The 56350-nt window shown below is 70.8% G+C and carries 53 protein-coding genes (1 of these 53 cut by a window edge); 21 read left to right on the forward strand and 32 right to left on the reverse strand.

Annotated elements, in window-relative coordinates; genetic code table 11:
* Both ACFY1L_RS40395 and ACFY1L_RS40400 read right to left on the reverse strand, forming a co-directional pair.
* Nucleotides 1–231 (reverse strand): transposase (locus tag ACFY1L_RS40395; RefSeq protein ID WP_388837024.1); only part of this gene is annotated, 231 nt, incomplete at its 3' end.
* 178 nt (nt 232–409) lie between these two features.
* The gene (locus ACFY1L_RS40400) at nt 410–2404 is read right to left on the reverse strand and encodes an Ig-like domain repeat protein (protein ID WP_388836341.1); all 1995 of its coding nucleotides are present in this window, start codon (nt 2402–2404) and stop codon (nt 410–412) included.
* A gap of 478 nt (nt 2405–2882) precedes the next feature.
* On the opposite strand from ACFY1L_RS40400, the gene ACFY1L_RS40405 reads away from it, so the two are divergent.
* On the forward strand, nt 2883–6887 hold the full coding sequence (locus ACFY1L_RS40405; protein WP_388836344.1) for an AAA family ATPase: 4005 nt from the start codon (nt 2883–2885) through the stop codon (nt 6885–6887).
* 188 nt (nt 6888–7075) lie between these two features.
* Here ACFY1L_RS40405 and ACFY1L_RS40410 read toward each other — a convergent pair whose 3' ends face one another.
* Entirely contained in the window at nt 7076–7822 is a 747-nt protein-coding gene (locus ACFY1L_RS40410) for a glycosyltransferase family 2 protein (RefSeq protein ID WP_388836347.1), read from the reverse strand.
* 66 nt (nt 7823–7888) lie between these two features.
* A complete protein-coding gene (locus ACFY1L_RS40415; protein WP_388836349.1) occupies nt 7889–8302 on the reverse strand; it encodes a hypothetical protein in 414 nt (137 codons plus the stop codon).
* A gap of 221 nt (nt 8303–8523) precedes the next feature.
* On the opposite strand from ACFY1L_RS40415, the gene ACFY1L_RS40420 reads away from it, so the two are divergent.
* The gene (locus ACFY1L_RS40420) at nt 8524–9024 is read left to right on the forward strand and encodes a hypothetical protein (protein WP_388836351.1); all 501 of its coding nucleotides are present in this window, start codon (nt 8524–8526) and stop codon (nt 9022–9024) included.
* On the opposite strand, the gene ACFY1L_RS40425 is transcribed toward ACFY1L_RS40420, so the two are convergent.
* Together ACFY1L_RS40425 and ACFY1L_RS40430 are read right to left on the reverse strand one after the other, a co-directional pair.
* Nucleotides 8957–9751: a TIGR03943 family putative permease subunit gene (locus ACFY1L_RS40425; protein ID WP_388836354.1), complete on the reverse strand. Its 795-nt coding sequence runs from the start codon at nt 9749–9751 to the stop codon at nt 8957–8959. The two genes, ACFY1L_RS40420 and ACFY1L_RS40425, sit on opposite strands and share 68 nt — an antisense overlap.
* Entirely contained in the window at nt 9748–10827 is a 1080-nt protein-coding gene (locus tag ACFY1L_RS40430; RefSeq protein ID WP_388836357.1) for a permease, read from the reverse strand. Before ACFY1L_RS40430 ends, ACFY1L_RS40425 begins: the two co-directional genes overlap by 4 nt.
* 192 nt (nt 10828–11019) lie before the next feature.
* Here ACFY1L_RS40430 and ACFY1L_RS40435 point away from each other — a divergent pair, with 192 nt between their 5' ends.
* Nucleotides 11020–12897, forward strand: a complete 1878-nt coding sequence (locus ACFY1L_RS40435; RefSeq protein ID WP_388837027.1) for an NAD-binding protein — start codon at nt 11020–11022, stop codon at nt 12895–12897.
* A gap of 102 nt (nt 12898–12999) precedes the next feature.
* Here the strand turns inward: ACFY1L_RS40435 and ACFY1L_RS40440 are convergent, their stop codons facing one another.
* Nucleotides 13000–14835, reverse strand: a complete 1836-nt coding sequence (locus tag ACFY1L_RS40440) for a S9 family peptidase (RefSeq protein WP_388836360.1) — start codon at nt 14833–14835, stop codon at nt 13000–13002.
* A 152-nt stretch (nt 14836–14987) separates the two neighbouring features.
* Between ACFY1L_RS40440 and ACFY1L_RS40445 the strand changes: the two genes are divergently transcribed.
* Nucleotides 14988–15362 carry a nuclear transport factor 2 family protein gene (locus ACFY1L_RS40445; protein WP_388836363.1) on the forward strand — a complete coding sequence of 125 codons (375 nt, stop codon included), beginning with the start codon at nt 14988–14990 and terminating at the stop codon, nt 15360–15362.
* A 45-nt stretch (nt 15363–15407) separates the two neighbouring features.
* A complete protein-coding gene (locus tag ACFY1L_RS40450; protein WP_388836366.1) occupies nt 15408–16187 on the forward strand; it encodes an SURF1 family protein in 780 nt (259 codons plus the stop codon).
* 39 nt (nt 16188–16226) lie between these two features.
* On the opposite strand, the gene ACFY1L_RS40455 is transcribed toward ACFY1L_RS40450, so the two are convergent.
* The 4 genes from ACFY1L_RS40455 to ACFY1L_RS40470 form a co-directional block, all read right to left on the reverse strand.
* Nucleotides 16227–17270, reverse strand: coding sequence for a hypothetical protein (locus ACFY1L_RS40455; protein ID WP_388836369.1), 1044 nt, complete (start codon nt 17268–17270; stop codon nt 16227–16229).
* A 107-nt stretch (nt 17271–17377) separates the two neighbouring features.
* Nucleotides 17378–17983 carry a SigE family RNA polymerase sigma factor gene (locus ACFY1L_RS40460; RefSeq protein ID WP_388836372.1) on the reverse strand — a complete coding sequence of 202 codons (606 nt, stop codon included), beginning with the start codon at nt 17981–17983 and terminating at the stop codon, nt 17378–17380.
* 539 nt (nt 17984–18522) lie between these two features.
* A complete protein-coding gene (locus ACFY1L_RS40465; RefSeq protein WP_361275559.1) occupies nt 18523–19581 on the reverse strand; it encodes an aspartate-semialdehyde dehydrogenase in 1059 nt (352 codons plus the stop codon).
* Between the two features lie 163 nt (nt 19582–19744).
* Complete coding sequence (locus tag ACFY1L_RS40470; RefSeq protein ID WP_388836376.1) at nt 19745–21022, reverse strand: aspartate kinase; 1278 nt, start codon at nt 21020–21022, stop codon at nt 19745–19747.
* Between the two features lie 276 nt (nt 21023–21298).
* On the opposite strand from ACFY1L_RS40470, the gene ACFY1L_RS40475 reads away from it, so the two are divergent.
* The 4 genes from ACFY1L_RS40475 to ACFY1L_RS40490 all read left to right on the forward strand — a co-directional run bounded on the left by ACFY1L_RS40475 (nt 21299) and on the right by ACFY1L_RS40490 (nt 25351).
* Nucleotides 21299–22027 (forward strand): tRNA-dependent cyclodipeptide synthase, encoded by a 729-nt coding sequence (locus tag ACFY1L_RS40475; protein WP_388836379.1) that lies wholly within the window; start codon nt 21299–21301, stop codon nt 22025–22027.
* Complete coding sequence (locus ACFY1L_RS40480; protein WP_388836382.1) at nt 22017–23204, forward strand: cytochrome P450; 1188 nt, start codon at nt 22017–22019, stop codon at nt 23202–23204. The genes ACFY1L_RS40475 and ACFY1L_RS40480 overlap by 11 nt, the downstream gene beginning before the upstream one ends.
* A gap of 93 nt (nt 23205–23297) precedes the next feature.
* Nucleotides 23298–23987 (forward strand): response regulator transcription factor, encoded by a 690-nt coding sequence (locus ACFY1L_RS40485; RefSeq protein WP_388836384.1) that lies wholly within the window; start codon nt 23298–23300, stop codon nt 23985–23987.
* On the forward strand, nt 23984–25351 hold the full coding sequence (locus tag ACFY1L_RS40490) for an ATP-binding protein (protein WP_388836387.1): 1368 nt from the start codon (nt 23984–23986) through the stop codon (nt 25349–25351). The genes ACFY1L_RS40485 and ACFY1L_RS40490 overlap by 4 nt, the downstream gene beginning before the upstream one ends.
* 3 nt (nt 25352–25354) lie before the next feature.
* Here the strand turns inward: ACFY1L_RS40490 and ACFY1L_RS40495 are convergent, their stop codons facing one another.
* Nucleotides 25355–25855 (reverse strand): SgcJ/EcaC family oxidoreductase, encoded by a 501-nt coding sequence (locus tag ACFY1L_RS40495; protein WP_388836389.1) that lies wholly within the window; start codon nt 25853–25855, stop codon nt 25355–25357.
* A gap of 142 nt (nt 25856–25997) precedes the next feature.
* Complete coding sequence (locus tag ACFY1L_RS40500; RefSeq protein WP_388836392.1) at nt 25998–26171, reverse strand: hypothetical protein; 174 nt, start codon at nt 26169–26171, stop codon at nt 25998–26000.
* A 130-nt stretch (nt 26172–26301) separates the two neighbouring features.
* On the opposite strand from ACFY1L_RS40500, the gene ACFY1L_RS40505 reads away from it, so the two are divergent.
* Nucleotides 26302–27036 carry a TSUP family transporter gene (locus tag ACFY1L_RS40505; RefSeq protein WP_388836394.1) on the forward strand — a complete coding sequence of 245 codons (735 nt, stop codon included), beginning with the start codon at nt 26302–26304 and terminating at the stop codon, nt 27034–27036.
* Between the two features lie 549 nt (nt 27037–27585).
* On the opposite strand, the gene ACFY1L_RS40510 is transcribed toward ACFY1L_RS40505, so the two are convergent.
* The 3 genes from ACFY1L_RS40510 to ACFY1L_RS40520 all read right to left on the reverse strand — a co-directional run bounded on the left by ACFY1L_RS40510 (nt 27586) and on the right by ACFY1L_RS40520 (nt 29267).
* Nucleotides 27586–28248 carry a DUF5063 domain-containing protein gene (locus ACFY1L_RS40510; RefSeq protein ID WP_388836397.1) on the reverse strand — a complete coding sequence of 221 codons (663 nt, stop codon included), beginning with the start codon at nt 28246–28248 and terminating at the stop codon, nt 27586–27588.
* A complete protein-coding gene (gene recR / locus ACFY1L_RS40515) occupies nt 28241–28840 on the reverse strand; it encodes a recombination mediator RecR (RefSeq protein WP_361275583.1) in 600 nt (199 codons plus the stop codon). The genes ACFY1L_RS40510 and recR overlap by 8 nt, the downstream gene beginning before the upstream one ends.
* A gap of 82 nt (nt 28841–28922) precedes the next feature.
* On the reverse strand, nt 28923–29267 hold the full coding sequence (locus ACFY1L_RS40520) for a YbaB/EbfC family nucleoid-associated protein (RefSeq protein WP_030942250.1): 345 nt from the start codon (nt 29265–29267) through the stop codon (nt 28923–28925).
* A 280-nt stretch (nt 29268–29547) separates the two neighbouring features.
* On the opposite strand from ACFY1L_RS40520, the gene ACFY1L_RS40525 reads away from it, so the two are divergent.
* Nucleotides 29548–30297 (forward strand): SLATT domain-containing protein, encoded by a 750-nt coding sequence (locus tag ACFY1L_RS40525; protein WP_388836401.1) that lies wholly within the window; start codon nt 29548–29550, stop codon nt 30295–30297.
* A gap of 23 nt (nt 30298–30320) precedes the next feature.
* Here ACFY1L_RS40525 and ACFY1L_RS40530 read toward each other — a convergent pair whose 3' ends face one another.
* Entirely contained in the window at nt 30321–30923 is a 603-nt protein-coding gene (locus ACFY1L_RS40530; RefSeq protein WP_388836404.1) for a hypothetical protein, read from the reverse strand.
* A 143-nt stretch (nt 30924–31066) separates the two neighbouring features.
* Here ACFY1L_RS40530 and ACFY1L_RS40535 point away from each other — a divergent pair, with 143 nt between their 5' ends.
* Together ACFY1L_RS40535 and ACFY1L_RS40540 are read left to right on the forward strand one after the other, a co-directional pair.
* Nucleotides 31067–32254, forward strand: coding sequence for a sensor histidine kinase (locus ACFY1L_RS40535; RefSeq protein WP_388836407.1), 1188 nt, complete (start codon nt 31067–31069; stop codon nt 32252–32254).
* Nucleotides 32251–32856: a DNA-binding response regulator gene (locus ACFY1L_RS40540; RefSeq protein WP_388836410.1), complete on the forward strand. Its 606-nt coding sequence runs from the start codon at nt 32251–32253 to the stop codon at nt 32854–32856. The genes ACFY1L_RS40535 and ACFY1L_RS40540 overlap by 4 nt, the downstream gene beginning before the upstream one ends.
* Nucleotides 32857–32859: 3 nt before the next feature.
* Here the strand turns inward: ACFY1L_RS40540 and ACFY1L_RS40545 are convergent, their stop codons facing one another.
* The 5 genes from ACFY1L_RS40545 to ACFY1L_RS40565 all read right to left on the reverse strand — a co-directional run bounded on the left by ACFY1L_RS40545 (nt 32860) and on the right by ACFY1L_RS40565 (nt 39023).
* Nucleotides 32860–34254 (reverse strand): M20/M25/M40 family metallo-hydrolase, encoded by a 1395-nt coding sequence (locus tag ACFY1L_RS40545; RefSeq protein WP_388836413.1) that lies wholly within the window; start codon nt 34252–34254, stop codon nt 32860–32862.
* Nucleotides 34255–34324: 70 nt separating this feature from the next.
* Entirely contained in the window at nt 34325–35872 is a 1548-nt protein-coding gene (locus tag ACFY1L_RS40550) for a PstS family phosphate ABC transporter substrate-binding protein (RefSeq protein ID WP_388836416.1), read from the reverse strand.
* Nucleotides 35873–35929: 57 nt separating this feature from the next.
* Nucleotides 35930–37870: a protein kinase gene (locus ACFY1L_RS40555; RefSeq protein WP_388836419.1), complete on the reverse strand. Its 1941-nt coding sequence runs from the start codon at nt 37868–37870 to the stop codon at nt 35930–35932.
* Between the two features lie 86 nt (nt 37871–37956).
* The gene (locus ACFY1L_RS40560; protein ID WP_388836423.1) at nt 37957–38415 is read right to left on the reverse strand and encodes a MarR family winged helix-turn-helix transcriptional regulator; all 459 of its coding nucleotides are present in this window, start codon (nt 38413–38415) and stop codon (nt 37957–37959) included.
* Complete coding sequence (locus tag ACFY1L_RS40565; RefSeq protein ID WP_388836426.1) at nt 38412–39023, reverse strand: type 1 glutamine amidotransferase family protein; 612 nt, start codon at nt 39021–39023, stop codon at nt 38412–38414. Before ACFY1L_RS40565 ends, ACFY1L_RS40560 begins: the two co-directional genes overlap by 4 nt.
* Nucleotides 39024–39168: 145 nt before the next feature.
* Between ACFY1L_RS40565 and ACFY1L_RS40570 the strand changes: the two genes are divergently transcribed.
* The 4 genes from ACFY1L_RS40570 to ACFY1L_RS40585 all read left to right on the forward strand — a co-directional run bounded on the left by ACFY1L_RS40570 (nt 39169) and on the right by ACFY1L_RS40585 (nt 44510).
* Nucleotides 39169–40524, forward strand: coding sequence for an aspartate aminotransferase family protein (locus ACFY1L_RS40570; RefSeq protein WP_388836428.1), 1356 nt, complete (start codon nt 39169–39171; stop codon nt 40522–40524).
* A gap of 128 nt (nt 40525–40652) precedes the next feature.
* Complete coding sequence (locus tag ACFY1L_RS40575) at nt 40653–41357, forward strand: GntR family transcriptional regulator (RefSeq protein ID WP_388836431.1); 705 nt, start codon at nt 40653–40655, stop codon at nt 41355–41357.
* Nucleotides 41354–43780, forward strand: a complete 2427-nt coding sequence (locus tag ACFY1L_RS40580) for a glycosyltransferase (protein WP_388836434.1) — start codon at nt 41354–41356, stop codon at nt 43778–43780. The genes ACFY1L_RS40575 and ACFY1L_RS40580 overlap by 4 nt, the downstream gene beginning before the upstream one ends.
* Nucleotides 43781–43859: 79 nt before the next feature.
* A complete protein-coding gene (locus ACFY1L_RS40585) occupies nt 43860–44510 on the forward strand; it encodes a hypothetical protein (RefSeq protein WP_388836436.1) in 651 nt (216 codons plus the stop codon).
* Between the two features lie 3 nt (nt 44511–44513).
* On the opposite strand, the gene ACFY1L_RS40590 is transcribed toward ACFY1L_RS40585, so the two are convergent.
* Nucleotides 44514–44807, reverse strand: a complete 294-nt coding sequence (locus tag ACFY1L_RS40590) for a hypothetical protein (protein WP_388837030.1) — start codon at nt 44805–44807, stop codon at nt 44514–44516.
* 190 nt (nt 44808–44997) lie between these two features.
* Between ACFY1L_RS40590 and ACFY1L_RS40595 the strand changes: the two genes are divergently transcribed.
* Nucleotides 44998–45849, forward strand: coding sequence for an NAD(P)H-binding protein (locus ACFY1L_RS40595; protein WP_388836439.1), 852 nt, complete (start codon nt 44998–45000; stop codon nt 45847–45849).
* 1 nt (nt 45850) lies between these two features.
* On the opposite strand, the gene ACFY1L_RS40600 is transcribed toward ACFY1L_RS40595, so the two are convergent.
* The 3 genes from ACFY1L_RS40600 to ACFY1L_RS40610 all read right to left on the reverse strand — a co-directional run bounded on the left by ACFY1L_RS40600 (nt 45851) and on the right by ACFY1L_RS40610 (nt 48600).
* The gene (locus ACFY1L_RS40600) at nt 45851–47668 is read right to left on the reverse strand and encodes a bifunctional metallophosphatase/5'-nucleotidase (RefSeq protein WP_388836442.1); all 1818 of its coding nucleotides are present in this window, start codon (nt 47666–47668) and stop codon (nt 45851–45853) included.
* A 192-nt stretch (nt 47669–47860) separates the two neighbouring features.
* The gene (locus ACFY1L_RS40605) at nt 47861–48247 is read right to left on the reverse strand and encodes a hypothetical protein (protein WP_388836445.1); all 387 of its coding nucleotides are present in this window, start codon (nt 48245–48247) and stop codon (nt 47861–47863) included.
* A complete protein-coding gene (locus ACFY1L_RS40610) occupies nt 48247–48600 on the reverse strand; it encodes a hypothetical protein (RefSeq protein WP_388836448.1) in 354 nt (117 codons plus the stop codon). The genes ACFY1L_RS40605 and ACFY1L_RS40610 overlap by 1 nt, the downstream gene beginning before the upstream one ends.
* Nucleotides 48601–48780: 180 nt before the next feature.
* Between ACFY1L_RS40610 and ACFY1L_RS40615 the strand changes: the two genes are divergently transcribed.
* Nucleotides 48781–49050, forward strand: coding sequence for a winged helix-turn-helix domain-containing protein (locus ACFY1L_RS40615; RefSeq protein ID WP_388836451.1), 270 nt, complete (start codon nt 48781–48783; stop codon nt 49048–49050).
* 156 nt (nt 49051–49206) lie between these two features.
* Here the strand turns inward: ACFY1L_RS40615 and ACFY1L_RS40620 are convergent, their stop codons facing one another.
* The 4 genes from ACFY1L_RS40620 to ACFY1L_RS40635 form a co-directional block, all read right to left on the reverse strand.
* Entirely contained in the window at nt 49207–49908 is a 702-nt protein-coding gene (locus tag ACFY1L_RS40620; RefSeq protein ID WP_388836454.1) for a helix-turn-helix domain-containing protein, read from the reverse strand.
* Nucleotides 49909–50020: 112 nt separating this feature from the next.
* Complete coding sequence (locus ACFY1L_RS40625) at nt 50021–50461, reverse strand: toxin-antitoxin system YwqK family antitoxin (protein WP_388836457.1); 441 nt, start codon at nt 50459–50461, stop codon at nt 50021–50023.
* A complete protein-coding gene (locus tag ACFY1L_RS40630) occupies nt 50454–50861 on the reverse strand; it encodes a hypothetical protein (RefSeq protein WP_388836460.1) in 408 nt (135 codons plus the stop codon). The genes ACFY1L_RS40625 and ACFY1L_RS40630 overlap by 8 nt, the downstream gene beginning before the upstream one ends.
* Before the next feature lie 127 nt (nt 50862–50988).
* Nucleotides 50989–52272, reverse strand: a complete 1284-nt coding sequence (locus ACFY1L_RS40635) for an adenylosuccinate synthase (protein ID WP_388836463.1) — start codon at nt 52270–52272, stop codon at nt 50989–50991.
* Between the two features lie 195 nt (nt 52273–52467).
* On the opposite strand from ACFY1L_RS40635, the gene ACFY1L_RS40640 reads away from it, so the two are divergent.
* Nucleotides 52468–53301, forward strand: coding sequence for a diacylglycerol kinase family protein (locus ACFY1L_RS40640; protein ID WP_388836466.1), 834 nt, complete (start codon nt 52468–52470; stop codon nt 53299–53301).
* A gap of 87 nt (nt 53302–53388) precedes the next feature.
* On the opposite strand, the gene eutC is transcribed toward ACFY1L_RS40640, so the two are convergent.
* Nucleotides 53389–54159, reverse strand: a complete 771-nt coding sequence (gene eutC, locus ACFY1L_RS40645) for an ethanolamine ammonia-lyase subunit EutC (protein ID WP_388836470.1) — start codon at nt 54157–54159, stop codon at nt 53389–53391.
* Nucleotides 54156–55538 (reverse strand): ethanolamine ammonia-lyase subunit EutB, encoded by a 1383-nt coding sequence (locus ACFY1L_RS40650; protein WP_388836473.1) that lies wholly within the window; start codon nt 55536–55538, stop codon nt 54156–54158. Before ACFY1L_RS40650 ends, eutC begins: the two co-directional genes overlap by 4 nt.
* A gap of 160 nt (nt 55539–55698) precedes the next feature.
* On the opposite strand from ACFY1L_RS40650, the gene ACFY1L_RS40655 reads away from it, so the two are divergent.
* Nucleotides 55699–56350: the 5' portion of an APC family permease gene (locus ACFY1L_RS40655; RefSeq protein ID WP_388836476.1), read on the forward strand. 860 nt of this gene lie beyond the right edge of the window; 652 of the gene's 1512 nt are visible here — the first part of the coding sequence; its start codon is at nt 55699–55701; its stop codon lies beyond the right edge, outside the window.

A 56350-nucleotide genomic window follows, 5' to 3' on the forward strand; every position in this document is an offset into this window, starting at 1 on the left:
TGCCCCTGCGTCGGTGAGGACGGTCTTGGGCGAAGTCCCGTTGCGGGAGTTCCCCGAGCCGTGGCCTGCGGGATCTCCGCGTTCGTAGCCGAGGTATTCGCTCATCTCGGCTTCCAGGGCCCGCTCCAGCACGGCCCGGGTGATCTCCGTCAGCAGCCCGCCCTCACCGAGCAGGGCCGCCCCTGAGGCGTCAGCCTTGTCGAGCAGTCGCTCGACGACCTCGTCAACCATCTCGTCGTCGGCCACGTACGCGGCCGCTTCGTCTTTGTCTGCCATGACTCGTCCGATCCGCCCGGCCCGAGGGCCCGAGGGCGAGCCCCGGGCCAGGTTTTCACATCACGGACTTACACGATCTTTCAGACACGCTCATCGAATCCCTGGCACGCTGTTGGCCGGCCCCAGTCGGCGATCAGCTCGTGAAGATGAAGTACTTCCACGTCCCATACGTCGTCGAGTTCACGTTGTCGCCCGACTTCGTATCGATGTAGGACGAGCGGATGCGGAAGCGGACGCCCGTCGGTGGGGTACCGGTGAGTTCGAGGGTGTCCTCGCCGGCCGAGCCGAGGACCAGGTACTCGGAGTGCGTGGTGGTCCAGGCGCCCTGGTAGTAGCCCTGCACCTCCACCTTGTACTTGCGGCCGGTGTACGGCGTCATCGTGGTGTCGAAGACGGGGTCCTTGGACTTGTGGAAGTAGCGGTAGGTCTGGTTCCAGGCCGTCGCCGTCTTGTAGTAGCCGCTGAGGGCCGTCGCGACCTTGGCCCGTGCGCCCACGGTGCTCGTGACCGTCGCGGGCGCGTAGCGGGTGTCGCCCGTGAACTTGGCGGTGAGCTTGGTGTCCCGGGTGAGGTAGAGGGTGGCGGAGAGGTTTCCGGAGGAGTCGACCGTGCCGGACTTGACCAGCTTGTTGGGCTTGTCGGAGCCGTACGGGTCGGCGTAGATCTCGACGGTGCGGTTCTTGTATGTCGTCCCCAGGTGCGCCGTGACCTTCACCGGGGTGTTGTACGCGTACACCTTGCCGTTGTTGGAGAGGGTCAGCGCCGTCGCCGTGCGGGTGACGTTCACCGTTGCCGTCGCGGTGGCGGCCGCGTGGTACTCGTCGCCCGCGTAGCCGACCGTGTACGTGACCTTGTCGCCGGCCGGCGGGGTGTCGGCGAAGGAGTACGAGCCGTCGGCGCCGACCGTCGCCGTGCCGAGCGCCTTGCCCGACGGGGACTCGGCGTCGGTACGGCGGACGGAGACCGTCGTGCCGGACGGGAAGGCCGCGTTCGAGGTCAGCTTGCCCGTGACCGTGAGCGACTTGGCGCGGGGCGCGGTGGTCGGGGCGGTCGCCGTGAGGGTGGTGTCCGCCTTGGTCGGGTCGTCGAGGACGCGGAGCGAGTAGACGTTCGAGTCGTTGTACGACACCGCGAACAGCTTGCTCGCGTCCGGGGCCCAGGCCAGGCCCGAGGGCGCGAGGGTGTCGGCGCCGCTGCTGTTGCCGGTGTTCGGGAAGTCGTACTGCCGCACCGGCGTGGAGATGCCCGGCTCGAAGATGTGGACGTCCGGGTCGTACCAGGAGAAGGTGCCCCCGGCGACCGCGCCGTTCGGGGCGATGTCGACCGCGTTCGGGTAGGCGTTGGAGGTGTAGCTGCCGTCCTCGGACAGGTCCGAGAGCTTGAACACCTGCTGCTTGTAGGGGGAGCCGCTGGCCGTGACGACGTCCTTGCCGTCCGGGGTGACGGCGAGGTCGCTGAGGTCGCTGCTGCTGCCCGGGTCCCAGGCGTACGCGGTGCGGGTCGCCGAGCCCGTGGACACGTCGAAGACGGCGAGCTCGTTCGGGCTCTGCCCGGAGGTGCCCGCGACGACGGAGTCCGGGGCGCCCGGCGAGGAGGCCAGGATCGGGGCGTCGTTCCAGGTCTTGGTGGTGTCCTGGTGGAGCGTCACGACCGGATCGGTGCCGCTCAGGTCGAGCGAGCCGATGTTGCCGGTGCCGGATCCGCGGTAGCCGAACCAGAGCTTGCCGCCGGCCAGGGCCGGGTATTCGGGCTGGGTGCCGTCGCCCGTCGGGTAGCGATGGGCCTCGGTGGCCGTGGCCGTGTCGATGGCGACGATCGCGTCGGCGTCCTCGACGGCCGCGTACAGGGTGCCGGAGTCGGCGGAGAGCTCGAGGCCGCGGACGCCGGGCAGCGAGTCGATCGTGCCGACGACGGTTCCGCTGTAGTCGGTCGCGACGATCTTTCCGCCGCTCGGGTCGCTGATGAAGACCCGCTGGTGGACGCCGTCGACGACGACGTCACCGGTCGAGGTGACCGGCAGGACGATGCTCGAGTCGGCCAGCGCGGGCGCGGCCGACGTGACCGCGAGCGCGGCCGAGCAGAACAGGACCGCGAGCGCCGTCGCGGCCGGAAGAGTGCGTGTGCGCACGGTGGTTTCGAACCCCCCGGAACGAAAAAGAGCCCCTGCTGAACTGGGGAAGTGAGCGGAGCGTAGGTCACGCGGGTGACAGCAGTTGCAAAGGAGGGTCAATGATGATCAAAAAGTCCGCCGCAATGATCAAGGCGATCAGAAAGCATTCCGCGCCGTTCGGCTCCGGTCCCTCCCCTCGTGGGGACCGGCGCCGAACGGCGCGGATCTCGCGGGCTCAGGCGATGTGTCCTACACCGCCGTCCCGTGGCTTCTGCGGAAGCTGGCCGAGAACGTTCGGCCTCTTGGGGGGTCTCCCCGAGCGCTGAGCCGATGGCCTGCGCGGACAGCGCGTGACGGGCTCGCTACTGCGTCGTGATCCTGCCAGCTGCGCCTCCCGGTGGGGAGGTTCCGGTTCCGGTCCGGACGCTTAAGTCGCAGGTCAGCCGTATAAAGTGAGTTTTCCGGTCCGGATGTCCAAACGCGGGGGGAGTAAGGGGTGGAGGCCTTGAGTTCCGACTCAGGGGCACGTACTGCCTTCGCGGAACGGCTCGCACTGCTCTACAAGGAGGCCGGCAACCCTCCCCTCACGCGCGTGGCCGAGGCGGTCGTACAGCTTCAGCGGGTGGACGAGCGGGGACGGCCCGTACGGGTGTCCGCGCAGCGGATCAGTGACTGGCGGCGGGCCAAGAACGTGCCGGCGCAGTTCGCCGCGCTCGCCGCGGTGCTCCATGTCCTGATACCTCAGGCCCGGCGTGCGCGACCCACGCCCGTTTCGGCCGGTTTGTACGACATGGCGCAGTGGCAGCGGCTCTGGGAGCGCGCCGTGGCCGACCCGGCCGGCGAGCGGCCCGCCGCTTCCGCGGAGGTGGAGGAGGGGACCCCGGGCGAGGCGTCGGCCGTCCCCGGTGTGTGTCCGTACCGGGGGCTGGCGTCCTACCGGCAGGAGGACGCCCGGTGGTTCTTCGGGCGGGAGCGGAGCACCAACGCCCTCGTGGATCAGCTGCGGGCGGCGGAGAAGTCCGGCGGACTGGTCATGCTCGTCGGTGCCTCGGGGGCGGGGAAGTCCTCGCTGCTGAACGCCGGTCTGGTGACCGCCCTGCGGGACGGCGCGCTCGGCGACGAGGAGGGCCGGGCGGCGGCTGCAGGGGTCGTACAACTCGTGCCCGGCAGTGATCCGCTCGCGGAGCTGACGCGGCGGATCCCAGAGCTGGAACCCGTCGTTTCGTCGTCGGCGGAGGCCGGTACTCCGCGGTTCACGGCCGCGGTCCATGGCGCCGTCACGGCGTGGATGGGGCGCGAGGGGAGCGACGGTGACCGTCCGGTGGTCATCGTGGACCAGTTCGAGGAGGCCTTCACCCTCTGCCCCGACGAGGCGAGCAGGCGCACGTTCGTGCAGGTTCTGCATGCCGCGTGCGCGCCCGCCGGGCCGGACGACCCGGCGCCCCTGCTGGTGGTCCTCGGCATCCGGGCCGACTTCTACGACCAGTGCCTCAGGTATCCGGAGCTGGCCGACGCGCTGCAGCACCGGCACATGGTGCTCGGGCCGCTGACGACGGCGGAGCTGCGCGAGGCGGTGACCGGGCCGGCCAAGGCCGTGGGGCTGGAGCTCGAACCGGGCCTCGCGGAGCTGATCGTGCGGGAGGTGAGCGCCGACGGCCCCCGCGGCACGCACGACGCGGGCGTACTGCCGCTGCTGTCCCACGCCCTGCTCGCCACCTGGCAGCGGCGGAAGGCGGGGAGGCTGACGCTGGCCGGTTACCGGGCGGCGGGCGGAATCCAGGGCGCGGTGGCGGCGACCGCCGAGCGGGCCTGGTCCGGGCTCGATCCGGCGGCGCGTACGGCTGCGCGGCTGCTGCTTCTGCGGCTGGTCCGGCTCGGCGAGGACACGCAGGCCACCCGGCGGCGGGGGACGCGGCGGCAGCTGGCGGAGGAGTCGACGGACCCGGGCAAGACGGAGGAGTCGCTCGAGGCGCTGGTCCGCGCCCGGCTGGTGACGCTCGACGCGGAGACCGTGGAGATCACCCACGAGGCGCTGCTGCACGCCTGGCCGCGGCTGCGCGACTGGATCGACGAGGGCAGGAACGACCATCTGGTCCGCCAGCGCCTGGAGGAGGACGGCCGCGCCTGGGAGGGCTCCGACCGCGACTCCTCGCTGCTGTACCGGGGCTCGCGGCTGGCACAGGCCCGCGACTGGGCCAAGTCCGCCGGCGACACCCTGCTGACCCGCAGCGCGGTGGAGTTCCTGGCCGCTTCGGTACGGCTGCGCAGGCGCGCCCTGGTGATGCGGCGCGGTGCGGTGTCCGCGCTGGTCGTGCTGTCGATCCTGGCCGTCGGCGCGGCGGTCCTCGCCTGGCAGCAGCGCAACGACGCGGTGTTCGAGCAGGTGGTCGCCGAGGCGGACCGCGTGCAGTACACCGACCCCTCGCTCTCCGCCCAGCTGGACCTGGTGGCGCACGACCTGCGGCCGGACGACGCCGGCACCAACAACCGGCTGATCTCGATCGTGAACGCGCCGCTGGCCACACCGCTGCTCGGCCACACCGGCGCCGTCTACCTCACCTCGTTCAGCCCGAACGGCAAGGTCCTGGCCACCGCCAGCTACGACCGCACGGTCCGGCTGTGGGACGTCAGCGACCGCTCACACCCGAAGCCCCTGGGCAAGCCGCTCACCGGGCACACCAGTTGGGTGAGCACCGCGGTCTTCAGCCCTGACGGCCGCACCCTCGCCAGCGCCGGTGACGACGGCACGGTACGGCTGTGGGACGTACGGGATCCCGCGCATCCCAAGCCGCTCGGCACTCCCCTGACCGGCCACACCGGCACGATCTACCTGCTCGCCTTCAGCCCGGACGGACGCACGCTGGCCTCCGCCGGCGAGGACCACACCGTACGGCTGTGGGACATGACCGATCCGGGCCGGCCGAAGGCGCTCGAGCCGCTGACCGGCCACAGCGCCGCCGTGCGTTCCGTGGCCTTCAGTCCCGACGGGCGGCTGCTGGCGGCCGGTGGCGACGACAACACGATCATGCTGTGGAACATGGCCGATCCGCACCACCCGAAGGCGATCGACCGGGTGCTGAAGGGCCACACGGACACGGTGCACTCCGTGGCCTTCAGCCCCGACGGGCACACCCTCGCCAGCGGCAGCGCCGACGACACCATCCGGCTGTGGGACGTCACCGACCCGTCCCGCGCCGCCCAGCTCGGCTCGCCGCTGACCGGCCACACCGGTCCCATCTGGTCGGTGGCCTTCAGCCCCAAGGGCAGCATGCTCGCGGCCGGCAGCGCGGACAGCACGGCGAGTCTGTGGAACGTCAGCGACCCGGCCTTCCCCTCGCAGGTCGGCGAGCCGCTCGCGGGCAGCAGCGGCGAGATGTACGCCATCGGCTTCAGCCCGGACGGCCGCACCCTGGCCACCGGCAGCGGCGACAGCAAGGTCCGGCTGTGGTCGGTGCCGACGTCGGACATGGTCGGCGCCTTCGGAGCATTCCGCCCGGACGGGCAGGTGCTCGCCATGGCCGCGCGCGACGGGCGGATCCGGCTGTGGAACGTGAGGGTTCCCGGCCGGCCCGTGGCGATGGGCGAACCGTTCATGCCCGCGGACGGCGGCCAGCGCCAGCTGGCCTTCTCCCCCGACGGCCACACGCTCGCCGTGATGAACGGACGCCGGAAGCTGTACCTGTGGAACGTCACCGACCCGACCCGGCCGGTCTCCTACGGGACGCCCCTCACCATGCGGACCCGCTTCACCGGAACCGACGCGCTGGCCTTCAGCCCGGACGGCCGCACGCTGGCGACCCCCTACGACGACCGCACCATCCAGCTGTGGAACGTCGCCGACCCGTCCCGCGCCGTCAAGTTCGGCGCACCGCTCACCGGCCACAAGGGCTACATCAACAGCCTCGCCTTCAGTCCGGACGGCCACACCCTCGCCAGCGGCAGCGCGGACGCAACCATCCGGTTCTGGAACGTCGCCGACCCCCGCCGTGTCACCCCCCTCGGCGCACCGCTCACGGGACACGGCGGACCCGTCAACGTCCTCGTCTACAGTCCGGACGGCCACACGCTGGCCAGCGGCAGCGACGACGACACGGTCCGGCTGTGGAACGTCACCGATCCCCGCGACGCGACCGAGGAGGGCAAGCCCCTGACCGGTCACACCGAAGCGGTCGTGTCGCTCACCCTCAGCCAGGACGGCCGCACGCTGGCGAGCGGCGGCAACGACAACACGGTCCGCCTGTGGAACGTGGCCGACCCCTCCGAGGCCGCCCCGATCGGGCAGTCGATGAGTCCCAACGCCAAGACCGGCAACTTCCTTTCGTTCAGCCCCAAGAGCCACATGCTCGGGGTGTCGAGCGGCGCCGACACCGTCCGGCTCTGGAACCTCGACACCGACGACGCCATCCGGCACATCTGCTCGACCACGCAGGGCGTTCTGACGGCGGAGAAGTGGCACGAGTACCTGCCGCGGCTCTCCTACGAGCCTCCGTGCGGCCATTAGCGGCGGGTGACGGGCGTAGATCCGGTGATCCAGATCACAACTCGCCGTGATAGCCGAGCAGGCGACTCCCGCTGCACCTTTCGTCTTGTTAGTCTTGGCCATAGCCCGATCGCTAGTGCATCCCCCGTCGCTAGCGGTCGGGCCTTCTCATGTCCGGCGGAGGCCGTCGGTGAGCCCGGGACTTCCCCTCACGCGATGCCGGTCCAGGCGCGAAGGGCGTTGGCATGCTCCTGGATCAACGACATCCGGGCCTCCCATTCCTCTCCGGCCTGGTGATGCGGGTGCGTGGTGATCTGCCCGGGGTGCTTGCGGTACATGAGGCCGGTGTCGCCGATGAACCAGCCGTCCGCCAGGGCATCGAGTCCGAGCAGAAGGCCCGTGTCACCGGAGGCCGGCAGGGCCATCCACCCGCCGAGCAGCGCCAGCAGGGGGCGCCGCACGCACAGCGTGGCGGGGTGAATCCGAGGCCGACGGTGCTCGGCCCAGAATCCGTACGCGCTCCCGCGCGGGAGCCGGCCGGGCTCCGGATCGCCGTCGAAGGAGACGGTGCTGCCGTCATCGAGGAGGTCGAGCACTCGGGACGTGGTCCAGCCCACCGCGGGGTGCTCCTCCAACACGGCGATGTCGCGCGCGAGAGCTCCGGCGGTGAGCTGGTCGTCGGCGTCCAGGTTCTTCACGTAAACACCGGTCGACCGGGCGAACGCCAAGGTCCGCGCCACGTGCGGGCCGCCACGTCGGGACGCCGAGATCCGGATGCGCGGATCGTCCGCCGGAAGATGCGCGGAGCTTCGAACGTCGCTTCCGTCCTCCTGCACACACCACTCCCATGACCAGCCGTCAGGAAGGTCCTGGGAGCGAAGAGACGCGTACGCCTCCGAGAGGAACCGCGCACCCTCTCCGTGCACAGGCGTGACAACCGAGATGATCCCGTTCATACGGGCCAGCTTACGAAGTGATCGCGAACGACTTCCGCGGCCCGCGGACTTCGGGTGGCGCAGGCCCTAGCGGTCGCCGCCGGCGGTCGCGAGCCAGTGGGCGAGCCTGCGTACGGTGGTCTCGTCGAGCCGGTCGACGATTTCCTGTACGGCGGCCAGGTCGTCCGGCGCGAGGTCGTAGACGCCGGCCTTGGCCAGGCCGGACATGAGGACCTGGCGGCGACGGCTGTCCATGCGCTCGGCGAGCCTGGTCGGCTCCTTGGGGGCGGTGGACGGTGACTGCGCGGTCGGCGCCGGCGCTGGGGCCGAGACGTCGTAGCGCTGCCAGGTGCCGTCCTTCGGGCCCCAGAGGCTGACCGTGAGGCTCTCGCCGCGGGCCCGGACGGTGTGGGCCATCTCGCCGAGCGCGTACTGCACGGGGGCCCGGTGCGGGGACTCGGCGCACACCTGCCAGGACGTCGAGGCGGGTGGGCAGAACATCGCGACCCAGCGTGGGGGGCCTGACGGTTGCGGGCTCTGGGGACGGGTCTCCACTGCGTTCACCCCTTCATGCACCTCTTCGGAAGCTGCTCGGCGGCACGGGGACCATAACTGACGGTCCGTCAGTTATCCAGACCCGCACGCTTCTGTCCTCTTCACGGCCGACGTGGCACCCTGCCTCCGCCCCCGAGCCGAGAAGACCTCCAGCCGAGGAGACAGAGATGAGCGCGCTCACAGACGGTCATGGCGCTCGTGCCCGGAGCGCCTACGACCGTGCCGTCGCCGCATGCCGGTACGCCGGAGTCGACCGGGCCGCGGCCGAGCCGGTGCCGAGGAGCCCCACCGAGCGGGCCGCCAACGCCCTGCGGCTGACCGCCCAACTGCTCGACGGGCTCGCGGCGGGCGCCCCCGACCCGGCCGCGGACGCCCGCTGCGCGCGCAATGCCACGGCCGCAGCCGCGCTCGCCGCTCAGGTGGCCCAGTCGCACGACGGCAACGAGGCCGCCGCCCACGCCCTGCGCGCCGCCCTCGCCGCCTCGCAGGCCGCCGCAACCGCGGCCGGCGGCACGGCGGCGGGACGTGACGCGGCCCTGAACTCCGCCGCCGACAACGCCGAGGAACGCGCGGTCGCCGCCGCACGGGACGCCGGCTGGATCACTGGTTCCAGCTCTCGTCGTACGGGTCCTTCGGCGTCGGCACCGGTTTCGCCGACGTCACCTTGAGATATGGGATCGGGCCGTTGTTGACGGGGTCCTTGGTCTGCTTGGCGGTGTAAGTGCCGGTCACCTCCAGCCACTTGTCCGGTTCCAGGACCGGGGGGATCCTGCCCGTCAGGGCGATCTTCACCGGCTGGGCGTCGGCGGCACAGCAGTTGAGGGCCATGCGGACCAGGTAGGGGGCACCGGTGCGGTCCAGGGCGACGAAGCCCGTGATCTTGATCTGGCGGCCGGTTATGGAACGGCCGTGGCCGTAGACCGCGCGACCCGCGTAGTCGACCACGCCGAGGCGGAGCGGCCCGGCGGCGGGCAGGGAGTTGTAGCCGTACGGCTTCTGCAGTGCCGTACCGGTGCGCATGGCGCTGTACGAGCCGAGGGCAGGCGGGGCCACCAGGATGAGGGCGAGGAGGGGGAGGACGAGGAGCCAGGAGACGCGGGGTTCGCGGTGGACATGGCCGTCGCCGTGGTCGTGACCGTCGCCGTGGTCGTGACCGTCGCCGTGATCGTGGCTGTCGCCGAGGTCTTGGGAGTGCCCGTCGCTTCCCTTCCCCTTCCGTCCCCGCCACTCGTACCAGACCGTCGCCAGCGCCGCCGCGATCAGTACCGCGCCCGACAGCAGCAACAGCGGTTGCAGGCCTGCCTTGACGTAGCGCAGGTAGAGGTCGGTGAAGCCCGCGTGCAGCAGCGCCGCGCCCGTGAGGAACAGGACCGCCGCCTGTGCCTGGCGGTTCACAGGAGCACCGCCCCGGTCAGGACCGCACCCGCGATGGCGAGCGCGAAGGTGGCGGGGGCGAAGCGCAGGGCGAAGCCGCGGCCGAAGGTGCCCGCCTGCATGGCGAAGAGCTTGAGGTCGATCATCGGGCCGACGATCAGGAACGCCAGCTTGGCCGTGAGCGAGAACTGGGTCAGCGAAGCCGCCACGAACGCGTCCGCCTCCGAGCAGATGGACAGCAGTACGGCGAGGATCGCGAGCGCGAGGATGGCGACGACCGGGTTGTCCGCCGCCGTGCGCAGCCAGCTCGCCGGGGCCACCGCCTTCAGCGTCGCCGCGGCCATCGCGCCGATGACCAGGAAGCCGCCCGCGTGCATCACGTCGTGCCGGACCGAACCCCAGAAGGCGGCGCCCCTGCTCTGGCCCTCGTAGTGCGGACGCTCCGGCAGGCGCAACCAGTCGGTGCGGCCCAGGCGTTGCCACAGCCAGCCCATCACACAGGCCACGAGCAGACTGCCGACGAAACGGGCCAGAACCATTTCGGGGTTGCGGGGGAAGGCGACCGCGGTCGCCGTCAGCACGATCGGGTTGATGGCGGGAGCGGAGAGGAGGAAGGCGAGCGCCGCGGCCGGGGTCACGCCCCGGCGGACCAGCGCCCCGGCCACCGGTACGGACGCGCACTCGCAGCCCGGCAGCACCGCGCCCGCCATTCCGGCGACCGGCACCGCCAGCGCGGGTCGCTTCGGCAGGGCGCGGGCGAAGAACGACGCCGGTACGAACACCGCGATCGCCGCCGAGAGCAGCACGCCGAGGACGAGGAAGGGCAGCGCCTGGACCAGCACGGCCACGAACACCGTCATCCAGCTCTGCATCACCGGTGCGGAGAGCGCACCGCGGATCGGGCCCTGCAGCAGCACCAGCAGGAGCAGCACCATGGTGAGGATCAGCGGGGACTTCGACTCGCGCTGTCCGCCGCCGGCCGCCTTCTCGTGGGACTCCGGAGGACGGTCTGCCGGCTCCGGATGGTGTTCTGCCGGATCGTGGCCTACCGGCTCATCGCTGTCCGCCCCCGTGGGGGCTGCTTTGGTGATGGCCACGGGCGAGGTACCTCCGGTGGTGCGCTGCGGAAGGGCGCTGGTCTTCCTCCCCTTCAGTACGGCGGGGAGGCGGTGGATGTTCAGTGACCGTGCACGATCGTTGCTGGAACCACCTGTCTCATTGAGGCAGTCTTCTCCCTCGTGGGGAGCGTTCCGAATCAAGGGCAGCCGAGTGGTGATGCGTCCGCGCACATGGTGGTGTGCGGCGACGACGGGCTGGCCCATCGGCTGGCCGCCGAACTGCGGGGTGTCTACGGCGAGCAGGTCACCCTCGTCGTCCCGCCGTCCGAGCGCGGTGTCCTGCCGCCGGTGGTCGGGCGGGCCCGGGCCACGACCGCGGCCCTGATCGACCGCGTGAGCGCGGCCGTCAACCGGGGGAACGGCACGGCCACCGCCGAACCCGTCGGCAACGGCCATGTCGTGGAGGCCGCCGAGCCGGTCGAGTCCGTGCTCGCGGAGGCGGGCGTGGAGCGGGCCGCCGCGCTGGCGCTGGTGTACGACGACGACGAGACCAACATCCGCGCCGCCCTCACCGCCCGCCGCCTCAACCCCCGGCTGCGGCTGGTCCTCAGGCTCTACAACCGGCGGCTCGGGCAGCACATCGAGGAACTCCTCGACCAGGCGGCCGCGTTGGCCGCGGGCGACGGGGACGGATCCGGCTTCGACGCCTCCACCACCGTGCTGTCCGACGCCGATACGGCCGCGCCCGCGCTGGCCGCCACCGCCGTCGCCGGCACCAGCAAGGTCGTACAGACCGACGGGCTGCTGCTGCGCGCGGTGGAGCGGACGCCGCGGCCCGGGCAGGTGGCCCAACCAGGGCTGGCCACCTTGGCGTTGCTGTCCCCCGACGGTGCCGAGACCGGGGGCGAGCACGGGCCGGAGCTGCTGCCCGACGCGGCGGCGGTCCGGGCCGCGACCGGTCGCGGCAGCGTCGTACTGGAGCAGGTGTCGTACGCCGGGCCCGAACTGCCGCCCGCGCGCGGGGCCGTGGCGTTCGCGTCGCTGTTCTCGCGGCGGCTGCGGTGGTCGCTGGCGGGCATGGTCGGATGCGTGGTGGCGCTCGCGGTGGCGTTGTGGCTGGTGACAGGGATGCATCCGCTGAGCGCGTTCTATCTGACGCTCCTCGATCTCTTCGCCATCGACGACCCTGCCATCGGCGCCTCCGTCGGGCGTCAGGTCCTTCAACTCCTGTCCGGTCTGGTCGGGTTGCTGCTGCTGCCGGTGCTGCTGGCCGCGGTGCTCGAGGCGCTCGGCACCTTCCGGACCGCGTCCGCACTGCGCAAGCCGCCGCGTGGGCTGGGCGGTCATGTGGTCCTCCTCGGGCTCGGCAAGATCGGTACACGGGTGCTGACCCGGCTGCGGGAACTGCACATCCCCGTGGTGTGCGTCGAGTCCGACCCCGACGCGCGCGGGCTGGCGACGGCGCGGCGGCTGCGGGTGCCGGTGGTGCTCGGGGACGTCACGCAGGAGGGTGTGCTGGAGGCCGCGAAGATCCACCGTGCGGATGCGCTGCTCGCGGTGACCAGCGCGGACACGACGAATCTCGAGGCCGCGCTGTACGCCCGAAGTGTCCGGCCGGATCTACGGGTTGTGCTGCGGCTGTACGACGACGACTTCGCGACCGCCGTGTACCGGACGCTGCGGGCCGCGCATCCGCGGGCGTCCACCCGGAGTCGGAGTGTGTCTCATCTGGCTGCTCCTGCGTTTGCCGGGGCGATGATGGGGCGGCAGATTCTGGGGGCGATTCCGGTGGAACGGCGGGTGTTGCTGTTCGCCGCGGTGGATGTGGGCGGGTATGCACAGCTGGAGGGAAAGACGGTCTCGGAGGCGTTTCGGGCGGGGGCGTGGCGGGTGTTGGCCTTGGACACGGGGGTCTCCGGCGGGCGGCGGGAGGAACCTGCCGCCGAGGAGGCGTACGAGGATGCGCGGCCGGTCGCCGGGGCTGGGCTGGTGTGGGAGCTGCCGGACAACTATGTGCTGCGGGGGTCGGATCGGGTGGTGCTGGCGGCTACGCGGCGAGGGTTGGCGGAGCTGCTGGGGCGGCGGCCGCGAGAGCGGGCCGGAGCCTGAGAGGCACCCGCTGCTGGGGCGGGGGGTGGGTTCGCTCGCCCGCGCTTGCGGGGTGCCGCCTGCGCCCACCCGTGCCGCCCCAGCGGCACGACTGCCCGCAGGCTACGGCGATGCCGTGGCCCCACCCCCCAAGTGCCGCTCCGCGAAGTCCAGTTCGAGCCGCACCTGCTTGATCCGTTCGTCCACCACCAGCGAACCGTGCCCCGCGTCGTAGCGGTACACCTCGTGGATCGCGCCCTTCGCCTCCAGCCGCTTGACGTAGTTCTCGATCTGGCGGATGGGGCAGCGGGGGTCGTTGACGCCGGCCGAGATGTAGACCGGGGCCTTGACCTCGTCGACGTAGGTCAGGGGGGACGAGGCCTCGAAGCGTTCGGGGACCTCCTCCGGGGTGCCGCCCAGCAGGGTGCGGTCCATGGCCTTCAGGGCTTCCATCTCGTCGTGGTACGCCGTGACGTAGTCGGCGACCGGGACCGCCGCGATGCCCAGGGCCCAGGCGTGCGGCCGGGTGCCGAGGCCGAGGAGGGTGAGGTAGCCGCCCCAGGAACCGCCGGTCAGGATCAGACGGTCGGGGTCTGCCAGACCCGAGCTCACCGCCCAGGCGCGGACCGCCTCGATGTCCTCCAGCTCGATGAGGCCCACGCGGTGCTTCAGGGCGTCCGTCCAGGCGCGGCCGTAGCCCGTCGAGCCGCGGTAGTTGACCCGCACCACCGCGTACCCGTGGTCGACCCAGGCCGCCGGGCCCGCCGCGAACGCGTCGCTGTCGTGCCAGGTCGGGCCGCCGTGGATGTCGAAGACCGTGGGCAGCGGGCCCGTCGCGCCGGCCGGCTTCTGGACCAGGGCGTGGATACGGCCGCCGGGGCCGTCCACCCAGACGTCCTCCACCGGCACCGAGCCCGGGGACTTCATGCCCGGCGGGTCGAGGACGACCTCGCCCGTCGTCGAGCGGACCGCCGACGGCTCGGCGGCCGAGGACCAGAGGTACTCCACGCGGCCGTCGGGGCGGGCCGTGGCGCCGGAGACCGAGCCGGGCGGGGTCGGGATCCTCTCCAGGGCGCCGCCCGCGAGGTCGTACCGGAACAGCTCGCTGCGGGCCTCGAAGCTGTGCACGATGAGCAGGCCCGTGCCGTCCGGGTACCACTCGGCGCCGACGTCGCCCGGCAGGTCCAGGGCCAGGTCGGTCTCCTCGCCCGTCGCCACGTCCCACACCAGGGGCTCCCAGCGGCCGCGGCGCTGGTGGCCGATGAGCAGGCGGGTGTCGCCGTCGACCGGCGCGAAGCCCAGGACCTCCAGGCCCAGCTCCTTGGTGCCGCCCTTGGTGTCGTCGAGCTCGGTGACCGCCGTGCCGTCGGGACGCAGGACGCGCAGCGCGGAGTGCATCGCGTCGCCGTGCTCGGTGTGCTCGATCGCGATCAGCGAACCGTCGTGGGAGAGGTCGCCGACACCCGCCGACTCGCGGTGGCGGTAGACCTCCACGGGGTCCTCGCCGACGCGCGCGAGATGGATCGTCGTACCGTCCTCGTCCGTGGAGCGCCCGACGATCGCCGTGCGGCCGTCGCGGCCGAGGGCCAGGCCGGCAGGGTAGGAGGCCTCCAGGCCCGGGGCGGCGAGCTCGTCCGGGCCGCCCGCGAAGGGCTGTCTGCGCCAGACGCCGAACTCGTCGCCGTCCTTGTCGTCGAACCACCAGATCCAGGCGCCGTCCGGGGAGAGCACACCGTCCGTCGTGCCGTTCGGCCGGTCCGTGACCTGGCGTTGCTCGTCCGTCGCCCGGTCCCAGGCGTACAGCTCGTAAGTGCCGGTGGCGTTCGACACGAACAGCGACCGGTCGGGGGCGTCCTCCGCCCAGTCCGGCAGCGACACCCTCGGCGCCCTGAAGCGCTTCTCCCAGTCCGGCATCTGTTCGTCCCGCTCCGGCGCGGCGGGCCCGTTGCTCTCAGTCATGGCCCCATACTGCCTGCTCGCTGTGACAATGCGCCGACGGGATCCCCAGCCTGTGGACAACTTCTACCGGTCGCTTACCAATCCCCTCCTGAGCAGGACGGACGGCATCGGCACGGACCGATTGTCAGTGGCGGGGTGCAGACTCTTTCGGCATGACCGATCTGCGCAAGACAGTCGAGAGGTTCTGGGCCGCCGCCGAGGCCCGGGACTGGGACGCATTCGCCGACACCCTGGCCGAGGACGTCGTCTACACCCTGCCGCAGACCCGCGAGCGGATCAGCGGCCGGGAGAGGTACGTGGAGTTCAACCGGGAGTATCCCGGTGACTGGCACCTGCGGATCGAGCGGATCGTCGCCGAGCCGGAACAGGTCGTCAGCTGGCTGCGGTTCACGGTCGGGCTGGAGGAGATGTACGGCATCTCCTTCTTCACGGCGGACGCGTCCGGTCGAATAGCCGCCGTCACCGACTTCTGGCCGGAGCCCTACGAGCCCCCGGCCGGCCGGGACCACCTGGCCGAGCGGTACTGAACCCCGAGGCCCGGCCCCGCACGGCGGCCCCGTACCTTTGAAGGCGTGTACCGGTTTCTGCTGACGTCCCGATGGTGGGGGATCAACGTCTTCGTGCTGCTCGCCATCCCCTTCTGCATCTTCATGGGGTCCTGGCAGCTGAGCCGTTTCGAGGACCGCGTCCAGGACCACCGCGACGCGACCGAGCAGGTCACGACGGACCGGCACGAGGCGGCCCGGCCGCTGAAAGAGCTGCTGCCCGTGGACAAGGCCACGTCCGGCAGGCAGACCACCGCGACCGGGCGCTACGGCAAGCAGCTGCTCGTCCCGGACCGCCAACTGGACGGCAAGCGCGGCTTCTACGTGCTGACCCTGCTGCGCACCGACGGCGGCAAGGCGCTGCCCGTGGTGCGCGGCTGGCTGCCGGGTTCCGCCGACGCCTCGAAGGCGCCCGCCGCGCCCAGCGGTGAGGTCACCGTCACCGGTGCGCTGCAGGCGTCCGAGACGCCGGGGGACAACGGGGTGAGCGCGCAAGGCGGGCTGCCGGACGGGCAGACCGCGGCGATCAGTTCGGCCTCGCTGGTGAACCTCGTGCCGTACGACGTGTACGACGCGTGGGTCACGCTGGACAAGGCGGACGCCGGGATGACGGCCGTGCCGGCGACCGCGCCGGCGGACTCCGGGCTGGACCTGAAGGCGTTCCAGAACCTCGGCTACACCGGCGAGTGGTTCGTCTTCGCCGGGTTCGTGGTGTTCATGTGGTTCCGGCTGCTGCGGCGCGAGATCGAGTTCGCGCGGGATGCGGAAATGGGGTTGGTGGCGGAAGAGGAGAAGGTCACCGTCTGACGCCGGGAGCCGCAGCCCCCGGCAACAACTGCGGGGAAGTCACGCCCCGGCCAGCACCCCGGTGTAGATGACCGTCCCCGCGCACGCGTTGGACACCGACACCGAACCCGACGCCGAACCCGCCGCCGGCGTGTACGACACCGTGACGCTGCCGTCCTCGGTGCCGTCCTCCGTGAGCATCTGCGTCGTCACACCGCTGTCCGTGCCGCTGGACGTGGTGCCCGAGCTGCTGTTCCCGTCCGGCGTGGGCGTCGGGCTGGCGGTGGGGCCGCCGTCCGTGGTGCCGCCCGAACTGCCGCCGGTGGTGGGACAGGTCTCCGAGGGGACCCAGGCGAACTGGATCGCGTAGGTCGCGCCGGGCTGCAGGACGAGCGAGGCGACCTCGCTGGAGGGGTCGGGGAGGCTTGCCGCCGCGTCTCCGGCGGCATGGCGGGCGACGCTGATCTTCGAGGAGTCCGCGGCGCCCTGCGCGAGCGGGGTCACCGAGCCGGGAGCATCGACGCTGCAGGCGGTGGTGGAGGTGTTGGCGACGACGAAGCTGCCGTAGACCGCACCGGAGGAGTCGGGGGAGCCGACGGTCGGACTGGGCGCGCCGAGCTGGGCAGCCGTGCACACCGGGGCCGTGGCGCTGGTGGCCGAGGGGTCGCCGCTCGAGTTGCCGCTCGCGCCCGTGCCGGTGCCCTTGTCCTTGCCGTCGCCCTTGGTGTCGCCCTTGCCCTTGTCCTCGACCTTGCCGGAGTTGCCGCCGGCAGTGCTCTCACCGCCGCCCGCGTTTTTTCCCTGGCTCGCCCCGCCCTGGGCCTGCGAGGCCTGGCCGACGGCCGACGGGTTGACGTCGGAGCCGGTCGCGTTGGACACGTGCAGCAGGGCCGGGACGGCGGTGCCGATGAACAGCGCGGCGGCCGCCATGCCGACCATCGCCTGCCGCTTGCGGGCGCGCCGGGCGGGCACGGCCCGACGCAGGTGGTCCAGCGAGCCGTTGCGCGGCTCGACCGTCTGCACCGCCTGGTGCAGCATCCTGCGCAGGGCCAGCTCGTCCGAGTCGAGCCCCTCGGGGTTCTGGTCGTCGGGGCCGTGGTTCACAGTTCCGTTCCCAGCGTGCGATTGCCTGTGCTCTTGCAGTCGTGTCGGCTCATGCCAAGCGAAGGGCTCATGTCTGTCATGGGAGTCACGTCCCTCCCGGTCCCTGTTCATGCCGGCGCCTCCATCGCTATACGGAGGGCTGCGATGCCGCGGGAGCCGTACGCCTTGACCGAGCCCAGCGATATGCCGAGCGTCTCGGCGACCTGGGCCTCGGTCATGTCGGCGAAGTAGCGCAGTACCAGGACCTCGCGCTGGCGGCGCTGCAGCCCCTTCATCGCCTTGATGAGGGAGTCGCGCTCCAGCTGGTCGTACGCACCCTCCTCGGCGCTCGCCATGTCGGGCATCGGCTTCGACAGGAGCTTGAGGCCCAGGATGCGGCGGCGCAAGGCGGAGCGGGAAAGATTGACGACCGTCTGACGCAGGTAGGCGAGCGTCTTCTCGGGGTCGCGGACGCGCTTGCGTGCGGAGTGCACGCGGATGAAGGCCTCCTGGACGACGTCCTCGCAGGAGGCGGTGTCGTCGAGCAGGAGGGCGGCGAGACCGAGCAGCGAGCGGTAGTGCGCGCGGTAGGTCTCGGTGAGGTGATCGACGGTCGTCCCGGCCGCCGCTGTGTTCTCGGCGTGCTCGGAGCCGTCACGCTGATTCGGGATGCGGGTGGGCCGCGCTGCGGGCATGGGCGCGATCACCGGCATGCCGCCGGGCGTACCGGGCATGCGGGGTCGGAGGGACGGGCGGGGCGGCCGTAGGGCCGTGCCGCGCGCCGCCGCAGAGAAGTCGAGTACCTCAGCCACGCCAGTTGGACACGTTTCCCCCCGTCAGGGTTGTACGTGCCGGGCATCACTTTTACGCCGGCCACTCCCCCCTCGTATGCACCCCGTGCCGCAACCGGCTGTCTCGTGTCAGGCAGCACTACTGACCGTGCGTCAAACGCCCTCATGCCTACCCGCTCTTCCCCTATGTCCTGAATGACCGAGGTGTCCCCACACCTCGTAGCGCATCCCCGCACCCCTAAGGGCGTTCGCAAAGACGCTCCCCGCCCTTCGCGCGGTTGCGGAGAGCGGGGAGGAAATCTTCGGATGCCTTGGTGGCCCGAGGCAAGTGGTACGGACCATTAGCCGGGCCACATGTTCGCCCACAGATCCTACAAACCAACGGGCCCACGGCCAGGGGTTTTCCGGCAGTAACCCCTTACTTGTACATGTGTTGCACGCAACACGGCACGTCATGGGAGCGCGACCACCGTCACAGCCCGTCACCTGAACTCGGTCGCCACCAGCTCTGCGATCTGTGCGGTGTTGAGGGCCGCGCCCTTGCGCAGGTTGTCGCCGCAAACGAAGAGTTCGAGCGCCGTGGGGTCGTCGAGGGCGCGCCTCACCCGGCCCACCCAGGTCGGGTCGGTGCCCACGACGTCGGCCGGCGTGGGGAACTCCCCGGCGGCCGGGTCGTCGAAGAGGACGACGCCGGGGGCGGTGGCGAGGATCTCGCGGGCCCCGTCGACGGTGACCTCGCCCTGGAAGCGGGCGTGGACTGTGAGGGAGTGCGTGGTGACCACCGGCACCCGTACGCAGGTGACGGCGACGGGCAGGTGGGGCAGGCCGAGGATCTTGCGGGACTCGTCCCGCACCTTCATCTCCTCCGAGGACCAGCCGTCCTCGCGCAGGGAGCCGGCCCACGGCACCACGTTCAGCGCGACCGGCTCCGGGAACGGCCCGGTGTTGTCGCCGACGGCCCGCCGTACGTCACCGGGGCTGGTCCCCAGTTCCGTACCGGCGACCAGGGAAAGCTGCTGCCGCAGGGTGTCCACACCGGCGCGCCCGGCGCCGCTCACGGCCTGGTACGAGGAGACGACCAGCTCGCGCAGCCCGAACTCGGCGTGCAGCGCGCCCAGGGCCACGATCATGGACAGCGTCGTGCAGTTGGGGTTGGCGATGATCCCGCGCGGCCGGCGACGGGCGCAGTGCGGATTGACCTCGGGGACGACCAGCGGCACGTCCGGGTCCATCCGGAAGGCGCCGGAGTTGTCCACGACCACCGCGCCCTTGGCGGCGGCGACCGGCGCCCAGCGCTCGGACACCTCGTCGGGCACGTCGAACATGGCGACGTCGACCCCGTCGAAGGCCGCCTCCGTCAGGGCCACCACCTCGACCTCCTCGCCGCGCACGGCCAGCTTGCGGCCGGCCGAGCGCGGCGAGGCGATCAGACGGATCTCGCCCCAGATGTCCGCGTGCTGGGACAGGATCTGGAGCATGACCGTGCCGACAGCCCCGGTCGCTCCCACGACCGCAAGCGTCGGTCCAGCGCCTGCCGTCACCTTCCCGCCTGCCCCGCGACGCCTGGCACGCACGCTCGCCGCGTTGCCGGAGTGCCCACGTGACTCCGCCACGCGGGCCCTCCGGCGCCTTGCGATCGCACGCACCAGACGCCGCGCGGCCCGCCCTCCGGGCGGACGACGGGAAGGTGACGGCAGGCGCTGGTCATCGCCCGGTGCCTCCGTAGACAACGGCCTCGTCGCTGTCGGAGTCGAGCCCGAAGGCGGAGTGGACCGCGCGCACGGCGTCCGGCACGTCGTCGCCACGCGTGACGACCGAGATGCGGATCTCGGAGGTCGAGATCAGCTCGATGTTCACGCCCGCGTCGGAGAGCGCCTCGAAGAAGGACGCCGTGACACCGGGATTGGTCTTCATGCCGGCGCCGACCAGGGAGATCTTGCCGATCTGGTCGTCGTAACGCAGCGAGTCGAAGCCGATCGCGGTCTTCGCCTTCTCCAGGGCGTCGATGGCCTTGCGGCCCTCGGTCTTGGGGAGGGTGAAGGAGATGTCCGTCAGCCCGGTGGAGGCGGCGGACACGTTCTGCACGACCATGTCGATGTTGATCTCGGCATCGGCGATGGCACGGAAGATCGAGGCGGCCTCGCCCGGCTTGTCCGGGACGCCGACGACCGTGACCTTGGCCTCGGAGGTGTCGTGCGCGACACCGGAGATGATGGCCTGCTCCACCTTCTTGTCCCCTTGCTCGATCGGCTCACTGCTGACCCACGTGCCCTGCAGTCCGCTGAAGCTGGACCGGACGTGGATCGGGATGTTGTAGCGGCGGGCGTACTCCACGCAGCGGTGGAGCAGCACCTTGGAACCGGAGGCGGCGAGCTCCAGCATGTCCTCGAAGGAGATCCAGTCGATCTTCTTCGCCTTCTTCACCACGCGCGGGTCGGCGGTGAACACGCCGTCGACGTCGGTGTAGATCTCGCACACCTCGGCGTCGAGGGCGGCCGCCAGCGCCACCGCGGTGGTGTCGGACCCACCGCGCCCGAGCGTGGTGATGTCCTTCTTGTCCTGGCTGACGCCCTGGAAACCGGCGACGATGGCGATGTTGCCCTCGTCCAGCGCGGTACGGATACGACCGGGCGTCACGTCGATGATCCGGGCTTTGTTGTGGACGGAGTCGGTGATGACGCCTGCCTGGCTGCCGGTGAAGCTCTGGGCCTCGTGGCCCAGGTTTTTGATCGCCATGGCCAGCAGTGCCATGGAGATACGCTCTCCGGCGGTCAGTAGCATGTCGAACTCACGCCCGGCCGGCATCGGAGATACCTGCTCGGCGAGATCGATCAGCTCGTCCGTCGTGTCGCCCATCGCGGAAACGACGACAACCACCTGGTTGCCGTTCTTCTTCGCTTCCACGATTCGCTTGGCGACGCGCTTGATGCCCTCGGCATCGGCTACGGAGGAGCCTCCGTACTTCTGCACGACAAGGCCCACGTGCGCTCCTCGCTCGTCCCGTATCTTTCCGCAGATACGCATCCGTACTGCGGTCGGCTCATTTTATCGAGCGCCCGAAATCCACCCACGTGGAACCACATGGTGAGACCGGCCGCTCCAGCACGGACCCTGCCCCACCCCGACGTGAACACTCCGCAAAGTGGGCCAGGTCACCCGTTGACGCTCTGAGTAGCCGCCCGATAACTTCGCGTCGTCGTCGCCACACCAGGAGCACACGGCTCCATCGGGACTAGCGACGCGAAGGATTCTCCTTCCTTGACGACTGCGACCGTTTCCGAGATCCAGCACGTCACACCCGCCGACCTCTTCGAGGTCCGGCCCTTCACTCCCCACTGCGAGGTCATCCTCACCGCCGCCGACCACGCCGTGATCGGCGTCTCCCCCGGCAACAGCTATTTCTCCGCGAGCCGGATCCACGACCTGGCCCACTGGGGCCTCGCCCTCTTCGAGCGCGTGGACTTCGTCTACACGGACCTGCACGTGGCCGAGATGTACGAGGCGTCCGGCTATACGGCCGACGACGCGCGCCGCAAGGCGGTGAAGAACCTGCGCGGCGTGCGGGCCAAGGTCCTCGGCGCCGTGCAGGAAGCCGACCCCGGTGGCAGCCGCCTCCGGGCGCACGCCATGTCCGACTTCCGCGACAACACCGCCTACCGCGAGATCCACGAGGACCTGCGCACCCGCCTGACCTCCGACGACGAGTTCCGCACGACCTGCGAACAACTCGTCGACGCCTTCCTCGCGACCAAGGACCAGCAGGTGACCGTCCGGCAGCGCGAGGTCTGCATGGAGTACGTCACCGCCGAGGCGCCCCTCTTCCTGGACACCCCCGCCATCCTGGGCGTCCCCTCCTCCCTCAACTGCTACCACCAGCTCCTGCCGATGGCCGAGCTGCTCTACTCGCCCGGCGCGGGGCTGCGCGCCTCCCGCAACCAGGGCCATGCCATCGTCACGCCGGCCGAGGGGGACACGGATGTCCGCTGACCTGCTCATCGACTTCCCGTTCTCCTGGCGGGGCGACCAACTCCCCGCCGAGGTCGAGGAGTTGCGCTCCACGACTCCCGTACGGCGCGTGCGCACCATCGCGGGCGACGTGGCGTGGCTCGTGTCGTCGTACGAACTGTGCAAGCAGGTCCTGGAGGACCCCCGGTTCAGCCTGAAGGACACCTCGGCCCCGGGCGTGCCCCGGCAGTACGCGCTGACGATCCCGCCCGAGGTCGTCAACAACATGGGGAACATCACCGGCGCCGGACTGCGCAAGGCCGTGCTCAAGGCGCTCAATCCGAAGAGCCCGGGACTGGCGGAGTGGCTTTGGTCCTACGCCGCTGAGCTCGTCGACGGGCTGGTCCGCGAGGGCGCCCCCGTCGACCTGCGGGGCGGTTTCGCCGACCCGTACTCGTCCGGCATGCACTGCCGCATCCTCGGCATCCCGCAGGCGGACGCGCCCCGGCTGATGCGCAGCCTGGACATCGCGTTCATGAACTCGGCCTGCCCGGTCACCGGCGCCCGGCTCAACTGGGACCGGGACATCGCGTACATGACCGAGCGGCTGGACGACCCGTCGACCACGGGTCTGATGGCCGAGATCGCCGCCCTGCGCGACGACCCCGACTACGCGCACCTCACCGACGAGATGCTCGCGACGGTCGGCGTGACGATGTTCGGCGCGGGCGTCATCTCGACGTCCGGCTTCCTCACCATGGCGCTGGTGTCGCTGATCCAGCACCCGGAGTTGCAGGAGGAGCTGGTCGCGGACCCCGGGAAGATCCCCGCGGCCGTGGACGAGCTGCTCCGCATCAACCTCTCCATCGGCGACGGACTGCCGAGGCTCGCGACCGAGGACGTACTCCTCGGCGACGTGAAGGTCGCGGCCGGCGAGCTGGTGCTGGTCCTGGTCGAGGGCGCGAACTTCGACCCGGCCGCCTTCCCCGACCCGCACACCGTCGACCTGAGCCGCGCCAACAGCACGGCCCACCTCTCCTTCGGCGGCGGCCGCCACTACTGCCCCGCCACCGCGCTCGGCCGCAGGCATGCCGAGATCGCCCTGGAGACCCTGCTGGAGCGGATGCCGCGGCTGCGGCTCGCGGTGCCGGTCGAGCAGCTGGTGTGGCGGACGGGGTTCATGAAGCGGATCCCGGAGCGGTTGCCGGTGATGTGGTGACCGCCTGAGGGTCCTGAGGCCGTACGGACTCGGCGATCGGCCGCCGCCGATCACTTTCGGTCGTCTTTAAATTTCAAGCATTAGGGTTCGCCTGTGCGCGTACTTCTGGTGGAAGACGATGAGCCGGTCGCCGAGTCCCTGCGCCGTGGCCTGATCCGCTACGGCTTCGCGGTCGAGTGGGTCACCACGGGCGGCGCGGCGCTGAGCCACAAGGATCCGTACGACGTCGTACTCCTCGATCTCGGGCTGCCCGACACCGACGGCCTCGACGTGTGCAAGGCGCTGCGCGAGCGCGGTGACGTGCCGATCATCGTGATCAGCGCGCGCAGCGACGAGACGGACCGGGTGGTGGGCCTGGAGCTCGGCGCGGACGACTACGTGTCCAAGCCGTTCGGGGTCCGGGAGGTCATCGCGCGGATACGGGCGGTGATGCGGCGCGTGCAGCCCCGTACGCCGGAGGAGGCCGCGGGAGGTCCGGACCGGTACGGGTCCCGGCTGACGATCGACCGCAAGGCGGCCCGGGTGCACGTGGACGGCGAGGAGGTCGCCCTCGCGCCCAAGGAGTACGACCTGCTGTCGTTCCTCACCGAGGAGCCGGGCGCGCTGATGTCCCGGGAGCAGATCATGGAAGCGGTCTGGGACGCGAACTGGTTCGGGCCGACCAAGACGCTCGATGTGCATGTGGCGGCGCTGCGGCGGAAGTTCATGGGGATCATCACCGTCGAGGCGGTGCGCGGGGTCGGCTTCCGGCTGGAGATCGTCAAGGACGCCGGGGCGTCATGAACCGCCGGCTCATCCGCAGTTACATCCTGCTCGTCGCCGTCGCCATCCTGCTGTTCACCGTGCCGGTGGCCTTCACGCTCACCAACCAGCTGCGGGACGACACCGAGCTGTCGGTCAAGCGCGAGGCGACCACCATGGCGCTGCTGCTGGCCAGTCGTGACGAGGCCTCGTGCGGGGCGCTGACGAGGATGGCCGAGGCGTACGCCTTCGAGACCAAGGACAAGGTCCAGGTCACGACCACGGACCGGTGCGCGGCGGACGTGCCCCGCCCCGAGGGGGACGCGGCGCTGACGAAGGCCCTGGAGAAGGGCGAGTCGACCACCGACTGGGGCTCGGACTTCATCTGGGGCCGCAACCTGGTGATCACGGTGCCCGCCAAGCAGGACGACCAGGTCGTGGGCGCCGTACGGATCGTGTACTCGACGTCCCATCTCACCCACAGGCTGTGGACGATCTGGGGCTTCAGGGCGGGGCTCGCGGTGGCGGTGCTCGGGGTGGCGGCGCTGATCGGCGCGGTGGCGGCCCGGCGGATCACCGCCCCGCTGCGCGAACTCAACGGCATGGCGAGCAAGTTCAGCGACGGCGACCTGACCGCGCGCTCGCCGGTGACGGGACCGCCGGAGACCCAGACGCTGGCGCGCACCCTCAACCAGGGCGCGGAACGCCTGGACACCCTGGTGGCTTCCCAGCGGATCTTCGTCGCGGACGCCTCCCACCAACTCCGCACGCCCCTCACGGCGTTGCGTCTGTCGCTGGACAACATCGCGGACGGGGTGGACGACGAGTTCGTACGGGAGGACGTGGAGCAGGCGACCGCGGAGGTCGTACGGATGAGCCGGCTGGTCAACGGCCTGCTGGTGCTGGCGCGGGCGGAGGCGAAGGTGACGGCGGCGGAACCGCTGTCGCTGCCGGACATCGTGCAGGAACGCCTGTCGGTGTGGAGACCGGCCGCCGACGAGCGTGGAGTCACCATCACGCTCGGGGGGAGTGCCGACGGCCGGCCGTCTGTGCTGGCCAGCCCCGGTCATCTGGACCAGGTGCTGGACAACGTGCTCTCGAATGCCCTGGAGGTCTCGCCGGACTCGGGCACCATCACCGTCCGGGTCGAGACCGCGGGCGACGAGGTGGCCCTCTCCGTCCTGGACGAGGGCCCGGGCATGTCCGACGCGGAGAAGTCCCGCGCCTTCGACCGCTTCTGGCGCGGCCAGGGCCTGACCGGGCGCTCCGGCTCCGGCCTCGGCCTCGCCGTCGTCAAGCAGCTGGTGACCGACGACGGCGGAACCGTGGCCCTGCGGGACGCCCCCGGCGGCGGGCTGTGCGTGGAGATCCGCCTACGGGCGGCCGCACAGCGCGCCGGTGGCTGACGACTACTTCTCGGGCATCGCCGAGGAGTGGTGGTTGACGATCAGCCACTTGCCGCCGATCTTCTCGTACGTGTAGGTGTAGCGGGCCTCGACGACGCTCTTCTTGCCCGTGTCGTGGTCGGTGAGCGTGAACTCGTAGATGCCGGTGTCGATGGCGGAGTTGCTGTCGAGGACGTTGACGATCGTCTTGACCTTCGTGCCGACGGGCTTGTTCTGCAGGAAGTGGTCGAAGTAGTCGACGATCTCGGCACGGTCGGTGCGGACCTTGTTGGAGACGGTGGGCAGGAGGACCGCGTTCTTCGCGTACAGGTCCGCGACCTTGTCCGAGTCGCCGGTCTGCAGAGCTCTGTTCCAGTTGTCGAACAGGCCGGCGATCTGCGACTTGGTGGGCCTGGCCTCGTGCTTCGGACCGGCGGTGGCGGCGACGGTGCCCACGGTGCCGAGGGCGACCACGGCGGTGGCGGTGACGACGGCTACGCGCTTGCTTATGGAACGACGGGTCATCGCTGTCTCCAGTTCGGTGCGGGTCTGGCGGGTTCCTGCTGAGGAAGTGACTCCAGACTCGCTTTTCGCTGGTTAGGGCCCGTGCAGGCGTCGTACAGCGCAGATCCAAGACGCACCCAACTCACATGGAGCGACTACCCACTCACGCTCGGTTGCGCAGGAGACTCACACCCGCTCCGGCCGAGACGACGCCCATTCCCACGGCGGTCATGACGCCCTGCGTGCCGTCGACCACGAAGGGGGCGACCGCGGCGACGACGGCGTTGAAGAGGAAGAGGAACCAGAGGGCGGGCTTGGAGGACAGCAGCGACTTCACGGCGTTTTCCTTCGGAACGAGCCCCCGGTACGGGGCTGTTGACCTGGCGAGATCAACGATCCCGTTTCCCGGGGGCCGCAACGAGGGAGTGCTCTCCCGAAGGGAGGGTGTAGCGGACTACACCTTGGTGATGACAACGAGCGGTTTGACGGGCGACGCACTTCTGGCGGCCATCGTGCTGCTCGGCTCCTCCGTGCAGTGGCTGACCGGCATGGGATTCGCGCTGGTCGCCGTACCTGCGCTCGTGCTTCTGCTCGGACCGGCCGAGGGTGTGGTCCTCGCCAACTGCGCCGCGGGGGCCATCAGCGTCGTGGGGTTGGCGGGCGGCTGGCGGCGAGTGCGACCCGGCTCAATGGTGCCACTGTGCGCGGCGGCGGCGTGCACGGTGCCGGCGGGGGCGTGGCTGACCCGCCAACTGCCGGAGCCCGCCCTGCTGTTGGTGATGGGCGCTCTGGTGACGGTCGCCGTGCTGCTGGTGATGGGGGGTGCGCGGGTGCCCGCGTTGCGCGGGGCCAAGGGGGCGGTCGCGGCGGGCGCGATGGGTGGGTTCATGAACTCGGCGGCGGGGGTGGGCGGGCCGCCGGTGTCGTTGTACGCGGTCAACGCGGGCTGGACGGTACGGGAGTTCGTGCCGAACGCGCAGTTCTACGGGGTGGTCGTGAACGCGTTCTCGGTGGCGGCCAATGGCGTGCCGCGGCTGAGTGGTGCGCGGTGGGGGTGGGTCGTCGCCGCGATGGTGGTGGGGGCGGTGATCGGGCGGGGGCTGGCCGAGCAGATACCGGAGGGGCGAGCCCGCCTGCTGGTGTTGGGGCTGGCGTTGGCGGGCGGGGTCACCGCGGTCGGCAAGGGGGTGTGGGGGCTGTGACGGGTGGACGGCTCAGTCCACGAACTCCTTGAGGGGCTCGGTGTCGAGGGTCATGTTCACCGGCTCGGGGAGCTTCGCTGTCGCGCCGAAGGGCCCCGTTGGAAGAGCTCGAAGCCCGAGGCTCAAGCTCCAGGCTGAACTGCGGAAATGAAGGCCGCCCAGGCGGGAGCGGCGATGTGGAGTTCGGGGCGCAGCGGGTATCACCTCCGTCGCTACCGAGCGTAGCCTCCGGCACCGCACTGTGTGACCATGAACGATCTAATCGACCTGCTGGAGTGGATCCCGGCCTCCGGGCATCAACTCCGCCTGGCGGGCGTCTACTTCGACGCCGTCCGGATCGAGGGCGTACGGGGGGGAGCTCGTCGCCACCCGGCTCATGGAGGCCGCCGACGGGGATGCCGGCCCCATCGTCTGCGAGGTGACCGGCTTCCGGTGGATGTATTTCCTGCTCGCTCCGGGCGAGGTGCGGCGGCACAACTGGCCGCTCGGTGTGCAGCAGTTCGGCGGCAAGGGCGTACGTACAGCTGCTTGCCGCCGCGGGCTGAAGGCTCACTTGCCCGGCTGCATCCCCAACGGTGCCCCGATCTCCTCCGCCATCACCTTGCCCGCCTCGAACTCCAGCGTCTCGTCCCCCATCGCCGGCTGGTCGGTGTCCAGCCCGTCCAGTTCCTCCAACGGCTGGTTCAGGCGGACGTGTGCGACCACGGACTGGAGCGCCCGCAGGGTTGCCGACGCCGTCGAGCCCCAGTTGGAGAAGTAGGAGAACTGCCACCACCACAGGGCCTCGGTGGTGCGGCCCGCGCGGTAGTGGGCCATGCCGTGGCGGAGGTCGGTGATGACGTCCGTCAGGTCGTCGGAGATGCGGGCCGGGACGGGGGCCTTGCGGGGCTCGTAGGGGTCGAAGACCTCCGAGTACACGTCGATCGGGTCCAGGAGGCGGGCCAGGTTCTCGCGGAGTTCGTCCACGTCGGCGTCCGGGCCCGTGTCGGGCTCGTAGCGCTCGTCGGGGACGATGTCCTCGTGCGCGCCGAGGCGGCCGCCGGCCAGCAGGAGCTGGGAGACCTCCAGGAGGAGGAAGGGGACGGCCGAGTCGGGCTCGTCGCCCTTCGCCACCTCCGTGACGGCCACCAGGAAGCTCTCCACCTGGTCGGCGATCTGGACCGCGAAATCGTCCGGATCCTGCGTCGTGGCATGCAGCGTGGCGTCAGACATCTAGGAGTCGTCTCCCCTCGAAGGCGCGGCCGAGGGTCACCTCGTCCGCGTATTCCAGGTCGCCACCCACCGGGAGGCCGCTGGCCAGGCGGGTGACCTTGAGGCCCATGGGCTTGATCATGCGGGCGAGGTAGGTGGCTGTGGCCTCGCCCTCCAGGTTCGGGTCAGTGGCCAGGATCAGCTCCGTGACCGTACCGTCGGCCAACCTCGCGAGAAGTTCTCGTATACGCAGGTCGTCGGGGCCCACACCCTCGATGGGGCTGATCGCTCCGCCGAGCACGTGGTAGCGGCCCCTGAACTCGCGGGTCCGCTCGATCGCCACCACGTCCTTCGGCTCCTCCACCACACAGATGACGGAGGGGTCGCGGCGGGCGTCGCGGCAGATGTTGCACAGCTCCTCCTGCGCGACGTTGCCGCACGTCGCGCAGAAGCGGACCTTCGCCTTGACCTCCATCAGGGCCTGCGCGAGCCGCCGTACGTCCGTCGGTTCCGCCTGCAGGATGTGGAAGGCGATCCGCTGGGCGCTCTTGGGACCGACGCCGGGCAACCGCCCCAGCTCGTCGATGAGGTCCTGCACCACGCCTTCGTACACGGACTGCCGTCCTTCCCGGGGTTCCTTACACGTACGTACGGTAGTTGGCGGACGCCTCTCTTAGAAAGGCAGGTCCGGTTACCTAAAAGGGCAGGCCCGGGATGCCGCTGCCGCCGCCCAGGCCCTGGGCCAGCGGGCCGAGCTTCTGCTGCTGGAGGTTCTGGGCGTTCTCGTTGGCCGCCTGGACCGCCGCGACGATCAGGTCCGCGAGGGTCTCGGTGTCCTCGGGGTCGACCGCCTTGGGGTCGATCTTCAGCGCGCGCAGCTCGCCGGAGCCGGTGACGGTGGCCTTCACCAGGCCGCCGCCCGCCTGTCCGTCCACCTCGGTCTGCGCCAGTTCCTCCTGCGCCCGCTGCAGGTCCTGCTGCATCTTCTGGGCCTGCTGGAGCAGCTGCTGCATATTGGGCTGGCCACCACCGGGAATCACGATCAGCTCCTGGTTTCGTACGGCTGTGTGGGCGGGCCCTTCCCGCCTGGCACGAGCCTACGTGGTCGCGGCAGCCATCGCCCCAGCACTCTTTCGAGTGAGTTGTCGCCGAGTCCTATACCTGATCAAGACCCACTTCCGGGCGGAATAGGGGTGAAACCCGGGGCTTCGCCACCCATTGGGCGGTAGGAAGGATCCGGCACATCGGCAGCGGGTGTCACGCAACGTGTTCGGTCGTGATCAGGGTCGTGATCAAGGTCGTGATCAGTAGGGAGTGCGGGTGGGTCAGCCGGAGATGCAGCCCGAGGGTCCGCCCCAGGACGGACGCGGCGAGGGCCCGGCCGGGCTGCGGCCGGGCGATCTGGTCGGACGGTCGTTTCCGCTCGGCGACTGGGGCGAGCCGGCGGAGCGGCTGCACGAGCTGTACCTGTGGGTGGAGCGGGGCGCGCTGGACACGGCCGCCTGGTATCTCGCGGACCGGGTGTGGAAGCGGCGCGGGGCGCGGATGCTGCGCGGCGGGGCCGCGGTGGGGGCCGCCGCCGGGGCCGCGCTGCCGCTGCTGGACCTGACCGGCGTCGTCGGCGGGGTGGCCCCGTGGGGGTATCTGGCACTGCTGCTCGCGGTCGCGTGCATGGCGGTGGATCGGTTCTTCGGCGTGACGTCCGGCTGGATAAGGGACGTGGCCACCGCACAGGCCGTGACGCGGCGGCTGCAGGTGCTCCAGTTCGACTGGGCCTCGGAGAGTGTGCGAGAAGTGCTGGGGCCGGCGGAGGGCACGGCGGGCGAGGCCGCCGAGCGGTGCCTAGGGGTGCTGCGGAAGTTCTCGGAGGACGTGACGGAGCTGGTGCGTACGGAGACCGCCGACTGGATGGTGGAGTTCCGGACGGGTTCGGCACCGATGGGGATCCAGTCGGCGGTGGCCGCGGGCGGCCGGCAGGAGAACGGGAGCCTGCACGGGCGCTTCCCGCTGCCTCCGGGGACGGGCGCCCGCCCGAACATGCCCCGGCAGCGGCCGCCCGAGCCCAGGTGACGGCGGCTGCCGAGGGACCGTGACTACCTGAGAAACAGCAGCTCCAGGCCGACCACCGCGTCCACCACGGCGCACCACTCCGCGAAGCTCGGGGCCACAATGCCCTTCAGCCGTTCCAGCCGCAGGTGGGCGAAGTCCCACACACCGTGGAAGAACCAGCCCGCCGCCACCGCGTACCGGCCGATGTCCGGATCCACCACGAGCCCTGTCACCGCCAGCGCGCCGAAGACGACCGCCCCCGCGGCCTGGATCCCCAGCACCGTCCGCCCGTGCGGCGCCCCGCGCACCACGCCCCACAGCAGCACGGCCAGCGCCACGGCGAGCAACACACCACCCGGCGAGACCGCGTCCTGCGCCTGCACGGCGAACAGCGCCACCACGCCCGCGCCGAGCACGGGCCAGGTCGCCCGGGGGCTCCCGGCCTGGTTGATGACGACGTACAGCAACGGCAGCAGCGGCAGGGTCTCCGCGTAACCGGTGACGGCGTCGTCGCCTCCGTCGGCCCCCGAGCCGCTGGCGATCAGGGCGCCGGTGAGCGCGAGGGCGAGGACGGTGGGCCAGCGGCGGGTCAGGGCACGGGTCCAGTGGGTCGTCGTAGGCGGGGTCAGGCGGCTCTCATCGGCCATGGCGGGTCTCCGGGCATATACGGGGGTGGGGTATCTCGACGCCCTTCAGCCTGCGCTCGCGGGGCCGGCCTCAGTAGTGCCGGATGCGCACGTCCCCGTATGACATCTGTCATTCGGGCCGTGCCGCCCGCGACAATGACGGCGTGGAGGAGGGGGCGAGGGACCGCGGAGCGGGGCTGGCGAGCTTTCGGCGCTACACCTGGTGGGCGGTGCCCGGCACCGTCGTGTGCGTGATGGTGGTGTCGTACGGGAGTTGGGCGCTGGACGGCGATGTGCCGGGCTGGGCCCGGGTGCCGGTCGCGCCGGCCGTCGTCGTCGCGGCCGTGGCGAGTGCGGTGCTGCTCGGCGGGCTGCTGCACGAGCGGGATCCGGTACGTCCGCCGGTGGGGTGGCTGCTGGTCGCGGGTGCCGCCGCGGTCGTGCTCGCCGTGTTCCCGCTGGCCCGGCACAACTACGGGCTGTGGGCGGTCGCGCCCGCGGTGACCGTGGCGATCGGGGCGAACTACGTTCCGACGCGGGCGAGATGGGTGCCGATCGGCGGTGCCGTCGTCCTCGCGCTCGTGCCCGGCGGGGCCGTCAGCCTGGCCGCCGGGGACGGGGAGTTGGCGTATGCCGCGGTGTTCCCGGCGGGGCTGGTCGCGTTCACCGTGTGGACGGTGCTCGGGCCCCTGTGGGCGTGGCACGTCGCGGGGCAGCTGGACCGGGCGCGGCAGCTGGAGGCGGAGCTCGCGGTCAAGGACGAGCGGCTGCGGTTCGCCTCCGACCTGCATGACATCCAGGGGCATCATCTTCAAGTCATCGCGCTGAAGGCGGAGTTGGCGTCCCGTCTCACCGAGGCCGACCCGGCGCGTGCGGCCGCCGAGATGCAGGAGGTACGGCAGCTGTGCGCGGACGCCCTGCGGGACACCCGGGCCGTGGTGCAGGGGATCCGCCGTACGACACTGGACGACGAGATCGCCAACGCGACCCGGGTGCTGGCCGCGGCCGGCATCGACGCCCGGATGGACCTCGAACCGGCCGCCGTGGCAGCCGAGTTGGACGAGTCCGTGCGCGGGCTGCTGGGCCTGGTCATGCGTGAGGCCACCACCAACGTGCTGCGGCACAGCCACGCCCGCCTCGCCGAGGTGGACTACCGCCTCGCCGACGGGCAGGCCCGGCTGCGGATCGGCAACGACGGTGCCGACATCCCGCCGGGCGCCGCGGACGGCACCGGACTGCGCGCGCTCGCCGAGCGACTGCGGGCGGCGGGCGGGGAGCTGACCTGGGAGCGGGCCGACGGCGACCGGTTCACGGTGACGGCGTCGCTGCCCGTCCAGGGGGCGGTGCGGTGATCCGGCTGCTCCTCGCCGACGACGAGGACCTCCTGCGCGGCGCCCTTGCCGCGCTGCTCGGGCTGGAGGCGGACCTGACCGTGGTCGCCGAGGCCGCCACGACCACCGACGCCGTACGCCTCGCCCTCGAACACCGGCCGGATATCGCCGTACTCGACCTGGAGATGCCGCCCGCCGACGGGCTGCGCGCCGCCGAGGAGATCCGGGCCGCCGGGCTGCCCACCCGGAACGTCCTGGTGACCCGACACGCGCGCCCCGCCGTGCTGCGCCGCGCGCTGGCCGCCGGTGTCCGCGGGTTCGTCCCGAAGACCACGCCCGCCGCCCGGCTCGCGGAGATCATCCGCGACATCGCCGCCGGCCGCCGCTACGTCGACCCCGACATCGCCGCGTCCGCGCTGACCGAGGACGACTGCCCGCTCAGCGAGCGCGAGCTGCAGGTCCTGCGCGCGGCCCGGACCGGGGCGTCGGTCGCGGAGATCGCCGCCGAGGTGCATCTGGCGCAGGGCACGGTGCGCAACTACCTGTCCGCCGCGATGTCCAAGCTGGGGGCGGCCACTCGGCATGCGGCCGCCCACCGCGCCTGGGAGCAGGGCTGGATCTGAGGGTCACGACTGCGGGGCAGGGAACGCCACCGGGCTGCGCAGGCCCTTTGTGTTCACCGCCCGCACGCCGAAGAAGACGTTGTCCTTCGACAGGTCCACCTCGTACGTCGTCACGTCTCCGGCCGGGACGACGTGCGTCCACTCGGGCGCCGTCGTCTCGCGCCAGACGATCTCGTAGCCCGCGAGATCCGGTTCCGTGCCCCGGGTCCACACCAGCTGTGTGGAGTTGGTCAGGGCGGACGTCAGGATCTTGGCGCCCCGGGGTGTGCCCGGCGCCTGGGCCAGGGTCCACAGGGCCGCCGCGTTGACCCTCGCGACCCGCTCGACGAAGTCGAAGTCGCAGAACTCCGGGAGGTCGCCGTACTGCTTGCCGCTGTCGTCGACGCGTACGTCCTGGTGCTGGTGGGCGAAGTCCTCGGCCGGCTCGGTGAAGCGGGCGGCCGGGTAGCCGCGCTCCAGGAAGGGGATGTGGTCGCCGCCGCGGAGGTAGCGGTCGCGGCGGTAGATGACCCGGACGTGCATGCCGGTGGCGTCGTTGTCGGCCACGTCCCGTACGAAACGGGCGAGTTGGCGGGAGGGGGAGTCGTTCTCGCCGCCGACCGCCTTGCGGGTCGCCGCCTGCTCCGGGGTCTCCGAGGACGGCACGCCCTCCGCGAACAGACGGATCGTGTACGGGTCCTTGGTGCCGTCGTCCGCCGTGGAACTGCCGACGATGTCATTGGTGAACATCGCCTGGACGTCCGTCCCGGCCGCCTTCGACTGCTGGGCCAGATACGTCGATCCGTACAGCCCCTGCTCCTCCCCCGCCACCGCCGCGAACACGATCGTCGAGGCCGGGCGGCGCCTGGCCATCACCCGGGCCAGCTCCAGTACGACGGCCACCCCGGACGCGTCGTCGTCCGCGCCCGGCGCGTCCGACGTGGCGTTCATGACGTCGGTGACCCGGGAGTCGTAGTGCCCGGAGACGACGTACACGCGCTCGGGTGTCACCGAGCCGCGCAGGGTCGCGAGCACGTTGGTGATCTTCGTGGCCGTGGGGATACGGGACGCCGGTTCCTGGACGTACGACTGGAGTTCCGCCGTCATCCGGCCGCCGGAGGCGGCGGCGTAGGAGCGCAGCTCGGCGAGGAGCCAGTCGCGGGCGGCGCCGATGCCGCGGTTCGGGTCGTCCTGGACGGAGAGGGTGTGCCGGGTGCCGAAGGAGACGAGCTTGCGGACCGTCGCTTCGATGCGGGCGGCGTCCAACTCCCGGAGTAATGCGCGCAGTTCACGGGTGGGTGGCTGTGCGGTGGCCAATGGGCGGCCGCCCTGCCCGGCGGCCTGGGCGGTGCCGCCGGCCCCCAGTGCGGCCGCGCTCGCCGCCGTCGCGGTCAGGACCGTTCTCCTCGTGGGACGCATGTGTCCTCCTGTGGCTGCCGACGCCTCCCCTCATCGTCATGGACACGCCACCACGCCACAAGAGGCGCTCTCAGTCCCCCGCACACAGCCCCGAGGCCGCCGTCGCCGAGCACGGCAGATGACCGCCCGCCCGGATGACGTTCTCGCTGACGCCCTCGCCGAGGTAGGCCAGGAAGGCGGAGGCCAGGGAGCCGGAGGGGGCACGGTCGTAGGTGTAGGCGAACTCCACGCCGCGGTACGGGTAGTCGCTCCTGCCGTACTCGATGTCCGCCACGGAGGGGGCCGCGCCGTCGAGGGGGACCGTGCGCAGGCCGCGGTGGCCGGAGGCGAGGGTGAGTTCGGAGTAGCCGATGGCGCCCGGGAGTTCGGCCACCTTGTTCAGTACGTCCTCGGTGGAGTCGAGTTCGCAGCGCGTGACGGGTGCGGAGATGTCGTCCTTGTGGACGCAGTCCAGCGAGGTGCTGGGCACCCGCTCCCAGCTCTCCAGGACCCGGTGTTGGAAGATCTGCCGGGTCCCGGAGTCGGCGTTGCGGCTGACCAGCACGATCGGGATGTCGGGGAGGGAGGCGTCGACCTGCTTCCAGCGGGTCGCCTCGCCGCGGTAGATACGGCGTACGTCGTCCAGGGAGAGGCCCTTGGCGGGCAGGCGGACGCCGTCGTTGACGACGAGCGTGAACACGGACAGTGCGACGCGCCGGCCCCTCAGCCTGCTCGTGGCGCCGATCGCGGGGCCGTCGGAGAAGGCGATGACGTTCCGGGTGTCCTTCTTCGACTCGGCGCCGAGGGAGGCGAGTTCGTTGGCGCCGGCCGAGCTGCCGCGCGCGTCCACGGTGATGTCGGCCTCCGGGCACTTCTTCTCGTACTGCTTCGCCAGCTCCTCCACCACCGGCTTGAAGGCCGTCGAGCCGATGACCCGCAGGGTGCCCTCCTCGCAGCCGATCGGCGGCGGGTTGTCGTCGCGCAGCACGACGATCGCCGCGAGGGCCAGGACGCTGAGCGTGAGCGTGATGGTGATCAGGCGGGCGGCGCGGCTGAACAGCGGCGGCTTCTCGTCGGGCGTCGCGCTGCGGTTGGGGTGCACCTCGCCCTCGCGGATGCCGCCGATCAGTTGTATCGGATCGCCCACCCGGCCGCCGGACAGCAGCACCAGCAGCTTGAAGTGGTCGCCGTGGTTGAGCGGGACGCGCGGGATGCGCAGGCTGTTGCCGTCGTAGCCGAAGCCGCGGGCGGCGGTGAAATGGTCCATCAGATGGTCGGTGTCGTCCGGCTGGGTGACCGAGACACCGCGGATGGTGCGGTCGGAGAACACCGCGGTCAGGCCATGGACCTCGGGACTGGTGTAGTCGTCGCGGTCGATGCCCTGGGAGCCGTCGTTCTCGACGCGGAGCAGGACGAGGGTGGCGTCGGACATGCCGGGGGCCTCGTCGAACAGCCCCATGCGTACGTTGGCTCTGCCCAGGCGTACGTTGTCGCCTATCGGGTTGTCCATCTGGACGCGGTAGCCGATGCGCTTGCGGCGCGGCACACGGCGCTCGTACCAGACCATGATCCCGGACGCGATGATGCCGAGGACCGCGGTGCCGACGGCCACGACGTTCTCTGCGCTCAGCCACTGCATCGCCGCACCGTACGGGTGTTGCGTGTGCAACGGCCTTACGGCAGTGGGGACTTGGGGTTACTGCCTGGTGTACGTCAGCTTCTCGCCGTTGCTGGTGTTCGTGCGCTGCAGGCTGCCGTCGGACAGCAGGCTGATCTCGGTGGCGTCGCCCGGCTTGCAGTAGCCCGAGTCGCCGGACGTCACGGAGGACGGGCCGATGTCCAGCGTGCCGTCGCTGCCCGGGGCCGAGGTCAGCTGGGCCTGGAACACACAGTGGTAGCTGCCGTTGCTCGTCGGGCCGTCGGCGACCAGGGACATGACCGTGTCGCCCACCTCGCCCTGCTGGATGGTGAGTTCGCGGGTGTTCTCGCCGTCGGCGTTGGTGATGGTGGTCGTCCAGGTGCCGAGATAGCCGGCGGGGACGGCACCGTCCGAAGGCTTCGGCGAGGTCGGGTCCGCGGACGTCGGGGACGGCTCCGGCGTGCTCGGTCCGGGCGTCGGGGACGCACTCGCGCTCGGGGCCGGGCTCGGCTTGTCGTCGGCCTTGTCGCCGCCGCCGTTCATGAGGGCGTAGACCGAGCCGCCGGCGCCGAGCGCGACGATCAGGGCGACGGCGATCAGCGCGGCGGTGGAGCGACCGCTTCTCCGGGGCGGCTCCTCCGGGGTGACCGGAGGCCGGCCGAAGGGCGGGGTCGGGCCGTTGTAGGTGGGGCCGTAGGGCGGGGTGGAGCCGAGGCCGCCGTAGGGGCCGGGTTGCTGGGGGTAGCCGTAGGCGCCGGGCTGTTGTTGTGGATAGCCGTAGGCGCCGGGCGCCTGTTGCGGGTGCTGCTGCGGATAGCCGTAGGCCGGATGGGTGGGCGGGGGCGCAGGGGCGGGGGCTCCGGTGGCCGGCGGGGGTGTCCGGGTGCCCTGGCCCGCGACCATCGTGGGGAGGTGGTCGAGCGGGCCCGTGCCCGGCTGTCCGGGTGGCGGCGGGCCGGCGGGCGCGGCCGGTGCCGGTGCGGAGTCGTCGGCGGCGGAGGCGTGCTCGGGCGAGGCCTCGGGGGCCGCCTGCTGCGGCGTCTCCGGCTTCTCCAGGGAGGGGCCGGGCGCGCCCTCCTCCGGGTCCTCCGCGTCCAGCAACTGCACGGCGTGGCGGCCGAGTTGGGCCACCAGTGCGCTCGGCAGCCACGGGTCGCGCGAGCGGCCGCCGGACACCGTGTCCTCGGCGCCGGTGCGCTCCAGGATCCTCTCGAGCGTCGGCCGCGCCGCCGGGTCCTTCTTCAGACAGTCCTGTACGAGTTCGGCGATGCCCTCGGGCACGCCCTCCAGGTCGGGTTCCTCCTGGGCGATGCGGAACATCAGGGCGTGCACACCGCTGTTGGCGGTGCCGAAGGGGAGGCTGCCGGTGGCGGCGTACGCCAGCACGGAACCCAGGCAGAACACGTCGCAGGCGGGCGTGATGCGGTCGCCGCGCACCTGCTCGGGCGCCATGAAGCCCGGCGATCCGACGAGCGCGCCGGTCCGGGTGAGGCCCCCGTCGGTGACCGTCTCCAGGGCTCGCGCGATGCCGAAGTCGATGACGCGCGGGCCGTCGATGGTGACGAGCACGTTGGACGGCTTCAGGTCCCGGTGGATGATCCCGGCGGCGTGGATGTCCTGGAGCGCGTGCGCGAGCCCGGCCGCGAGGATGCGCACAGATCTCTCCGGCAGCGCCCCGTGGTCGTGCCCGACGACCTGCTGCAGGCTCGGCCCGGCGACGTATCCGGTGGCGACCCACGGCACGGCGGCCTCGGTGTCGGCGTCCAGCACGGGTGCCGTCCAGTACCCGCCGACCTGGCGCGCGGCCTGCACCTCCTGCCGGAACCGGGCCCGGAACTCCTCCTGCGCGGCCAGCTCCTCCCGGACCAGCTTGACGGCGACGGTACGGCCGCGGTCCGACCGGGCGAGATACACATGCCCCATGCCGCCGGCGCCCAGCCGGGCCAGCAACCGGTACGCGCCGATCCGCTGCGGATCCCCAGCCCCGAGCTTCTCCATCGCAGGCCCCCCGAAGTCCCCCGATACGCCCCTGTGCAACAGATCCACGATAGTGCGGGCGTACAGGGAGGTGGACAGAGCGGTGTCTACGGTTCCGTAACAGCCGGAGTCACCTGTTCCAGCACCTTGGACAGACGTTCCAGGAGGTGTACGGCTTCGGTGAGTTCGTCCTGACCGAACTCCTCCGCGAGCCGGTCGGCGAAGGCGGCGTGCCCGGGGTTGATCCGGGCGATCGCCGCGCGGCCCTCCTCGGTCGGGGCGAGGAGCTTGGCGCGGCGGTGGGCGGGGTTGGGCCGGTACTCGGCGAGGCCGCGCCCGACGAGCAGATCGGCGATGCGCTGGACGCTCTGCCGGGTGATGCCCATGGCGCGGGCGATCCCGGCGACGGACAGCGGCTCGCCGAGCACCGCCCCGAGCACCTGCCACCAGGCGGCGGTGAGTCCGGCGGGCTTGGCCAACTCCTCGGCGACACCGAGGAATTGGCCGTTGAGCCGGAACACCCCGAGGGCGCTGCGGCTGAGCAGCTCCTGGCGCTCCCGGCTCACGACGCGGCGGCCTTCTCCAGTACGGCGTACGCCTCCGCGTCCGAGTCGTGGAACAGCCGGTACCAGGCGTCGAGCACCTCGCCCTCGTACACCCCGAGCAGCCGGAACACCTCCCGGGCGAAGGCGACGGGCTCGGTGGGCCCGGCGGTGATCAGCTTCCCGTCGGTGACGGCGTCGGTGTCGACGTAGCGCTCGCCGCCCCGGTAGCCGGTCGCGGCCAGGTAGAAGGAGACGGCGCCGGTGTGGTCCCGGTCGTCGAGCAGGCCCTCGCGCGCGAGCCCGGCGGTGGCTCCGCAGATCGCGGCGACGGGCGTACCGGCGTCGAGGAACTCCCGCGCCTTCCGAGCGAAGGGTGCGAGGTCGTCGCTCGTGTCCCACAGGTCGGCGCCCGGGAGGATCAGCAGGGAGCTGTCGTCGGGGCTCAGTTCCTCGAGTGCGAGGTCGGGCAGGACATGCAGACCACCGATGGACCGCACCGCCTCGCGGCCGGGCCCGACGGTCCGGATGTCATAACCGGCGCGGGCGAGATACGCGGTCGTGTGGCCGGTCTCCCAGTCGGCGAGGGTGTCGTAGACGGCGAGGTGCACGGGCTTGCGGGTGCTGCTCATGACTCCTCCAGCCAAGATGACAGTATGTTGTCTTTTCGACAGCATACTGTCGTACGGCGATGTCGACAACCTGTCGCGGAAACCCCCGGACCGCAGACATGACGCCGATGTCTTCCGATCGCAGCGGACTCCTACGCTCGCCCGCATGACCCCTCAGCCAAACCCCGAGGTCGGCGCCGCCGTGAAGGCCGCGGACCGTGCGCATGTGTTCCACTCCTGGTCCGCCCAGGAGCTCATCGACCCGCTCGCCGTCGCCGGCGCGGAGGGGTCGTACTTCTGGGACTACGACGGCAAGCGGTACCTCGACTTCAGCAGCGGGCTCGTCTACACCAACATCGGCTACCAGCACCCGAAGGTCGTCGCCGCGATACAGGAGCAGGCCGCACACCTGACGACGTTCGCGCCGGCCTTCGCCATCGAGGCCCGCTCCGAGGCGGCCCGGCTGATCGCCGAGCGGACGCCCGGCGACCTGGACAAGATCTTCTTCACCAACGGCGGCGCCGACGCCGTGGAGCACGCCGTGCGGATGGCCCGGCTGCACACCGGCCGGGCGAAGGTGCTGTCCGCCTACCGCTCGTACCACGGCGGCACCCAGCAGGCGATCAACATCACCGGGGATCCGCGCCGTTGGGCCTCCGACGGCGCGGCCGCCGGTGTCGTGCACTTCTGGGCGCCGTTCCTGTACCGCTCCCGCTTCTACGCCGAGACCGAGGAGCAGGAGTGCGCGCGGGCGCTGGAGCACCTCGAGACGACGATCGCCTTCGAGGGGCCGACCACGATCGCCGCGCTCATCCTGGAGACCATTCCGGGGACCGCGGGGATCATGGTGCCGCCGCCGGGCTATCTCGCCGGGGTACGTGAGATATGCGACAAGTACGGCATCGTCTTCATCCTGGACGAGGTCATGGCCGGGTTCGGGCGCACCGGTGAGTGGTTCGCCGCCGACCTGTTCGGTGTCGTACCGGATCTGATGGTCTTCGCCAAGGGCGTGAACAGCGGATACGTGCCGCTCGGCGGTGTCGCGATCTCCGGTGCGATCGCGGAGACCTTCGGCAAGCGGCCCTACCCCGGTGGTCTGACGTACTCCGGGCATCCCCTGGCCTGTGCCGCGGCCGTGGCGACGATCAACGTCATGGCGGAGGAGGGCGTCGTGGAGAACGCGAAGAACCTGGGCGAGAGCGTCGTCGGCCCGGCGCTGCGCGAGCTCGCCGAGCGGCACCCGAGCGTCGGCGAGGTGCGCGGTGTCGGCATGTTCTGGGCGCTGGACCTGGTGAAGGACAGGGAGACCCGCGAGCCGCTCGTGCCGTACAACGCGGCCGGTGCGGCGAACGCCCCGATGGCCGCCCTCGGTGCCGCCGCGAAGCAGCACGGCATCTGGCCCTTCGTGAACATGAACCGCACCCATGTGGTGCCGCCGTGCAACGTGAGCGAGGCCGAGCTGAAGGAGGGGCTCGCGGCGCTGGACGCGGCGCTTTCGGTGGCCGACGAGTACACCGGGTAGCCGCTCGGACACCGCACCGGCCGACCTCAGCTACGCGGGTAAACAGCGGGAAGTCGAACGCGTAAGGTGGCGTGCTCGTAGATAGGTACGTGTACGCCACCCGATCGCGACGAGGAGACGCCCGACCCATGCCCGGCAGCAGCGGCGGCAACGGCGCCGTGACGCGCAGCACCCTGCGGCAGCAGATCGCCGACGCGCTTCGTGACGAGGTGCTGGCGGGGCGGCTGCAACCGGGGCAGGAGTTCACGGTCAAGGAGATCGCCGAGCAGTACGGTGTCTCCGCCACGCCCGTGCGCGAGGCGCTCGTCGACCTGTCCGCGCAGGGGCTCCTGGAGGCCGACCAACACCGCGGCTTCCACGTCCACGAGTACTCCTTCGCCGACCACCGCAGCATCGTCGAGGCCCGCAGCCTCGTCACCGACGGCATGTTCCACGCCCTCGACAACGGCCACGACTGGTTCGGGAAGTGGGACGAGGCCCGGGCGATCGCCGCCCTCTCGGGAGTGCGCCGGCGCGGCGAGGAGGCGCGGCGGGCCGCGGCCGCCGGGGACCTCACCATTCTCATCGGCTACGACCTGCGCTTCTGGCGCGAGCTCGGCGCCCTCTTCGGCAACCCCTATCTCGCCGACTTCCTGAACCGGCTGCGCGTGCAGTCCTGGGTGTGCGCGGTGCAGCATCTGCGCCGGCTGACGGATCTGCGCGGGGCGCTGTGGTCCGGCCACACCGATCTGGTCGACGCCCTGGCGAAGCGCGACACCGCCACGGCCCGTTCGATCGTCACCGCGTACAACGAGCACGCACTGGCCCTGATCGAGCGCCTGGCCGACGGATGAGCGCCGCCCCCGCCGGGGACGTCGACCTCTCGGTCGTCGTCCCCGCCTTCAACGAGGAACAACGGCTCGGCCCCACCCTCGATGCCGTCACCCGTTATCTGGGGCAGGACGAGGGCCGCTGGGGCCACTGGGAGGTCGTGGTCGCCGACGACGGCTCCACCGACTCAACCCGTGACCTCGTCACCGCCCGCGAGGACCCCCGCATCCGCCTCGTCACCGGCCCCCGCCGCGGCAAGGGCGGCGCTCTGCGCCTCGGTGTCGCCGCCTCCCGGGGTCGCCGGGTGCTGGTCACCGACGCCGATCTCGCGGCGCCGATCGAGGGGCTGGAGCAGCTCGACAAGGCGCTCAGCGAGGGCAACTCGGCGGCGATCGGCTCCCGCCGTGTGCCCGGCGCGACGATCGGGGAGCGTCAGCACCGGCTGCGCGAACTGCTGGGCCGCGCCGGGAACTTACTCATACGCCGTATGTTCCTGCCGGGCGTACGCGACACCCAGTGCGGCTTCAAGCTCTTCGACGGCGACCAGGCGCGCGAGGCCTTCGCCGCCTCCCGGCTCGGCGGCTGGGGCATAGACGTCGAGGTGCTGCGGCACTTCCGGTGCGCCGACCGGCAGATCGCCGAGGTCCCCGTCCACTGGTCGCACCAGCCCGGCTCGAAGGTGGGGCCGCTCGACTACGTCCGCTTCCTCGCCGAACTGGCCCGGCTGCGCGTCCGCACCCTGCGCCCGGCCGACCTCCTGGTCACACTGCTGTTCCTGCTGATGGCGATGGCCCTGTACTCGGGCCGCCTGTTCGACCCGGACCACCGCTATCTCCCCGACTCCCTCCAGGACCAGAACCAGTGGGAGTGGTTCTTCGGCGTCACGGCCCACAACCTCGCCCACCTCCACAACCCGTTCTTCTCCGACCTGCAGGGCTTCCCCGACGGCGTGAACCTCATGGCCAACACGGTCATGCTGGGCCTGACCGTCCCCGTCGCGCCCCTGACCCTGCTCGCCGGCCCCGCGGTCGCCCTCAGCACGGTCATGACGCTGGGCCTGGCCGCCACCGCGGGCGCCTGGTACCGGCTGATCGTGAAGCGAGTCGTACGGCAGCGGGCCGCGGCCTTCGTCGGCGCCTCGCTGGCCGCGTTCGCGCCGCCCATGGTCAGCCACGCCAACGCGCACCCGAACTTCGTGGTCCTGTTCATGATCCCGCTGATCATCGACCGCGCCCTGCGCCTGTGCACGGGCACCCGCGTCGTCCGCGACGGGATCGTGCTGGGCCTCATGGCCGCGTACCAGATCTTCCTCGGCGAAGAACCCCTCCTCCTCGCGGCGATCGGCATGCTCCTGTTCGCGGGCGCCTACGCGGTCGTACGCAGGGATGTCGCGAAGGAGGCCTGGCGGCCCCTGCTGAAGGGCCTGCTGATCGCCGCCGCCGTCTGCCTCCCGATCGTCGCCTACCCACTGGCCTGGCAGTTCGCCGGTCCGCAGAGCTACAGCCACATGCCGCACGGCGACAATTCGGCCAACAGCCCCCTCGCCCTGCTGTCCTTCGCCGAGCGCTCCCTGGTCGCGGGCAACGCCGAGCGGGCGAACGCCCTCTCCCCCAACCCGACCGAGCAGAACGCCTTCTACGGCTGGCCGCTGGTCCTCCTAGCCTTCGCGATCGCCGTACGGCTGTGGGAGAACGCCCTGGTCAAGGCGCTGGCGTTCACCGCGGCCGGCGCGGCGGTGCTCTCGCTCGGCCCGACGTTCCGCATCCCGGGGACGGAGAAGGAGTACCCCGGCCCCTGGGCGCTGCTCGCCGACAAGCCGCTCTTCGAGTCGGTCATCGAGGGCCGCGTCGCGATGGTCTGCGCCCCCGCCCTCGGCATGCTCCTCGCGCTCGCGCTGGAGCGGCTGCTGGCCACGCCCGACCGGGGCACGCAGTACGTCGGCCTGCTGGGCGTCAGCCTCGCCCTGCTCCCGCTGGTCCCGGCCCCGCTGAAGACGGTGGAGCGCCCGCAGACGCCCGCCTTCTTCACCGACGGGGCCTGGAAGCCGTACGTGCGCAGCGGCGAGTCGCTCGTCACGGTGCCGCTGCCCGACGCCGGCGACGCATCGCCCCTGCACTGGCAGATCGAGGCGGACTTCGGCTTCAGACTGCCGGGCGGCTACTTCAACGGCCCCTGGGCCGACGGGCGCACCGGCATCTACGGCGCCACTCCCCGCTACACCTCGGGCATGCTGAGTGACATTCGCGACACCGGTGCGGTCCCGGTGCTCGGCAAGGAGTGGCGGGCGCAGGCGCAGCGGGACTTCGCGTACTGGAGGGCGGGAGCGCTGGTCGTGGCCCCGCAACCGCACGCGGACGCCCTGCGCAAGGCCGTTACCGAACTGGTGGGCCGTCCCGGTAAGTGGGTCGACGGCGTGTGGGTATGGGACCTGCACAAGAGCGGCTGACCCGAACGGGACGGGTCCGCCGCGAGCCGTACCGACTACCCTGCCTTGACCGTATTTCTTGCTGTCCGAGGAGCCTTCTTTGGCCTGTGACCTGTGGCTGGTACCGCTCGTCGACGTGTTGTGCCACACCCCCGACAATCCGTTCGCCGAGGAACTCGCGCAGTACAACAACGTGCTCGCCGCCGCCGGACTGCCGCCGGTGCCGGTGTACCAGTACATGCCGGGCCTGTCCGGCGAGGTCGCCCCGGTGGCCGGCTTCGACTACGACGCGCTGCACTTCCTGCGCCGCGTGTATCTGCTCCAGGTGTGCGGGCTGCCGGTGACGCCGGTCGACGAACTGGGCGGCGACTACGAGCAGTTGCTGGAGATGTTCGAGGCCACGGCCCAGCAGTCGCACCTCGTCTGGCACTACGACCACGCGGGCGCGTACGTCCCCGTGGACTTCGCCCAGCCGCTGTCGAACGACGAACTCCTCGCGGGCGGCGGCCCGTTGGGCTCCGCCCAGGCCCTGCTGCGCGAACTGGAGTACGTCGCCCCGTCGATCGGCATCGATCCGGCCAACCCGCCGGCCGCACCCGAACCGCCGCGCTCCCCGACCCAGTTGGAGGAACCGGCGGTCCCGGCGCCGTACGATCCCAGCCCCTTCGCACGCGAGCGCCACGTGTGGCTCGGCCTGCACGCGGCGGCGACGCGGAGTCTGGCGCAGGGGTCGATGATCGTCTTCAGCTGAGGTTCAGCGCCCGAGCTGGGAGAGGCCCTTCTGGACGTCCTCCAGGTTCATGATCGGGGTGTAGGTGACCTCGGCGTCCAGGTTCAGGAAGAACGGCTCGGCGAACACCGGCATCTGGGAGCTTTCCTTCATGTCGAAGACCAGGAGGGCGGTGCGCTTGCCGTGGTCGGCGGTGAAGTAGGCCGCCTCGGGCTTGATCTGTTCCACCGACTCCTGCATCAGTTTCGCCAGGGTGCCGTTCCGGATGGCCTCGTTCGACTTCTCCGTGTCGAAGGACGCCTTGAGCAGCATGCGCATCGCGCTCACCTTCTTCTCGATCTGCTTCTGCCGAGGCACACACACGTACAGCTTCAGAATATGCCCGATTTGCGCACCTTGTTCTGTCGATACTCCTCGGGGAGCAGAGCGGCTGACTCCACGCGTGCGACGCGCAGAAAAGCGGGTGCGCGCAGTGTGAGGTCATCGGCTTCGACGAGAGGAAACGGCGATGATCCTGGTGACGGGCGCGACAGGGCATGTGGGCGGCGAGCTGGTACGACAGCTGACGGCCGCCTGGCACCCGGTGCGCGCGATGACGCGGCACCCCGCTGATGCCCGGCTGCCGGAGGGCGTGCAGGCGGTGTACGGCGACGCGGACGACCCGGCGAGCCTGGACGCCGCGTTCTCGGGCGTCGAGGCCGCCTTCCTGATGTCGGCGCAGGGCGTCGGCACGGCTCCCGGCCCGACCCACGACCTCGCGCTGGCCCGGGCGGCCGCGAAGGCGGGCGTGCGGCGCGTGGTGAAGCTGTCGGTCCTGGACGGCGGCGCGGGCTCCGACGTGATCGCCCGCTGGCACGCGGAGGCGGAGGCGGCGGTGACGGACGGGGGCTTCGCATGGACCCTCCTGCGCCCCGGCCGCTTCATGTCCAACGCCCTGCAGTGGGCGGGCCAACTCCGCGCGGGCGACGAGGTGTCGATCCCCTTCGCGGACCGCCCGGCGGCGAGCATCGACCCGGCGGACGTGGCGGAGATCGCGGCGCGGGCGCTGACGACCGACGAACACGCGGGCGCGGCATACGAGTTGAGCGGGCCCGAGTCGCTGACGCCGACGGAGGAGATGGCGATTCTGGGCCGGACCCTGGGCCGGGACCTCCGCGTCCGTCCGGTCCCCGACGAGGCGGCCCGCACCGGCATGGAGCGCTACGGCTTCCCGCCGGAGGTCGTCGACGCGATCATGCACCGCACCCTGCAGAGCGACCGGGGCGCGGAGGTCCTGCCGACCGTGGAGAAGGTGCTGGGACGCCGGCCGCGGACCTTCGCGGAGTGGGCCGGCGCCCATGTGACGGCGTTCGACGGCTGACCTAGAACACCGCCGTCCCGTCCTGCGTCAGCTTCCAGTTCGTCGCCGCGAACGTCGACGGGTCGATGGTGCCCTTCGCCGTGGCGTAGGCGATCATCAGGTCGCGGACCTGGTTGGTGGAGCTGTACGCGGTCTCCGCGTCGGCGATGTGCGGGTAGCCGCTGCCGCCGTTGGCACGGTAGTTGTTGACCGCGACGACGAAGATCTGGTCGTCCGCGACCGCCGCGCCGTTGTAGGTCAGGTTCTTGATGCGCGAGCCCTCGGCCGCCGCAATGTCGATGTCGTACGAGACTCCGGCCGCGGTGTCGTACATGTAGTCCCAGAAGCTGTTGGCGTTGGTGAGGGTCGAGGTGTCGACCTTCGTGCCGGACGGCACCTGGTGGTAGTACTTCGCCGCGAACTCCAGGTAGTCCTTGAGCTGGGCGCCGGTGAGCTTCTTGCCGTACAGCGTGTTCTCGTAGATGTAGAGGCCCGCGACGTCGCGGATGGTCACGTCGCCCTTCGGGATGTCGGCGGTGCGGCTGAAGCACGCGGCCACCGAGATCAGCGGGAGCGCGGCGTCCGAGGTCGACAGGCCCGACTTCACCGCCTCCATCTGGACCTGGTGGATGAAGTCGATGGCGGGCACGTCCTTCCAGCAGGCCTCCGCCGTCGACATGTCCTCGGTACACGTGCCGATCGCCGTGTTGACGTACTTGACGACCAAGTCGTGGTCGGCCTCGAGGAGTTCGGTGATCCGCGCGTCCTCCGCGACAGTGTTGCTGTTGAGCGTGGTCGCCGTCTTGCCGGTGACCTTCCAGCAGCCGTGGTGGAGTTCGAGCTCGAAGTCGAAGACGGAGAGGCGGTAGCCGTAGCAGTACGGCTCGGACAGCAGGACGTCCTCGCCGGTCTCCTCGTTCTTCACCGTGTACGTCGGAACGTCGACGTGCGTGTGGCCGACGAGGATCGCGTCGATGCCGGGGACCTGCTCGGCGACCAGGTTCGAGGCGTTCTCCACGTACGGGAGTTCGTCGCCCCACGAGGTCGAGCCGTCCAGACCGGAGTGGTCGGTGAGGAAGACGACGTCACAGCCGAGCGCACGCAGCCTCGGCACGTACTTCTTCGCCTGCTCGACCAGGCCCGGGAAGACCATCTTGCCGCTGACGTTGTCCTTGTCCCACAGGGCGATGCCCGGGTTGGTCAGGCCGAGGATGCCGACCTTGATGTCCGGGGCGCCGGGCACCTTGATGCACTTGACGGTGTAGGGCGGGAAGGCGGGCTTGAGCGTCTTGGCGTCCAGCGCGTTGGCGCCGAGGAGCGGGAAGTGGCACTGCCGCTCGAAGGCGCGCAGGACGTCGATGCCGTAGTTGAACTCGTGGTTGCCGAGGGCGGCGGCGTCGTAGCGCATCTCGTTCATGGCGACGGCCATGGGGTGCTTCGGGCCGGGCTTGCCGTCCTTGCCCGTGATGGGGTCGACGTTCGCGTAGTAGTACGCGAGGGACGTGCCCTGGATGATGTCGCCCGCGTCGACGAGCAGCACCCGGTCCTCGCCCTTCTGGGCGCGCTGCTGCTTGACGAGGGTGGCGATCCGGGCGATGCCGTAGGTGTTGCCCTTGCTGTCCGAGTACGCCTTGTTGCTGTAGTAGTCCCAGTTGAAGACGTGGCTGTGCAGGTCGGTGGTGCCCAGGATCGAGAACGACCAGGTCTTGGGGGCCTTTGCGGGCGTACGGTCGGCGGCCTGCGCGGTACCGGTACCGACCGCTCCCGCGGCGGCGACGGCTGCGCCGGTGACGGCCGACTTCTTCACGAATTCCCGGCGGTTCAGGGGACTGACGGGCATACAGGACTCCTGGAAGCTGGCGTGGCGCGACGCGCGTAGACGTGTCGGACGTGCGGGGCTACTCGCGTAGAGCGTGACGTCTGCCCGGCCGACCGGAAACCAGGATTTGGCCATGTCCAGTTCAAAGATGAGTCAGCTCGGCGGAGACGGGGAAGCGGGCGGGCCGCCGACCGACGCCCCGCCCGACGCCCGTCACCGGGCGGAGTCGTCCCGCAGCACTTCCTCCACGACGTCCACGGCGTCCTCGGCATCCTCGGAGTCGGGCGCGAGCAGACGCAGGCCCCGGGACTCGGCGACGCGCAGGGCGTCGGTCAGGCACTCGGCGAGACGGAGGCCGGCGTAGCGGACCTCGGTGTACGGCGAGGCCGGGTCGTACAGCACGGTCCGGGCGAGGCCGAGCACGTCGGCGCCGGTGGCGAGTTGGGCGGCCTCCAGGTCGTCGGCGAGCCGGGAGAGGTAGCCGCCGGCGCCGTCGGTGACCAGGTAGCAGGGCTTGCCTTCCGGGGACGGCCAGGGCAGGAGCCGACGGGTGGTCGTGCCGCTTGCGTGGCCGTGCGCATGGCCGTTGACGTCTCCCATCAGGCGGCCGCCTCCTGCGCGCCGACCAGGTGCCGGTCGAGATCGATCCCGAAGTCGGCGGCGAGCACGAGGGCGAGACGGCGGCGCTGCTGGAGAGCGACTTCCTCGGCTTCCCGTTCGTGGGCGGCGAGGTAGGGGCGGACGAGGAGGGAGTCGGCGCCGTCGAGGGGGGCGTGGAGGCCGTAGGGGGAGCGGGGGTGTGGGAGGGAGGCGGTGGGGTGGACGGGAGGGACGGGGGTGAGGTGGAGGCGGGGGAACGGGCCGCGGAGGGTTCGCGGCTTACGGCGCCGTCCGGTGCCGGGGGCGAGGAGGAGGCGCAGCCATTGGAGGGCGCGCGGGATAAGGTCGGTCATGTCGACGCTCCTGGTAAGCGTTGGCCGTGCCCCGGGAGGTTGCCGCCTCGCCGGGGTCCTGTCATTTCGACCATACCGCTAACTGCGTCCCCCTGCACCCCACTGAGTATTTCTGCGTCCTACCGCGTCGGGACGCGTTCCAACCCTGCCGTGTGCGTAGGGCTGCGGCACGGTGGAGACATGACCGAGCTTCCGCGCTACGAGTACGTGAAACTCGCCGACGCGATCGAGGCGGACATCGCGTCCGGCAAGTTGCCGCAGGGGGCCGCCCTGCCCGGCGAGCGCGCCATGACCGACCTGTATCGCGTCAGCATCGGCACCGTACGTCGTGCCGTCGTGGAACTCCGCAAGCGAGGGCTCGTCGCCACACTGCCGGCCAAGGGCACGTACGTCATCGGAATGCCGGAGGCGGCCGAGGACTCCCCCGAGGAGAGCGAACCGAAAGACTGAAGGCGGAGCCGGGCCCAGCCATTCACCGCCTCGGCGCCCCCCACCATTGCCCATGGTGACGACGGACCCGGTTCCACTCCTCGGCAGAGGCGTCGTCAGGCACCGGCACAAGCATCGACTCCGCCTCGTCCCGCAAGAGCCCGACCTGAGCCGTCGTCAGGCGTCGGCAGCTCCACAGCAGCCCCGCCATTTCCGCCGCCAGCGGATCGTCGGGCCGCGGTGGCTCGGCGAGTTCGAACCCCGTGAGGCGGCGAGGTCACCGCGCGGGATACCGAGGGCGGTCGCGAAGCCCGCCACCAGGTCCGGGGTCAGTGGAACGCGGCCCCTTCCGATGCCGCTGATCGTGGAGGCGGCCAGGTACACGCGGCCTTCGGTCAGCACGGCCAGCGTCTTGGCCGCGGCGGTCAGGGAGTGCAGATTCCGGTTGGTGCAGAGCAGGTTGGCGAGCATCGCGCCGAAGCCCGCCTCGCGCTGGTCATAGAGCGGCGACGGAGCGGATTGGCGTTCATCGTGTTCCGGCGGCAGTTCGTCGACAAGGCGATGGACGTGGGCTCTCCCGTCCGACGGCAGTGCCATCGCGATCCGGACCAGGTCCACAACCGCGGTCCCGGCGGCCGGGTCCCGGGGTGTGAGGGGTTCCGGGACCAAGGCATCGGCGATCACACAGAAGTCGGCCAGGTGGAAACCAAGCGCGGAGGCAAGGCGGTCGAGCTGCGGGGTCGACGGCGACGTCCCCGACACCACCGCTCGGAGTTCGGCCTCCGGGACGCCGGACGCGGAGGACAGCCGCGCGACATCCGTCCGGCGGTGGTTCATGAGCCGGGTCAGCGCGACGCCGAAGCCTGGGTGATTCGCCAAGGGGTCACCTTACGTTTCACGCTGAGAAGGGGACCGACTGCCGGGGCCGAGCATCGCACTTCCCGCTCGGCACGAGTGCGTGTCCGGTTGACGTTGTTTCAATCCCGGGAGCTCACCATTTGAAATGGCCTCGGAAGTCCATCAAGGTTTTCCACAGCGGATCCGTGGGCTTCATCTCGAAGGTATCCGTCACTTCCCCCTCGGCATTGCGCTCGACCTTGGCCAGCAGGATTCCGTACTCATACTTCTCCTCCAGCCGCACATGCCCCTCAGTGTCATAGCGGACGCGCTTCCCGTGCAGGACGTTCTGCCGGTACGAGGTCTCCTCGCACAGGCTCCCGTCCGCATGCCAACCGCGGGAGACGCCCTCCTGCCTGCCGTTCACGTAATGGATCTCGGAGACCCGCCTGCCATTCGACTCCTCGTATCCAATCCCTGTGAACAGCTCGCCCTGGTACGTGTAGATCAGATCCTCGTCGAAATCGAGGTCGTCGTCGGGAACCTCACTTGGTTCTTCGAGGGTGGAGCCGCTACGAGGACCCATCTCATTCATCTGCGCCTTCTGGAACCTCGCCCAACTCCTCGAGCATGAACTGCTCGACAATGGATTCCAGGGCGTCGGCGTCCAGCGCCGGTGGCGTCCAGCCCGTGGCCTCCATGTGCCGCAGGAAGTCGCCGGGAAGCTCGGTGTGGTACCTGGCAACGTAGTAGGCCAGGCTGCTCGGCCATACCCACACCCCGTCGGTGTCGATCGAGTACTGGCAAATCCGCTTGATGTCCGGATCGAGCAGATCATCCGTCCAGGACCCCGTCGCGACGACGGGTTCGCCCGCCGCCAGGTAGCGCACGATCGCGTCCTCGTCGGACACTGCGGCCGGCTTTTTCAGAGCGAGGATCTCCTCGGCCGTTTTGTAAAATCCCACCCGTCTCAGCACCAGCAGTTCCCTTCTCACGCTCACTCGCCGCCCGCGAGGGGGCCACCCGGCGGCAGTGCCGTGGTCACCCAACTCGGCTAGTTCGCCACCGGCGAGCAGCGAACAGGAGCCGCCCCAGGTGGGGCGGCTCCTGCGCGTCGTCCTGTCAGAGGAACGAGTTGATCTCGATCGTCTCGTCCCGGCCCGGGCCCACGCCGATCGCGGAGATCGGTGCGCCCGACATCTCCTCGAGCGCCTTCACGTAGTTCTGGGCGTTCTTGGGGAGGTCGGAGAAGGACTTCGCCTTGGTGATGTCCTCCGACCAGCCGGGCAGGGTCTCGTAGATCGGCTTCGCGTGGTGGAAGTCGCTCTGCGAGTACGGGAGTTCCTCGACGCGCTTACCGTCGATCTCGTACGCCACGCAGACCGGGATCTGCTCCCAGCCGGTGAGGACGTCGAGCTTGGTGAGGAAGAAGTCGGTCAGGCCGTTCACGCGGGTCGCGTAGCGGGCGATCACGGCGTCGAACCAGCCACAGCGGCGGTCACGGCCGGTGGTCACGCCCCGCTCGCCGCCGATGCGGCGCAGCGCCTCGCCGTCCTCGTCGAACAGCTCGGTCGGGAACGGGCCGGAGCCGACACGGGTCGTGTAGGCCTTGAGGATGCCGATGACCCGGCCGATCTTCGTGGGGCCCACGCCCGCGCCCGTGCACGCGCCACCCGCGGTGGGGTTGGAGGACGTGACGAAGGGATAGGTCCCGTGGTCGATGTCGAGCAGCGTGCCCTGGCCGCCCTCGAAGAGGACCACCTTGTCCTCGTCGAGCGCCTGGTTGAGCACCAGGACGGTGTCGGCTACGTACGGCGCGAGCTTGTCGGCGTAGCCCAGCAGCTCCTCGACCACCTGGTCGATCGCGATCGCGCGGCGGTTGTAGAGCTTGGTGAGGACCTGGTTCTTGATGTCGAGGGCCGCCTCGACCTTCTGGGTCAGGATCGACTCGTCGTAGAGGTCCTGGACCCGGATGCCGACGCGGTTGATCTTGTCCGCGTAGGTCGGCCCGATACCGCGGCCGGTCGTCCCGATCTTCCGCTTCCCGAGGAAGCGTTCCGTCACCTTGTCCACCGTCACGTTGTACGGCGTGATGATGTGAGCGTTACCGCTGATCAGGAGCTTGGACGTGTCGACGCCGCGCTCGTTCAGCCCGTTCAGCTCGGAGAACAGGACCGACGGGTCGACGACGACACCGTTGCCGATGACCGGGGTGCACCCCGGGGACAGGATTCCGGAAGGGAGCAGGTGAAGGGCGTACTTCTGATCGCCCACGACTACCGTGTGGCCGGCGTTGTTGCCGCCTTGGTAGCGCACCACGTAGTCGACGGATCCGCCTAGCAGGTCCGTCGCCTTTCCCTTGCCTTCGTCACCCCACTGAGCACCGAGCAGCACAAGTGCGGGCACGCGCGTACACCCCTTCCGGGCGGGGCATGTCCAAGGTCAGGGGCGTACGCGTAAGGTTCACCGCCGCGTGCACCGCGGCCGTCGTTGGCCGCAAACCGTCGGACCGGATGCCCCGGAATAGACGAAGCCCCTGGCGCAATAGCGCAAGGGGCTCTTGCACAAAGATGCTACCCGAGGAAGCGAGGCAGGACCGAGGTGGCGACTTCCGCGACTTCCGACCAGCTGCTGGTGGTCATCGATCCGGTGGCCCGAAGGACGGACGGGGAGTCGGTACGCATCGCAAAAGACGTGCTCAGCGCGGGTGCGCACGCGAAGGTGTGCCTGCCGGACGGTCCGGAGGAGTTCGCCCGGGCACTGGCGAGGCGGGGCTCCCGGCGGCCGGTCGTGGTCGGCGACGACCGCGCCCTGGTCCGCGCCGTCTCCCTTCTGCACCGGCAGCGGGAGCTGGCCGGATGTGCTCTGTCGGTGGTGCCGGTGGGCAGTGTCCTGGCGGTGGCGCGTTCCCTGGGGGTGCCCACGGGGGCGGTGGCGGCGGCGCGGGCGGTCCTCGACGGGGTCGAGCGGCGCCTCGATCTCCTGGTGGACGACAGCGACGGGGTGGTGCTCGGCACGCTCCACATCCCACCGCTGAGTCCGCAGGCCCAGGCTGGGGCGGTAGACGCGGGACACCCCTGGCTCCGCACCGCCCAGTCCCTCGTACGCACCCTGGTGCCGGCCCGCGAGACCCCGTCCCCCGCGCCCCGTCCCGCCCGGCTGCGGGTCGAGGTCGACGGCGTGACGCTGGTGGACCTGGACCAGCCGGTGGAGACGGTGTCGGTGACGCCGGGTGACACGGGACTGGCGGAGGTGGAGGTGCGGCCACTGTCGGTGGGGGCTGAGGCTTCGCCGGTACGGGCTCTGGGGCGGACGGTGAGCGTGACGGGGGCGGATTTCCGGTACCGGGCGGATGCGGGGGTGTGGGGGCCGGTGCGGAGGCGGACGTGGACGGTTTGGGAGGGGGCCTGGGGGCTTACGGTGCCGTCAGGGTGAGCCGGGCCGCTGGAAACCAACGGTGTCCAACAAGCCCTGGAAGCCGACGGACATGAAGACCTCCCCGTGTTGCAGCCCAGCCACAACTCAGAGTAGTCGCTCGCTTACGCCGCCGTGATCGCTTTCGTCCTTCAGCGCCACCCCCGTGACCCCCAACTCCCGCCCCCTCCCCATCAACCCCGCCAACTTCCCCGCTGCCACCTCGTACGTCAGCCCCAGCGGCGGCCGGATGTTGCTCAGGCAGTTGCGGTCGGCGTCCGTCGTCACCCCCGGCACCGGCCGATACGTCAGGTACGCGCCCAGGGAGTCCGCCGCTGACATCCCCGGCCGTTCCCCGACCAGGACGACCACCATCGCCGCACCCATCGCGTGGGCGATGTCGTCGCCGAGGGCCACGCGGGCCTGTTCGGCGAGCACCACCGGCGCGATGTTCCATCCCGGAAGCCGCGCCGCCGTCTGGCGCACCATCGCCGCCGCATGCTCGTGCACCGCCCGGCTGGACAGCCCGTCGGCGACGACGAAGACGACGTCCCAGTCGCCGCCGGGAAGGTGCGCGCGGTCAGTGGGATGCAGGCGGCGGCCCAGGTCCGGTCGCTGGAGGTAGGCCGGCCGGTCGGGCGCCGCACTGCGCACCCGTACCGTCGCCATCCCCGTCAGCCCGGCCGCCACCACGTCCGGCTCGAACGGCGAGTGCACCGCGTCCCGCGCCGCCGCGTGCGCGGACTGGAGTTCCAGCCGGTGCCGGGTGGGGAGCGCGGAGCCCGCGCGGCCGAGGCCGATACGGGCCTGGGTGTGCCGGCGCATCGCGGCCCACAGCGCCAAGTCGGCCGTGGAGTCGATGACCTGACTGTCCGTCATGCCGCCAGTTCCCTTCCGATCGCCGTCAGGGGATGCGCCCCTGACACGTCCCTGATCGCGCCTCGCTCGTCCAGCAGCCCGATCGACGCGAGCCACGCCTCGAACTCCGGTGCCGGGCGCAGCCCGAGCACCTCGCGCAGGTACAACGCGTCGTGGTACGAGGCGGATTGGTAGTTGAGCATGATGTCGTCGCCGCCCGGCGTGCAGATCACGAAGGACGCGCCCGCGACGCCGAGCATGGTCAGCATGGTCGCCACGTCGTCGTCATCGGCGTCCGCGTGGTTCGTGTAGCAGATGTCCAGGCCCATGGGCAGGCCGAGCAACTTGCCGCAGAAGTGGTCCTCGAGCGCGGCCCGGAGGATCTGGCGGCCGTCGTACAGGTACTCCGGGCCGATGAAGCCCACCACCGTGTTCACCAGCAGCGGGTCATAGCGGCGGGCCACCGCGTACGCCCGCGCCTCCACCGTCTGCTGGTCCACCCCGTGGTGCGCGTCCGCCGACAGCGCGCTGCCCTGACCGGTCTCGAAGTACATGACGTTCCGGCCGACCGTCCCCCGGTCCAGCGCCCGCGCCGCCTCGTACGCCTCGTCCAGCAGCCCCAGCGTCACGCCGAAGGAGGCGTTCGCGGCCTGCGTGCCCGCGATGGACTGGAAGACCAGGTCGACGGGCGCACCCCGCACCATCAGGTCCACGCTCGTCGTGACATGGCAGAGGACGCAGGACTGGGTGGGGATGGAGTAGCGGTCGATGACTCCGTCCAGCAGCTCCAGCAGGTCCCGTACCGCCTTCGGGCTGTCCGTCGCCGGGTTGATGCCGATCACCGCGTCGCCGGAGCCGAGAAGGAGGCCGTCCAGGAGCGCGGCCGCCACTCCCGCCGGGTCGTCCGTCGGGTGGTTGGGCTGCAGGCGCGTGGCCAGGCGGCCCGGCAGGCCGATCGTCGAGCGGAAGCCGGTGACCACCTGCACCTTGCGCGCGACGGCCACCAGGTCGGCGTTGCCCATCAGCTTGGACACCGCGGCCACCATCTCGGGCGTCAGCCCGGGCGCCACCGCCGCCAGCGCTCCGGTGTCCGCCGACAGCAGCCACTCCCGCAGCTCGCCGACCGTCATCCCGGCCACCGGCGCGAAGGCCGCCGCGTCGTGCGTGTCGAGGATCAGCCGGGTCACGTCGTCGGTCTCGTACGGGATCACCGGCTCGGTCAGAAAGGTCGCGAGCGGCACCTCCGCCAGCGCCCAGCGCGCCGCGACGCGCTCCTGGGAGCTGCCGGCGGCTAGGCCCGCCAGCCGGTCGCCGGAGCGTTCGGGGCTCGCGGCGGCCAGCAGGCGGGCGAGGGAGTCGAAGCGGTGGCGTTCGCCGCCAAGGGTGGACGTGTAGCTCATGGCGGCGACCGTACGAGCCACGTGTTGCCGACAGATTGCGTCAGATTTCTAAAGGTCTGGTTGACAAACATTTAACGTCCCGAGACCCTTGCTCGACTTATTCGGCCTACAGAGTTCCGGTTCAGCACACCAGCCGATCACCAGGAGAGGGGCCAGCCCGATGGCAGTGGACGAGGGAGTCGCCCCGGCGACGGACACAGGCGGCGAGGGCACGGTTCACCGGCTGAAGCCCAACGCCATCGGCCTGCTCGGCGTGGTCTTCATGGCCGTCGCGACCGCCGCGCCGATCACCGCGATGACGGGCAACGTGCCCTTCATGGTCTCGGCCGGCAACGGCATCGGCGCCCCCGCGAGCTATCTCGTCGCAATGGTCGTCCTGGCAATCTTTTCCGTCGGCTTCACCTCGATGGCGAAGCACATCACGTCGACGGGCGCGTTCTACGGCTTCATCTCCTACGGTCTCGGACGCACCGCGGGCCTGGCCTCCGGCCTCCTCGCGACCTTCGCGTACGCCGTCTTCGAACCGGCGCTGATCGGTATCTTCTCGGTCTTCGCCAACACAACCCTGAAGGACCAGACGGGCGTTGACGTCCCGTGGTGGGCCTTCGCGATCCTGATGCTCGCCGTCAACGCGACGGGCACCTGGTTCGGCGTCAGCGTCGCCGAGAAGCTCCTCGTCGTGCTGCTCGCCACGGAGGTCACCGTGCTCGCCGCGATGGCGATCTCGGTCGCCCTGCACGGCGGCGGCCCGCACGGCTTCACCTTCGGCCCGGTCAACCCGGTCAACGCCTTCAAGGGGACCAGCGCAGGCC

It is taken from the genome of Streptomyces sp. NPDC001663, from assembly GCF_042893105.1.
Classification (GTDB): domain Bacteria; phylum Actinomycetota; class Actinomycetes; order Streptomycetales; family Streptomycetaceae; genus Streptomyces.

Coding starts and splice junctions, on each gene's coding strand:
- ACFY1L_RS40410 (WP_388836347.1), bottom strand. CDS start 7,822: ATGAACGGGATCATCTCGGTTGTCACGCCTGTGCACGGAGAGGGTGCG.
- ACFY1L_RS40415 (WP_388836349.1), bottom strand. CDS start 8,302: ATGTTCTGCCCACCCGCCTCGACGTCCTGGCAGGTGTGCGCCGAGTCC.
- ACFY1L_RS40420 (WP_388836351.1), top strand. CDS start 8,524: ATGAGCGCGCTCACAGACGGTCATGGCGCTCGTGCCCGGAGCGCCTAC.
- ACFY1L_RS40435 (WP_388837027.1), top strand. CDS start 11,020: ATGGTGGTGTGCGGCGACGACGGGCTGGCCCATCGGCTGGCCGCCGAA.
- ACFY1L_RS40440 (WP_388836360.1), bottom strand. CDS start 14,835: ATGACTGAGAGCAACGGGCCCGCCGCGCCGGAGCGGGACGAACAGATG.
- ACFY1L_RS40445 (WP_388836363.1), top strand. CDS start 14,988: ATGACCGATCTGCGCAAGACAGTCGAGAGGTTCTGGGCCGCCGCCGAG.
- ACFY1L_RS40460 (WP_388836372.1), bottom strand. CDS start 17,983: ATGCCCGGTACGCCCGGCGGCATGCCGGTGATCGCGCCCATGCCCGCA.
- ACFY1L_RS40480 (WP_388836382.1), top strand. CDS start 22,017: ATGTCCGCTGACCTGCTCATCGACTTCCCGTTCTCCTGGCGGGGCGAC.
- ACFY1L_RS40490 (WP_388836387.1), top strand. CDS start 23,984: ATGAACCGCCGGCTCATCCGCAGTTACATCCTGCTCGTCGCCGTCGCC.
- ACFY1L_RS40495 (WP_388836389.1), bottom strand. CDS start 25,855: ATGACCCGTCGTTCCATAAGCAAGCGCGTAGCCGTCGTCACCGCCACC.
- ACFY1L_RS40505 (WP_388836394.1), top strand. CDS start 26,302: ATGACAACGAGCGGTTTGACGGGCGACGCACTTCTGGCGGCCATCGTG.
- ACFY1L_RS40510 (WP_388836397.1), bottom strand. CDS start 28,248: ATGTCTGACGCCACGCTGCATGCCACGACGCAGGATCCGGACGATTTC.
- ACFY1L_RS40530 (WP_388836404.1), bottom strand. CDS start 30,923: ATGGCCGATGAGAGCCGCCTGACCCCGCCTACGACGACCCACTGGACC.
- ACFY1L_RS40545 (WP_388836413.1), bottom strand. CDS start 34,254: ATGCGTCCCACGAGGAGAACGGTCCTGACCGCGACGGCGGCGAGCGCG.
- ACFY1L_RS40550 (WP_388836416.1), bottom strand. CDS start 35,872: ATGCAGTGGCTGAGCGCAGAGAACGTCGTGGCCGTCGGCACCGCGGTC.
- ACFY1L_RS40555 (WP_388836419.1), bottom strand. CDS start 37,870: ATGGAGAAGCTCGGGGCTGGGGATCCGCAGCGGATCGGCGCGTACCGG.
- ACFY1L_RS40565 (WP_388836426.1), bottom strand. CDS start 39,023: ATGAGCAGCACCCGCAAGCCCGTGCACCTCGCCGTCTACGACACCCTC.
- ACFY1L_RS40570 (WP_388836428.1), top strand. CDS start 39,169: ATGACCCCTCAGCCAAACCCCGAGGTCGGCGCCGCCGTGAAGGCCGCG.
- ACFY1L_RS40575 (WP_388836431.1), top strand. CDS start 40,653: ATGCCCGGCAGCAGCGGCGGCAACGGCGCCGTGACGCGCAGCACCCTG.
- ACFY1L_RS40580 (WP_388836434.1), top strand. CDS start 41,354: ATGAGCGCCGCCCCCGCCGGGGACGTCGACCTCTCGGTCGTCGTCCCC.
- ACFY1L_RS40590 (WP_388837030.1), bottom strand. CDS start 44,807: ATGCGCATGCTGCTCAAGGCGTCCTTCGACACGGAGAAGTCGAACGAG.
- ACFY1L_RS40595 (WP_388836439.1), top strand. CDS start 44,998: ATGATCCTGGTGACGGGCGCGACAGGGCATGTGGGCGGCGAGCTGGTA.
- ACFY1L_RS40600 (WP_388836442.1), bottom strand. CDS start 47,668: ATGCCCGTCAGTCCCCTGAACCGCCGGGAATTCGTGAAGAAGTCGGCC.
- ACFY1L_RS40605 (WP_388836445.1), bottom strand. CDS start 48,247: ATGGGAGACGTCAACGGCCATGCGCACGGCCACGCAAGCGGCACGACC.
- ACFY1L_RS40610 (WP_388836448.1), bottom strand. CDS start 48,600: ATGACCGACCTTATCCCGCGCGCCCTCCAATGGCTGCGCCTCCTCCTC.
- ACFY1L_RS40615 (WP_388836451.1), top strand. CDS start 48,781: ATGACCGAGCTTCCGCGCTACGAGTACGTGAAACTCGCCGACGCGATC.
- ACFY1L_RS40625 (WP_388836457.1), bottom strand. CDS start 50,461: ATGAATGAGATGGGTCCTCGTAGCGGCTCCACCCTCGAAGAACCAAGT.
- eutC (WP_388836470.1), bottom strand. CDS start 54,159: ATGACGGACAGTCAGGTCATCGACTCCACGGCCGACTTGGCGCTGTGG.
- ACFY1L_RS40650 (WP_388836473.1), bottom strand. CDS start 55,538: ATGAGCTACACGTCCACCCTTGGCGGCGAACGCCACCGCTTCGACTCC.